Annotated in this window: 59 protein-coding genes, 1 tRNA gene and 2 pseudogenes (1 of these 62 cut by a window edge); 35 read left to right on the top strand and 27 right to left on the bottom strand. The window is 61.8% G+C overall.

Going from position 1 to position 54823, the window contains the following annotated elements; genetic code table 11:
* The 3 genes from VNS12_RS05040 to VNS12_RS05030 form a co-directional block, all read right to left on the bottom strand.
* Positions 1–296, bottom strand: partial view of an ABC transporter permease gene (locus VNS12_RS05040; protein WP_325486750.1) — the 5' portion only. 1426 nt of this gene lie to the left of the window's left edge; only the first 296 of its 1722 coding nucleotides appear in the window; it begins with the start codon at positions 294–296; the stop codon falls past the left edge of the window.
* Entirely contained in the window at positions 293–1270 is a 978-nt protein-coding gene (locus VNS12_RS05035) for an ABC transporter permease (protein ID WP_325486749.1), read from the bottom strand. Before VNS12_RS05035 ends, VNS12_RS05040 begins: the two co-directional genes overlap by 4 nt.
* Before the next feature lie 83 nt (positions 1271–1353).
* Positions 1354–2970 carry an ABC transporter substrate-binding protein gene (locus VNS12_RS05030; RefSeq protein WP_325486748.1) on the bottom strand — a complete coding sequence of 539 codons (1617 nt, stop codon included), beginning with the start codon at positions 2968–2970 and terminating at the stop codon, positions 1354–1356.
* 266 nt (positions 2971–3236) lie between these two features.
* Here VNS12_RS05030 and VNS12_RS05025 point away from each other — a divergent pair, with 266 nt between their 5' ends.
* Positions 3237–4034 (top strand): YggS family pyridoxal phosphate-dependent enzyme, encoded by a 798-nt coding sequence (locus VNS12_RS05025; RefSeq protein WP_325486747.1) that lies wholly within the window; start codon positions 3237–3239, stop codon positions 4032–4034.
* On the opposite strand, the gene VNS12_RS05020 is transcribed toward VNS12_RS05025, so the two are convergent.
* The 8 genes from VNS12_RS05020 to VNS12_RS04985 all read right to left on the bottom strand — a co-directional run bounded on the left by VNS12_RS05020 (position 4031) and on the right by VNS12_RS04985 (position 13160).
* Positions 4031–4447 (bottom strand): hypothetical protein, encoded by a 417-nt coding sequence (locus VNS12_RS05020; protein WP_325486746.1) that lies wholly within the window; start codon positions 4445–4447, stop codon positions 4031–4033. The two genes, VNS12_RS05025 and VNS12_RS05020, sit on opposite strands and share 4 nt — an antisense overlap.
* A 42-nt stretch (positions 4448–4489) precedes the next feature.
* The gene (locus VNS12_RS05015; RefSeq protein WP_325486745.1) at positions 4490–5317 is read right to left on the bottom strand and encodes a TIGR02587 family membrane protein; all 828 of its coding nucleotides are present in this window, start codon (positions 5315–5317) and stop codon (positions 4490–4492) included.
* Positions 5318–5372: 55 nt separating this feature from the next.
* Complete coding sequence (locus tag VNS12_RS05010) at positions 5373–6440, bottom strand: osmoprotectant NAGGN system M42 family peptidase (RefSeq protein ID WP_325486744.1); 1068 nt, start codon at positions 6438–6440, stop codon at positions 5373–5375.
* A complete protein-coding gene (locus tag VNS12_RS05005; protein ID WP_325486743.1) occupies positions 6437–7240 on the bottom strand; it encodes a FadR/GntR family transcriptional regulator in 804 nt (267 codons plus the stop codon). The genes VNS12_RS05010 and VNS12_RS05005 overlap by 4 nt, the downstream gene beginning before the upstream one ends.
* A 622-nt stretch (positions 7241–7862) precedes the next feature.
* Complete coding sequence (locus tag VNS12_RS05000) at positions 7863–8660, bottom strand: ATP-binding cassette domain-containing protein (protein ID WP_325486742.1); 798 nt, start codon at positions 8658–8660, stop codon at positions 7863–7865.
* A complete protein-coding gene (locus VNS12_RS04995; RefSeq protein ID WP_325486741.1) occupies positions 8657–10450 on the bottom strand; it encodes a dipeptide/oligopeptide/nickel ABC transporter permease/ATP-binding protein in 1794 nt (597 codons plus the stop codon). Before VNS12_RS04995 ends, VNS12_RS05000 begins: the two co-directional genes overlap by 4 nt.
* Entirely contained in the window at positions 10447–11394 is a 948-nt protein-coding gene (locus tag VNS12_RS04990; protein WP_325486740.1) for an ABC transporter permease, read from the bottom strand. Before VNS12_RS04990 ends, VNS12_RS04995 begins: the two co-directional genes overlap by 4 nt.
* A 212-nt stretch (positions 11395–11606) precedes the next feature.
* On the bottom strand, positions 11607–13160 hold the full coding sequence (locus VNS12_RS04985; protein WP_325486739.1) for an ABC transporter substrate-binding protein: 1554 nt from the start codon (positions 13158–13160) through the stop codon (positions 11607–11609).
* 161 nt (positions 13161–13321) lie between these two features.
* On the opposite strand from VNS12_RS04985, the gene VNS12_RS04980 reads away from it, so the two are divergent.
* The 3 genes from VNS12_RS04980 to VNS12_RS04970 all read left to right on the top strand — a co-directional run bounded on the left by VNS12_RS04980 (position 13322) and on the right by VNS12_RS04970 (position 15909).
* Complete coding sequence (locus VNS12_RS04980; RefSeq protein WP_325486738.1) at positions 13322–13960, top strand: DUF1028 domain-containing protein; 639 nt, start codon at positions 13322–13324, stop codon at positions 13958–13960.
* 115 nt (positions 13961–14075) lie between these two features.
* Positions 14076–14993, top strand: a complete 918-nt coding sequence (locus VNS12_RS04975) for a pseudouridine-5'-phosphate glycosidase (RefSeq protein ID WP_325486737.1) — start codon at positions 14076–14078, stop codon at positions 14991–14993.
* Between the two features lie 31 nt (positions 14994–15024).
* Positions 15025–15909: a carbohydrate kinase family protein gene (locus tag VNS12_RS04970; protein ID WP_325486736.1), complete on the top strand. Its 885-nt coding sequence runs from the start codon at positions 15025–15027 to the stop codon at positions 15907–15909.
* A 28-nt stretch (positions 15910–15937) separates the two neighbouring features.
* Here VNS12_RS04970 and VNS12_RS04965 read toward each other — a convergent pair whose 3' ends face one another.
* Together VNS12_RS04965 and VNS12_RS04960 are read right to left on the bottom strand one after the other, a co-directional pair.
* Positions 15938–16867, bottom strand: coding sequence for an electron transfer flavoprotein subunit alpha/FixB family protein (locus VNS12_RS04965; protein WP_325486735.1), 930 nt, complete (start codon positions 16865–16867; stop codon positions 15938–15940).
* On the bottom strand, positions 16864–17613 hold the full coding sequence (locus VNS12_RS04960; RefSeq protein ID WP_325486734.1) for an electron transfer flavoprotein subunit beta/FixA family protein: 750 nt from the start codon (positions 17611–17613) through the stop codon (positions 16864–16866). Before VNS12_RS04960 ends, VNS12_RS04965 begins: the two co-directional genes overlap by 4 nt.
* A 287-nt stretch (positions 17614–17900) precedes the next feature.
* Here VNS12_RS04960 and glpD point away from each other — a divergent pair, with 287 nt between their 5' ends.
* Positions 17901–19445 carry a glycerol-3-phosphate dehydrogenase gene (gene glpD / locus VNS12_RS04955; RefSeq protein ID WP_325486733.1) on the top strand — a complete coding sequence of 515 codons (1545 nt, stop codon included), beginning with the start codon at positions 17901–17903 and terminating at the stop codon, positions 19443–19445.
* Here the strand turns inward: glpD and VNS12_RS04950 are convergent.
* Positions 19429–19752, bottom strand: coding sequence for a hypothetical protein (locus VNS12_RS04950; RefSeq protein WP_325486732.1), 324 nt, complete (start codon positions 19750–19752; stop codon positions 19429–19431). The two genes, glpD and VNS12_RS04950, sit on opposite strands and share 17 nt — an antisense overlap.
* Positions 19749–20138 carry a hypothetical protein gene (locus tag VNS12_RS04945; RefSeq protein WP_325486731.1) on the bottom strand — a complete coding sequence of 130 codons (390 nt, stop codon included), beginning with the start codon at positions 20136–20138 and terminating at the stop codon, positions 19749–19751. Before VNS12_RS04945 ends, VNS12_RS04950 begins: the two co-directional genes overlap by 4 nt.
* 189 nt (positions 20139–20327) lie before the next feature.
* On the opposite strand from VNS12_RS04945, the gene VNS12_RS04940 reads away from it, so the two are divergent.
* Complete coding sequence (locus VNS12_RS04940; RefSeq protein ID WP_325486730.1) at positions 20328–20504, top strand: hypothetical protein; 177 nt, start codon at positions 20328–20330, stop codon at positions 20502–20504.
* A 407-nt stretch (positions 20505–20911) separates the two neighbouring features.
* Here VNS12_RS04940 and VNS12_RS04935 read toward each other — a convergent pair whose 3' ends face one another.
* The gene (locus VNS12_RS04935; protein ID WP_325486729.1) at positions 20912–21190 is read right to left on the bottom strand and encodes a hypothetical protein; all 279 of its coding nucleotides are present in this window, start codon (positions 21188–21190) and stop codon (positions 20912–20914) included.
* A gap of 313 nt (positions 21191–21503) precedes the next feature.
* On the opposite strand from VNS12_RS04935, the gene VNS12_RS04930 reads away from it, so the two are divergent.
* On the top strand, positions 21504–21773 hold the full coding sequence (locus tag VNS12_RS04930) for a hypothetical protein (protein ID WP_325486728.1): 270 nt from the start codon (positions 21504–21506) through the stop codon (positions 21771–21773).
* 143 nt (positions 21774–21916) lie between these two features.
* Here the strand turns inward: VNS12_RS04930 and VNS12_RS04925 are convergent.
* Positions 21917–21992: transfer RNA gene (locus VNS12_RS04925), tRNA-Ala, on the bottom strand.
* 56 nt (positions 21993–22048) lie between these two features.
* Positions 22049–22678: a hypothetical protein gene (locus VNS12_RS04920; protein WP_325486727.1), complete on the bottom strand. Its 630-nt coding sequence runs from the start codon at positions 22676–22678 to the stop codon at positions 22049–22051.
* A 407-nt stretch (positions 22679–23085) separates the two neighbouring features.
* Here VNS12_RS04920 and VNS12_RS04915 point away from each other — a divergent pair, with 407 nt between their 5' ends.
* The 3 genes from VNS12_RS04915 to VNS12_RS04905 all read left to right on the top strand — a co-directional run bounded on the left by VNS12_RS04915 (position 23086) and on the right by VNS12_RS04905 (position 26088).
* Positions 23086–24324 carry a porin gene (locus tag VNS12_RS04915; protein ID WP_325486726.1) on the top strand — a complete coding sequence of 413 codons (1239 nt, stop codon included), beginning with the start codon at positions 23086–23088 and terminating at the stop codon, positions 24322–24324.
* 207 nt (positions 24325–24531) lie between these two features.
* A complete protein-coding gene (locus VNS12_RS04910) occupies positions 24532–25575 on the top strand; it encodes an OmpA family protein (RefSeq protein ID WP_325486725.1) in 1044 nt (347 codons plus the stop codon).
* Positions 25576–25689: 114 nt separating this feature from the next.
* Positions 25690–26088 (top strand): helix-hairpin-helix domain-containing protein, encoded by a 399-nt coding sequence (locus VNS12_RS04905; RefSeq protein ID WP_325486724.1) that lies wholly within the window; start codon positions 25690–25692, stop codon positions 26086–26088.
* 18 nt (positions 26089–26106) lie between these two features.
* Here the strand turns inward: VNS12_RS04905 and VNS12_RS04900 are convergent, their stop codons facing one another.
* The gene (locus VNS12_RS04900) at positions 26107–27057 is read right to left on the bottom strand and encodes an alpha/beta fold hydrolase (RefSeq protein ID WP_325486723.1); all 951 of its coding nucleotides are present in this window, start codon (positions 27055–27057) and stop codon (positions 26107–26109) included.
* A gap of 219 nt (positions 27058–27276) precedes the next feature.
* Between VNS12_RS04900 and dapA the strand changes: the two genes are divergently transcribed.
* Positions 27277–28155, top strand: coding sequence for a 4-hydroxy-tetrahydrodipicolinate synthase (dapA, locus tag VNS12_RS04895; protein ID WP_325486722.1), 879 nt, complete (start codon positions 27277–27279; stop codon positions 28153–28155).
* Between the two features lie 11 nt (positions 28156–28166).
* Entirely contained in the window at positions 28167–28646 is a 480-nt protein-coding gene (smpB, locus tag VNS12_RS04890; protein ID WP_325486721.1) for an SsrA-binding protein SmpB, read from the top strand.
* Between the two features lie 20 nt (positions 28647–28666).
* Here smpB and VNS12_RS04885 read toward each other — a convergent pair whose 3' ends face one another.
* Positions 28667–29521 carry an AraC family transcriptional regulator gene (locus tag VNS12_RS04885; protein ID WP_325486720.1) on the bottom strand — a complete coding sequence of 285 codons (855 nt, stop codon included), beginning with the start codon at positions 29519–29521 and terminating at the stop codon, positions 28667–28669.
* A 130-nt stretch (positions 29522–29651) separates the two neighbouring features.
* Here VNS12_RS04885 and VNS12_RS04880 point away from each other — a divergent pair.
* Positions 29652–30558: pseudogene (locus VNS12_RS04880) on the top strand (phytanoyl-CoA dioxygenase family protein).
* Positions 30559–30579: 21 nt separating this feature from the next.
* Here VNS12_RS04880 and VNS12_RS04875 read toward each other — a convergent pair.
* Together VNS12_RS04875 and VNS12_RS04870 are read right to left on the bottom strand one after the other, a co-directional pair.
* A complete protein-coding gene (locus VNS12_RS04875) occupies positions 30580–31218 on the bottom strand; it encodes a uracil-DNA glycosylase (protein ID WP_325486719.1) in 639 nt (212 codons plus the stop codon).
* A gap of 24 nt (positions 31219–31242) precedes the next feature.
* The gene (locus VNS12_RS04870) at positions 31243–31809 is read right to left on the bottom strand and encodes a LabA-like NYN domain-containing protein (RefSeq protein ID WP_325486718.1); all 567 of its coding nucleotides are present in this window, start codon (positions 31807–31809) and stop codon (positions 31243–31245) included.
* A 300-nt stretch (positions 31810–32109) separates the two neighbouring features.
* Between VNS12_RS04870 and rpoZ the strand changes: the two genes are divergently transcribed.
* The 10 genes from rpoZ to parC all read left to right on the top strand — a co-directional run bounded on the left by rpoZ (position 32110) and on the right by parC (position 41919).
* The gene (rpoZ, locus tag VNS12_RS04865) at positions 32110–32478 is read left to right on the top strand and encodes a DNA-directed RNA polymerase subunit omega (RefSeq protein ID WP_325486717.1); all 369 of its coding nucleotides are present in this window, start codon (positions 32110–32112) and stop codon (positions 32476–32478) included.
* A 231-nt stretch (positions 32479–32709) separates the two neighbouring features.
* On the top strand, positions 32710–35001 hold the full coding sequence (locus VNS12_RS04860; RefSeq protein ID WP_325486769.1) for a RelA/SpoT family protein: 2292 nt from the start codon (positions 32710–32712) through the stop codon (positions 34999–35001).
* Positions 34998–35582 carry an orotate phosphoribosyltransferase gene (pyrE, locus tag VNS12_RS04855; protein WP_325486716.1) on the top strand — a complete coding sequence of 195 codons (585 nt, stop codon included), beginning with the start codon at positions 34998–35000 and terminating at the stop codon, positions 35580–35582. The genes VNS12_RS04860 and pyrE overlap by 4 nt, the downstream gene beginning before the upstream one ends.
* Positions 35579–35998, top strand: a complete 420-nt coding sequence (gene acpS / locus VNS12_RS04850) for a holo-ACP synthase (RefSeq protein ID WP_325486715.1) — start codon at positions 35579–35581, stop codon at positions 35996–35998. Before pyrE ends, acpS begins: the two co-directional genes overlap by 4 nt.
* 34 nt (positions 35999–36032) lie before the next feature.
* Positions 36033–36788: a signal peptidase I gene (gene lepB, locus VNS12_RS04845; RefSeq protein ID WP_325486714.1), complete on the top strand. Its 756-nt coding sequence runs from the start codon at positions 36033–36035 to the stop codon at positions 36786–36788.
* Positions 36785–37492 carry a ribonuclease III gene (gene rnc, locus VNS12_RS04840; RefSeq protein ID WP_325486713.1) on the top strand — a complete coding sequence of 236 codons (708 nt, stop codon included), beginning with the start codon at positions 36785–36787 and terminating at the stop codon, positions 37490–37492. Before lepB ends, rnc begins: the two co-directional genes overlap by 4 nt.
* Positions 37489–38403 carry a GTPase Era gene (gene era, locus VNS12_RS04835; RefSeq protein ID WP_325486712.1) on the top strand — a complete coding sequence of 305 codons (915 nt, stop codon included), beginning with the start codon at positions 37489–37491 and terminating at the stop codon, positions 38401–38403. The genes rnc and era overlap by 4 nt, the downstream gene beginning before the upstream one ends.
* Before the next feature lie 15 nt (positions 38404–38418).
* The gene (gene recO, locus VNS12_RS04830; RefSeq protein WP_325486711.1) at positions 38419–39138 is read left to right on the top strand and encodes a DNA repair protein RecO; all 720 of its coding nucleotides are present in this window, start codon (positions 38419–38421) and stop codon (positions 39136–39138) included.
* A 94-nt stretch (positions 39139–39232) separates the two neighbouring features.
* Positions 39233–39565, top strand: a complete 333-nt coding sequence (locus VNS12_RS04825; RefSeq protein ID WP_325486710.1) for a hypothetical protein — start codon at positions 39233–39235, stop codon at positions 39563–39565.
* A 110-nt stretch (positions 39566–39675) separates the two neighbouring features.
* Positions 39676–41919: a DNA topoisomerase IV subunit A gene (parC, locus tag VNS12_RS04820; protein ID WP_325486709.1), complete on the top strand. Its 2244-nt coding sequence runs from the start codon at positions 39676–39678 to the stop codon at positions 41917–41919.
* Between the two features lie 47 nt (positions 41920–41966).
* Here the strand turns inward: parC and VNS12_RS04815 are convergent, their stop codons facing one another.
* The 4 genes from VNS12_RS04815 to hemB all read right to left on the bottom strand — a co-directional run bounded on the left by VNS12_RS04815 (position 41967) and on the right by hemB (position 45474).
* Complete coding sequence (locus VNS12_RS04815) at positions 41967–42956, bottom strand: endonuclease/exonuclease/phosphatase family protein (RefSeq protein ID WP_325486708.1); 990 nt, start codon at positions 42954–42956, stop codon at positions 41967–41969.
* 17 nt (positions 42957–42973) lie between these two features.
* The gene (locus VNS12_RS04810) at positions 42974–43735 is read right to left on the bottom strand and encodes an arginyltransferase (protein ID WP_325486707.1); all 762 of its coding nucleotides are present in this window, start codon (positions 43733–43735) and stop codon (positions 42974–42976) included.
* A gap of 111 nt (positions 43736–43846) precedes the next feature.
* Complete coding sequence (locus tag VNS12_RS04805; protein WP_325486706.1) at positions 43847–44374, bottom strand: RDD family protein; 528 nt, start codon at positions 44372–44374, stop codon at positions 43847–43849.
* 92 nt (positions 44375–44466) lie between these two features.
* The gene (gene hemB / locus VNS12_RS04800; protein WP_325486705.1) at positions 44467–45474 is read right to left on the bottom strand and encodes a porphobilinogen synthase; all 1008 of its coding nucleotides are present in this window, start codon (positions 45472–45474) and stop codon (positions 44467–44469) included.
* Positions 45475–45621: 147 nt separating this feature from the next.
* On the opposite strand from hemB, the gene VNS12_RS04795 reads away from it, so the two are divergent.
* The 9 genes from VNS12_RS04795 to VNS12_RS04755 all read left to right on the top strand — a co-directional run bounded on the left by VNS12_RS04795 (position 45622) and on the right by VNS12_RS04755 (position 52713).
* Positions 45622–46011 carry a DUF6163 family protein gene (locus VNS12_RS04795; protein ID WP_325486704.1) on the top strand — a complete coding sequence of 130 codons (390 nt, stop codon included), beginning with the start codon at positions 45622–45624 and terminating at the stop codon, positions 46009–46011.
* A 284-nt stretch (positions 46012–46295) separates the two neighbouring features.
* Entirely contained in the window at positions 46296–46799 is a 504-nt protein-coding gene (ldtR, locus tag VNS12_RS04790) for a transcriptional regulator LdtR (protein WP_325486703.1), read from the top strand.
* 330 nt (positions 46800–47129) lie between these two features.
* Positions 47130–48323 (top strand): L,D-transpeptidase family protein, encoded by a 1194-nt coding sequence (locus VNS12_RS04785; protein ID WP_325486702.1) that lies wholly within the window; start codon positions 47130–47132, stop codon positions 48321–48323.
* A 52-nt stretch (positions 48324–48375) separates the two neighbouring features.
* A complete protein-coding gene (locus tag VNS12_RS04780; RefSeq protein ID WP_325486701.1) occupies positions 48376–48573 on the top strand; it encodes a DUF6898 family protein in 198 nt (65 codons plus the stop codon).
* A gap of 209 nt (positions 48574–48782) precedes the next feature.
* Positions 48783–50081, top strand: a complete 1299-nt coding sequence (gene glyA, locus VNS12_RS04775; protein ID WP_325486700.1) for a serine hydroxymethyltransferase — start codon at positions 48783–48785, stop codon at positions 50079–50081.
* Positions 50082–50085: 4 nt separating this feature from the next.
* Positions 50086–50547 (top strand): transcriptional regulator NrdR, encoded by a 462-nt coding sequence (gene nrdR / locus VNS12_RS04770; protein WP_325486699.1) that lies wholly within the window; start codon positions 50086–50088, stop codon positions 50545–50547.
* A 261-nt stretch (positions 50548–50808) separates the two neighbouring features.
* Positions 50809–50955, top strand: coding sequence for a hypothetical protein (locus VNS12_RS04765; RefSeq protein WP_325486698.1), 147 nt, complete (start codon positions 50809–50811; stop codon positions 50953–50955).
* A gap of 3 nt (positions 50956–50958) precedes the next feature.
* Positions 50959–51444: a transcription antitermination factor NusB gene (gene nusB, locus VNS12_RS04760; RefSeq protein WP_325486697.1), complete on the top strand. Its 486-nt coding sequence runs from the start codon at positions 50959–50961 to the stop codon at positions 51442–51444.
* Positions 51445–51507: 63 nt separating this feature from the next.
* Entirely contained in the window at positions 51508–52713 is a 1206-nt protein-coding gene (locus VNS12_RS04755; RefSeq protein WP_325486696.1) for an MFS transporter, read from the top strand.
* On the opposite strand, the gene VNS12_RS04750 is transcribed toward VNS12_RS04755, so the two are convergent.
* Positions 52705–53151 (bottom strand): outer membrane protein assembly factor BamE, encoded by a 447-nt coding sequence (locus VNS12_RS04750; RefSeq protein WP_325486695.1) that lies wholly within the window; start codon positions 53149–53151, stop codon positions 52705–52707. The genes VNS12_RS04755 and VNS12_RS04750 overlap by 9 nt on opposite strands.
* 153 nt (positions 53152–53304) lie before the next feature.
* Here VNS12_RS04750 and VNS12_RS04745 point away from each other — a divergent pair, with 153 nt between their 5' ends.
* The 3 genes and pseudogenes from VNS12_RS04745 to VNS12_RS04735 all read left to right on the top strand — a co-directional run.
* Positions 53305–53832, top strand: a complete 528-nt coding sequence (locus VNS12_RS04745; RefSeq protein WP_325486694.1) for a ubiquinol-cytochrome C chaperone family protein — start codon at positions 53305–53307, stop codon at positions 53830–53832.
* Positions 53829–54365 (top strand): YceD family protein, encoded by a 537-nt coding sequence (locus VNS12_RS04740; RefSeq protein WP_325486693.1) that lies wholly within the window; start codon positions 53829–53831, stop codon positions 54363–54365. Before VNS12_RS04745 ends, VNS12_RS04740 begins: the two co-directional genes overlap by 4 nt.
* Positions 54366–54476: 111 nt before the next feature.
* Positions 54477–54823, top strand: a pseudogene (locus VNS12_RS04735) (phosphate acyltransferase PlsX); the annotation flags it as partial.

Genomic DNA, 54823 nt, shown 5'->3' with positions numbered 1-54823 from the left:
AAGGCAGTGCCGCCGCCGCCGACCGCGATGCCCATTTCTCCATTGCTATCGGCCGCATGCAGGGCCAGCGGGCCAAGCGAGGGACGCAAACGCCAGACCCCGTTTGCGTCGCGCTGGAGCACGGAGGCATCCTCGACCTCATTGATCGCACGCGGATCGTAAGGGGCCAGTGCCGGGGCAAATATGGCCATGGCGATGATGGCGCCCAGCACAACCATGCCGGTCACGGCCAGCCTGTCGCTGACCATCAGCTTTAGCGGCTTGAGTGCGCTCGAAAGATAGGATGGCAAGATCATTTGAAACCCACCCTGGGATCGAGCGTGGTGTAAAGAATGTCGACGAGGAGATTGAGGGTGATGACGAACGCAGCCATCACCAGAAAGCTTGCCTGTGCCAGCGGGAAGTCGGAGGTGCGTACCGCCTGGAGGATTTCACGCCCCAGCCCGGGCCAGGAAAACACCACCTCCACCACCACCTGGCCGCCAGCTGCCAAGCCGATGGTAACGGCAAGCTGGGTAACGACCGGCAACAGCGCGTTGCGCGCCGCGTGATTGTAGAGAATGCGCCGCTCCGATAGTCCCTTGGCGCGCGCCATCTCGATAAAGTCCTCCCCATAGACCTCAAGCATGGTGTTGCGCATGATCAGAAGTGGAGAGCCCAGATAATAGAGCGCCACCACCAGCGCGGGCATGATGAGGTGTACAAGAAAATCGACAGTGAAAATCTTGTCGAAAAACCCATCTGCGGAATAGGGCAGCGTCCGCATGCCAGAGGTTGGCATCAGCCCCAGGAAGACGCCGAAGACGAGAATGGCCATCATCCCGGTCCAGAACATGGGAGCTGATCGGAACATCAGGCCGAGGATGATGCCAGAGGTATCCGTGCGAGTGCCCCGCCGCCAGGAGAGCCAGGCGCCCAGCGGCACTCCGATCAGGTAGGCGATGACGATGGCTGTCACCATCAGCACCATCGTGTTGGCCAGCCGTTCCCAGATGATCCCGGCTACCGGCGCGCGGTAATGAAAAGAAAAACCGAAATCGCCCTGCACAGCATTTTGCAGGAAGATCAGATATTGCCGCCAGAGGGGCTGATCCAGGCCGAAACTGCGCCGGACCATTTCGCGCTGTTCCGGGTTAAGCCCCTCGGCCACCAGCGCCGTCGTCGGATCGGGCAGGCCGAGCCTGAACAGGAAAAACAACAGCGTTGCAATGACGAAAAGAGCGGCCAGCGCCTGGATGGCGCGTCGCAGGAGATAGCTCGATCGGGACATGGGCCTCTTTACCGCAGGCAGGGGCGAAAAGCGCTTTGCTGGGGAGCGCCGCCCGGCTTGTTTCCGGGCGGCGCTGGCTGAAATCAGCCTTCGGCAGGCATCAGAAGACGCCCTTCGTCATCCCAGCTATAGCCTCCTGCTTCGAGCTCGGCCCGGGCAGCATCCATATCGAAATCGAACATTTCGACAAATGGATTGTTCCAGAAGGCGTTGACCGGAGCGATCACGCTCGACCCGACCTCGCCACGGCCGTCAAGCAGCACGTTGACCATGCGTTCGCGGTCCATCGCGTAGGTCAGCGCCCGGCGGAACGCCACGTCACCGAACGCATGGCGGCGGGTGTTGAACGTCGTGTGGTAATAGCCAAAGTCCGGCACCGAGACCACGGTGAGCGCAGGATCGTCGTCCGCGAGCGGAATCTGGCCCACCTCCATGCGCCAGGCGGTCATGTCGATCGCCCCGGTCTGAAGGCCGGTAAATACGCCCTCCATATCGGCATAGATGATGAATTCAACACCATCCACGGCGATCTCGTCGGAGTGGAAATGATTGCGATTGGTCGACAGCGACTTGATCTCGCCGCGGTTGTAACCCTCAAAGACGAACGGTCCCGAACCAATGACCGGAATGTCTTCAGGAGCCAGTTCGCCCGGATTGTCGATCTCGGACCAGATATGGGCCGGGAGGATCGGGATCTGGGACAGGGCGACCGTTGCAAACACCGCCGAGGGCTCGGACAGATTGAAGACCACGGTGCGCTCGTCAGTGGCAACGACACTCTCGACCGGTGCGAGATACGCGTCGAAATAAGAGTAATCCTGCTCGGCGTAATAGCCGAAGGTAAAGGCCACGTCCTCGGCGGTTACAGGTTCGCCGTCATGGAAGGCCAGCCCCTCGCGCAGGACAACCTCGATGGTGGTCTCGTCGATGGCCTCGACGCTCTCGGCCATCCAGTTGATCGGCTCGACATCCGGGGAGAGCCGGACAAGGCGGTCATAATAGAGCCGCATCCACTTCCAGCCCCAGACCGATGTGGAGGCGAGCGGGTTGACGTTGTCAGGCTCCTGCGGGCCGCCAATGCGCAGAATTGTGCGATCTGTGAGCGGCGTAGCCTGCATCGGGCCCCACTCGGAATACAGCCCTTCGCCGGCCATCACCAGCATGTCGTCAAATGTCGTGTTGTTGTAACTCACGACCTCGTCACGATAAAATAGTATCGCCACCGGGGCATCGGGGATGTAGAGGTCTTGCGCTGCATGGACGAGATCGGCCCGCGCGTCGACGTCGAACTCCTGACTTTGCGCGTCGTAAAGTGCGTCATAGTCGGGGTTGGAGTATCCGCCCGGATTGTTGCCGCCCAGATCGGATTGGCGTGAATCCAGCGTTCCAAGGAAGAACTGCGGATCGAGCCTGTCCACTCGTCCCGACCAGCCTACCACGGTAGCGTCGAAATCCTGCTCATCATAGAACCGGCCCAGAAGGGTCGAAAATTCGGTCGGTCGCACCGAGACGCTCAGGCCCAGCTGTTCCCAGGCTTCAGCAATAATATAGGCGGCTTCGTACCGAATAGGGTCGTATGCTTCTGTTGTCGTGTCGAGATAGATTTCTGGAACCCGTTCCTGCGCCGAAATCGCCACGGCACTTACAGAAACCATAAGAAAAGCGAGCGCCGCTCGCGGCGCGATATACCTGACAATCATATCCTGCCCCTTGACAGTTAGTTTTCGTATTTTGGCTTCATTTATGTGAAGCTCTCTTTTTCGATTTTGGACATTAGGAACAGCCAATCTCCAAGGTCAACCCGGTTCCCTGTCTCCGGAGCAAATTAAATCGTGCGTTTTCGGGAAATTATCGGTTGATTGCAGGAAATTTTGATGGTCGTACCAAGTTCGGCAACCCGTTGAGGGTCCGCGTTGTGCCGTTTCCTCTATCCTGTTGATTGTCTCGCCCTGGAAAGAACTCTGCCATGCAGCCCTCTCTCACTGACCTTACCCCGGAAGACATAGAGCGCTTCGGCAACGATCCTGCCGGGGCGTTTGCCGCCAATCTGCAAGAGGTGAAACAACGGATTGCAGATGCCTGCGCCCGCGCCGGTCGCCATGCCGATGAGGTCCGCCTGCTGCCTGTCACCAAAACCGTCCCAGCCCGGGTTCTGCGCCACGCCTATGCCGCAGGCATCACGGATTTCGGCGAGAACAAGTTGCAGGAGGCGCGGGACAAGCACGCTGCACTCGATGACCTGAATATTGACTGGCACATCATTGGCCATCTCCAGACCAACAAGGTGAAATATCTCGTCCGCTTCGCAAAGGAGTTCCACGCTCTCGACAGCATTCGGCTCGCCGAAGAACTCAACAAGCGCCTGGAGGCGCTGGGACGCGATCTGGATGTCTTTGTGCAGGTCAATACATCGGGGGAGGCCAGCAAGTTCGGCTTGCATCCGGACGAGGTGATGCCGTTTGTAGAGCGTTTGACGGAGTATCCGCGCCTCAAGCCACAAGGGCTTATGACGCTTGCGCTTTTCAGTTCCGATGTGACCCTGGTTCGCCCTTGTTTCGAGCTTCTGCGCGCCTTGCGCGACCGTGCCGTCACTGTGCATCCAGGGCTGACGGGACTTTCGATGGGCATGTCAGGCGACTATGAGGTCGCCATTGAAGAGGGCGCGACTGTCGTGCGGGTGGGGCAGGCCATATTCGGTCCACGCCCGACCGCTGACGCCCTTTACTGGCCGGGTCTTGCTACGCGTCGAGCACCGTCGGATTAGGGATAGGTATAGCCGAGGGCGCGGATTTGGAGGTGGGCGGGGTCGACCTCGAACGAGAAGATCAGGCCGATTTCGGTAGAGCTTTCGGCGGGAAGGTAGTCGATTGTAACCGAGGCGGTTTCGGGCGAGACGTCGGGCTGGCGGGCCTCTGCGGCGATGTCGACGTTGGAGACGGTCGCGCGTCCATCATTGTGGACCATGGCGCGGATCACGTAGCCATCCGACATGGCGAACCCGCGCTGGACGGTAAAACGCAGGTCAGGCTCGGAGCCTGTTTTGACCAGTGCCTCGTAGAGGATGAACCCGGTGAGGGCGAGGACGATGACGGCGCTCACAGCCGCCACGATCCATTCGAGACGCGCCGCGGCGCTGTCGGCAGTAGTGCGGGAAACTGGATCTTGCATCTGGGCCATGGCGGCGGTCCTTATGACAAAATAGTATTGTATCGAAAGGGCTTAGAGGATCAGGCGCGCTGCAGCCGCGCCGATCGCAGCTGGAAATCCGAGCACTACGGTAACGCGCAAGGCCCGCTCGAAACTCATGCCGTCGATCTGCCCCATGACCCACAGCACCGCGATGCTGATGGCGAGGGCCAGGGCATAACCCGAGACGGTGAAGCGCAAAAAGGCGCTCCACCACGGGGTTTCCGGTGATACATCGCTGCCGCCCGCGAACGACGCGGCGAAAACAAAAGCGTGCATGATGGTCAGCGAAAGCGGGATGAGGATCAGCGCGTGCCACGCGTTCATGCGGAAGGAAATGACCCGGATTTCCTCGGTGGGCGCGATGTTGAGCGAGAGGAACAGCGCACCTGCCGCCATGATCAGCATCTCGCCGCTAAAGGTCTCCTGTTTCTCGCCGGAGTTCATCTTCTCGCCGCCGAACTGGGAGCGGCCGAGCATGGCGCCAAGGGCGGCGGGAAAGGTCTGGATGGCAATCTTGCCGGTAGCGATGTCCGGGCTGGATGGGCCACCCAGAATGGCCAGTACGGCCATAATGGCGGCGCTGGTAGCAATTCCGATCCCGTAAGATATTGTTACATCACGGATATTTTCGTACCAGCTCTCGGTGCGTTCAAATCCGATTTCCCGCGACAGCAGCAGCAACAGCGGAAATCCGGTGATCAGCAGGATCAGTATTCGCCAGCGATCCAGCGTTATGCCCAGCTCCCACATCTCCATGGTCATCAGCATGGGAAGGGAAAACAGCAGCGCACCGCCAACACCGCGCAACAACCCCATCGGCATGAATTTTCGGGCAGTGGTCCGCGCAGTCATCATCATACCCCGTAACCCTCGCACGGGGATAACGATGAGGCGTGAAGCGGGGTTCCGGGGCTCAGCCGGGCAGGGGAACCAGCGGGTTGCCGATATAAGCGATGATCAGTTTCGTTAGTTCTTCCAAGGACTTGATATGGGTCCGCTCCCAGCCATGGGAGGCGTCGAGGGAGAAGCAGATGAGGCCGACGCGCAGGTCCCAGCCCGCATCGATGGCGGCGGCGCTGTCCGAGCGATAGGAGCGGAACGTATCGCGCTCATGGGCAATCTGATTGTCCCGCGCCAGCGCGAGAAGATGACGGGTGATCGGCATGTCGAATGGGCCGGTGCGGTCCCGAAAAGCAATGGTGACAGCGTCGTCCCGCGTCGTCTGTCCGGGGCCTGTGACGCCGTTGTCGACGGCTACAAGCTCTTGAACCTGCTGATCAAATCCGTGCGTTCCGCCAATGCCGACCTCTTCGGAAATGGTGAACATCACCTGCACCGGGATGGCCGGTGCGATGCCGTTGTCGGCATGGTATTTGAGGGCCGCCAACAGGCAGGCAACGCCAGCCTTATCGTCCAGATGCCGGGACACGATGAAGCCGTTATCGAGGAATTCCGGCTGCGCATCGATGGCAATCATGTCGCCAACATTGATGATAAAATGAGTGGACTTGCGGGCATTCGAGGATGGAGTTGGCGTAAAAATCAAACCATCATCGACGCGGATTTCCAGATTGTCCCAATCGGCTGGCTGGGTGTCCACTTCGGTGTTGAAAAGATGGCCCGATGCCTTGAGCGGAAGGATGGTGCCGCGCACCTCTCCAGCGTCGGTGAAAATGGTGCAGCGGGCCCCTTCGGCAAAGCGCGCCGCCCAGGTGCCGGTGTTACGCAGGCGCGGGCGGCCATTGGGATGAAAGCCGGTCACCATCGCGCCCAGCGTATCGACATGAGCGGCAAGAGCGCGCTTGGGGGCACCATCGCCAAGGGTGACGCTCATCACACCGCGGCGGGTGTAGGCAACGTCATACCCCAACTCTCCAAGCCAGTCCGCCACCAGAGCGGTGGCCCGTTCGGTCATGCCCACGGGGGAGGGGGTGTCGAGCAGGTCGCGCAAGCGCGCGGTGAGATAATCGAGATCGATCATGGGGTGGTCCTCCGCTTTTTATCACCCCCCGCCCGCGCCACGGGATCATGGAGAAAGTCGCCGGCCAGTTCGGCCTGAAGATCGAGCATGGAGCGTTCCGCATAGGCCATGTGCTCGGCCATGATGTGGTGAACGGCGTCTGCTTCGCCCTGTTTCATGGCGGCGATCATGCGGCGCTGATACTCGATGCCCTCGGCACGCAGAACCGGTTTGGGCTGAATATAGATGTCCCGGGCAACGGCCAGGTCCTTGAGCAGCCTTTGCAAAAAGCGGCAGGTGAAGGCTAAAAGCGCATTGTCGGAATATTCGGCGACCACGCCATGGAAATCGAGCTCGGCCATGCGCTGCTCCCAGCGCTCCTGTGCATCGGCGGGCTCGTGATCGTAAATGGCGATGATGGCATCGAGCCGGTCATAGGCGCGGGCATCCATATTGCCCATGGCGCTGACCGCAACCAGCGGTTCGAGCACCTTTCGCAAAGCGTAGATGTCGGCGATGGTCACCGTCTTGGCGAACAGATAGTTCGACAACAGGCTCATCGCCCGGCTTTCCGACATGGTCTCCAAGAACGCGCCGCCGCCCGGCCCGGTGCGGGTGCGGATCAGGCCCTGAACCTCAAGCGACTTCAGCGCCTCGCGAACGGTGCCCCTTGAAGCGGCAAACTGCTCCATCAACTGGCGTTCCTGCGGCAGCCGGTCTCCGGGCTGAAGCCTGTGCACGATGATGGTCTGCTTGATCGCGTCAACGATCTCATCGGTGCGCTTGCGGCGGGGGGGAGCGATGGGGTTCTGGTTGGTCATGGTGTTGGTTTTCAAAGCAGACGAGGGTGTTTCTGGCAAGCGCGGCGTACTGCCTGGCTCCTGGTGCAGCGCCAGCCGTCTTGCTGAAGCGCTGCCTCAGTTCCCCTTCTCTCTTTGAGGGCGAAAGAAAGGTTGTGGCGGCGGGAAGGAATGACGCGCAGCTCTGCCGGTTACTGGATCCCGGATCGGGTCCGGGGTGACAGGGGGTGGGGTTTTGAGGGGCATCACTCCCGCAGACGTCATCCCGGGCGAAGACCCGGGATCCAGTATGCTCGGAGCTGAGGTGGGCATGAGTGGCGAAGGTTGGCGGCACGGGTTGGGAAGAGCCGGAGCTCTGCCTTGTACTGGATCCCGGATCGGGTCCGGGATGACAGGGGGTGGGGTTTTGAGAGGCATTATTCCCGCAGGCGTCATCCCGGGCAAAGATCCGGGAGCCAGTACGCTCGGAGTTGAGGTGGACATGAGTGGCGCGGGTGGTTGGTGGCACGGGTTGGGAAGAGCCGGAGCTCTGCCGGTTACTGGATCCCGGATCAGGTCCGGGATGACGGTGGGGAGGCGGGCTGTGGCGGTGCTTTGCCAGCAGCGTTGATGATTGGGAGCGCGGAAGGCGTGGGCGGCCATATTATGTGACCCCCTCCAGCCTCGGTGCGCTGGCGATCAGGTCGTTTGTGTAGGGGTGCTGCGGAGAGGCGAACAGGTTTGGGGCGGTGTCGAGTTCGACCATCTGGCCCAGATACATCACACCGACCCGATCGGCGATGGATTCCACCACGGCCAGATCGTGGCTGATGAACAGATAGGAAAGCCCCAACTCGCGTTTCAGGTCGTCGAGCAACAGCAGGACCTGCGCCTGGACCGAAACGTCGAGCGCCGAAACCGGCTCGTCGAGAACCATGATTTCGGCCTCGGCAGCAAGCGCCCGGGCGATGGCGATGCGCTGGGCCTGCCCGCCGGAAAATTCATGCGGATAGCGCTCCAGCGTGTCTGACGGCATCTGCACCGCGTCGAGCAATTCGCGCTTGCGGGCGGCGCGTTTGGCGGCGTCATAGCCGCGAAGGAGGCGCAGGGGCACATCGAGGATGCGGTCAATGGTCCGGCGGGGATTGAGCGAGGCCACAGGGTCCTGAAACACATACTGGATGGTGCGCCCGAAGGCACGCGAGCCCTCGGCGCGCAGGGCGGAATAATCCTTGCCCGCAATGGAAATAGCGCCCGAGGTCGGAGTTTCGAGACCCACCAGCATGCGGGCAATGGTCGATTTGCCCGAGCCGGATTCGCCCACGATGGCGAGAGTTTCTCCAGCGGCGAGGGTGAACGAGACGCCAGCGACGGCGTGAATGGCGTGGGAGCGGGCCCCGAACAGGGTTTTGGTGCCACCAAAAGTCTTGTGCAGATCGCGCACGACCAGGGCGTCGGTCATGGCCGATCCTCCGCAAACAATGGACGCACCCGGTCAAGGAAAGCCTTGCCCATGCCCAGTTCGGGGACGCAGGCAATCAGCTTTTTGGTATAGGCATGACGCGGCGCGCGCAGCACGGTGTCGGTATCGCCCATTTCGACGATCTCGCCATCCTTCATCACCGCGACCCGATCGCAAACCTGCGCGACCACACCAAAATCATGGGTGATGAGCAGCAGCGCCAGCCCGCGCTCGCGGCGCAGATGCTGAAGCAGGTCGAGGACTTTCGCCTGTACCGTCACATCAAGAGCGGTGGTGGGTTCGTCGGCGATCAGGATGTCGGGATCATTGGCGAGCGCCATGGCGATGCCGATGCGCTGGCGCTGGCCGCCCGACAATTCGTGAGGGAAGGCGTCAACGCGCTGGGCGGCATCGCGGATGCCGACCTGTTCCATCAACGCGATGGCCCGGCGTCTGGCTTCGGCCTTGCCCACGGGCTGATGAGCGGTGACAGCTTCGGCGATCTGATCGCCGACCCGATAGAGGGGATGCAGCGTGGTCAGAGGGTCCTGGAACACATAGGCGACCTTGGAACCGCGCAGGGCGCGGATGCCGGTTTCGGAGCGCGCGAAGATGTCTTCGCCCTCGATAAAGACCGAACCGCCGGTGATTACCCCCGGAGGGGAGGCGACGAGCCCGAGCAGCGACAGGGCCGTTACCGACTTGCCGGAACCGGATTCGCCGATGAGGCCAAGGCATTCGCCCTTGTCGAGCGAAAAGGAAATGTCGTGGACGGCCGGGACGGTGGCGCGGCCCTTCTGGAAGCTGGTTTCGAGATTGCGCACATCGAGAATGGCATCGGAAGGCCCGCCCTTAGCAGGGGCGTAGGCGGTGCCGCGCGCCATCCGCGTTACCGAGAGGGGGCGGGTGAGGTCGCCCGCCTTAAGGCGCGGATCGAGAACGTCGCGGATGCCATCGCCGAGCAGATTGATGCTCATCACCAGCGCGAAAATCATCAACCCGGGGATGATCGAGACATGGGGGGCGTTAAACAGCAGGCGGCGGCCTTCACCCAGCATCGACCCCAGGTCCGATTGCGGCGGCTGGGCCCCAAGACCGAGAAAGGAGAGGCCGGCGGTTTCGAGGATCATCCAGCCAACCGTGGTGGACATGGTGATGACGATCACCGGCAGGACGTTGGGCAGCACTTCGGTAAACAGGATCGCCGTGTGCGATTTGCCCGAGAGCCGCGCCGCATCGACGAATTCGCGGCTGGCCAGCCCCACGGTGATGCCGCGCACGTTGCGCGCGAAAAACGGGATGTTGACCACGGCGATGGCATAGAGCGCGTTGAGCAGGCCGGGGCCGAGCACGGCGACGATGGCCAGCGCCAGGAGGATGTAGGGAAACGCCATCAGCATATCGATGCCGCGCATGAGGATGTTGTCGGTGGTGCCGCGCGCGTAGCCTGCGACCAGCCCGATCAGCGATCCGATCAGCGCGGCGATTGCCGTGGCCGAAAGGCCGACGGCGATGGAAACGCGGGTGCCCCAGATCAGCCGCGAGAGGATATCGCGGCCCAGATGGTCGGTGCCCAGCCAATGTCCTTCGCTAAAGACCGGCTGCAAGCGGTTGGGGGGATTCGTGATATTGGGGTTGGGGATCGGCAGCAGCGGAGCGAGAAGGGCAAGGAGCCCGATCAGCCCGAGCACGATCAGCCCACCCGCCGCCAGCCGGTTGTTGAGCAGCAGCCGCCAGTTCGACAGGCGCGCGGTGGGCAGGGGAGCGGTGGTCGCCAGCGCCTGGGTCATGTCTTGAGCCTCGGGTCGAGCATGGCCTGCGCCACGTCTGCGGCGAGGTTGATCAGCACATAGGTGACGGCGACCAGCAGGACACCGCCCTGCACCAGCAGAATGTCGCGGGTGGAAATGGCGTTGACCAGCATGGCCCCGATGCCGGGCCACTGGAACACGGTCTCGATATAGACCGCGCCGCCCATCACGAACCCCGCCTGGATGCCGATGACCGGGATGATCGAGACCAGAGCGGATTTGAAGGCGTGGCGATAGATCACGGCGCGCTCGTTGAGCCCCTTGGCCCGTGCGGTGCGGATATAATCCTGCCGCAGCACTTCGAGCATCGCGGCACGGGTCAGCCGGGCAATAACGCCGGTGGCGACGATGGCCAGCGTGGTGGCGGGCAGGATGAGGTGGATCAACAGGTCGGGCAGGTCGCCGCCGCCATAAACCGCATACATCCCCGAGGCCGGAAGCACGCGCCATTGCACGGCAAAGACGAGGATGAAGATCAGCCCCAGCCAGAACGCCGGCGTGGAAATGCCGATCAGAACGAACAGGGTGACGATGCGGTCGGTCCAGCCGAACTGGCGCACGGCGGAGACGACGCCCGCGAGGATGCCGAAGATCGAGCACAGGACCAGCGACGTGCCGGCGAGGATCAGGGTGGCACCGAACCGTTCGAGGACTTCATCAAGCACCGGACGACGCAGGATGTAGGAGTGGCCGAAATCGCCCTGAACCAGATTGCCGACCCAGACAAAATATTGCTGCCAGACGGGCAGGTCGAGCCCCAGTTCGCGATTGACGCGGGCGACGTTCTCGGGGGTCGCGAACGAGCCCAGAATGGCCAGCGCCGTGCTGCCGGGAATGGCGGCCATGATCCCGAATACGATGACGCTGAGCCCGATGATGACCGGGATGGCATAGAGAAGACGTTTGACGATGTAGCCGGTCATGCGGTGTTTCCCGTCTCTCTGTGTCGCCCCCGACTTGCGTTGGGGGCGGGTAGTCGGCAGGGCTTGGGTTGTCCTCGACTCTGCCGGTTACTGGATCCCGGGTCGAGCCCGGGATGACGGTGGTGGTTTAGGCATCGCGGGGCCAAATCCTGGCGGTGGCGAGTGAGCGCGGCACCTCCCCCTTGCGGGGGAGGCTGGAGAGGCGCTGAGGCCTACTGCTTGGTCACCCCGCGCAGGCGCAGGTTGAAGTCGGGCTGCAGTTCGAAGCCCTGAACGTTGGCGGTGGAGACCGCGTTCTGTTTCCAGTTGGCGACGAAAATCCACGGGGCGTCGTCATGAACAACCTGCTGGATGTCGCGATAGAGCGCAGCGCGATCCTCCTGATCGGTGGCCATGCGGGCCTGATCGAGCATTTCGTCGACATCGATGTTGGAATAGTAGCTCGAATTGAACCCGCCCGCCTCGGGCCAGGCGTCGGTGCGAAGGGTGAGGAAGGGCAGGGTGTCGGGATCGGTGGTCATCCACGCCATTTCGGCCATGTCCGCCTTGCCTTCGAGGCCGGGGTTCACATTGGCCAGGAACGTATTCCACTCATAGGTCTCGATGGCGACATCGAAGCCGACGGCTTCGAGATCGGCCTGGATGGCGGTGCCCATCGGGATGGGGTCGAGCATCCCCGAACCACCCTCGGTGACGTAGAAGGTCACCGACAGGTCCGTGGCGCCGGACTCGTCGAGAAGCTGGCGGGCCATGTCGGGATCGTAGGGGTAGGGCGCGACGTCTTCGTTATAGGCCCAGGCGAAGGCCGGCGGAATCGGGCCGGCGGAAACATCGGCGGTGCCTTGCAGCACGTCGTTGACCAGCGTTTCCTTGTTGACCGCGTAATTGGCCGCCTGGCGCACCAGCGGATCGGCGAACGGGCCGTCCTTGGCGTTGAGCATCACGTACCAGACATGCGGGCCCACAGCGTCATAGACGGTGAAGCTGGGATCGTCGGCGAACATCGCCACGTTATCGGGCGGCACCTCGACCATCAAATCCACGCCGCCGGACAGCATCTCGGCGACACGGGTATTGGCGTCGGTGATCGGGCGGAAGACCACAGTTTCCGTGCCAGCGGGGTCGCCCCAATAGGCATCGTTGCGGATGGCCACCACGCGGGTGTTGGATTGCCATTCGGCGAACTGGAACGGGCCGGTGCCCACCGGATTGCGCCCGAAATCATCGCCATATTCGGCGACAGCGGCGGGCGAAACGATGCCGCCGGTGTTGGTCGCGAGGTTGGTGAGGAACGGCGCGAAGGGCAGGCCGAGCGTGAATTCGACGGTATAATCGTCGATCACCTTGGTCTCGGTGATATCGGCAAAATTGAACGACAGCGGGAACGGGCCGGTGTCGTAATAGGGATGGCTCTCGTCAAGCATGCGGTCGAAGGTGAATTTCACCGCCTCGGCGTTGAACGGGGTGCCATCATGGAAGGTGACGCCTTCGCGCAAGGTGAAGGTATAGACGAGCCCGTCATCGGAAATCGTCCAGTCGGTGGCCAGGGCCGGTTCGACCTCCAGCGTACCATCCTTGAAGCGCACCAGCCCTTCGAAAATATTGGTGGTGATGCGGAAATCATTGGCGGCGGTGGAGACCTGCGGATCGAGCGATTGCGGCTCGGCGATCTGGCCAACCACGAGAACATCGGGGGGCGTCTGGGCGAGGGTCGGAGATGCGGCCAGCAGAACGGCGGCGGCAACTCCGGCGAGCAGTTTGTTCATGATCCTCTCCTTTTTAATCGGCAGAAGTACACCTCTCCCAGGCGCTTCAGCCTTGAATTAATTTATCAGCATAAATAGACATGGCAACAGATTTGTCGGTATAAAATGCGACAGGGCGTTCGGCACGCACCGTCAAAGCCGAGTGCGCCGGGAGACCCGCCATGACATTTTCAATTGTTGCGCGTGACCCGCAGACCGGCGCATTCGGAGTGGCGACGGCTACCGGCGGACCCGCCGTGGGCTCGCTTGTTCCCCATGCGCGGGCCGGGGTCGGGGCCTTGGCGACGCAAGGTTTTACCAACCCGCTCTATGCGCCCGACGGGCTGGCGCAGCTGGCATTGGGCGAAGGGGCGCAACAGGTGGTGGATGCCCTCACACAAGCCGATGTTGAGGTCCATAAGCGGCAGCTTATAGTGATTGACGCCAAGGGGCGGACCGCTGGATGGAGCGGAAGCGGGCTGACGCAACACGTTGGCCTGCATCTTGAGGACGGGTTGGCGGCAGCGGGCAATCTGCTGGCGGCGGATACTGTGGTCCCGGCGATGGTGGACGGGTTCCGGGCCGAGCGGGGGCCGTTGGAACTGCGATTGCTGGCGGCGCTGCGGGCCGGGGAAGCAAAGGGCGGGGACGCGCGCGGCATCCGCTCGGCGGCAATTCTTGTCTGTTGCGATCAGCCTTACCCGGCAATCGATGTGCGGGTGGACCTTTCCCTTACGCCGCTCGATGATTTGGAAACTGTGCTTCAGAGCACCCGGACTGGCGAATATGCGGAATTTTTCGCGGCTCTGCCAAGGCGCTGACCGCGTGTTCTGAAGCGCCAGTCCAATCGTTGTGGCTGGAGGCGGGAAGGCTCAAAGGCTTGCGTGTGAATGCGGGCTGTGATTTGCATCAGGGATCAGATCAGTGAGGTCCGCCGTGTCCGACTTTCTCGCCATCAGCCCTGAAATCAAATATGCGCTCGCCGACAAGCAGCCGATCGTGGCGCTGGAATCCACCATCATCACCCACGGGATGCCTTATCCGCAGAATCTGGAAACCGCATTGGCGGTGGAACAGGTGGTGCGCGAGAACGGCGCGTTGCCCGCAACCATCGCGGTGATGGACGGCAAATGCCATGTGGGTGTAGCGGGCGACACGCTGGAGAAGCTGGCCAAGACCGGGCTCGATGCGGCCAAGGCTTCGCGGCGCGACCTGGCAGCGATCCTCGTCAAAGGGCTGACCGCCGGGACCACCGTGGCCACCACCATGCAGATCGCCGCCATGGCCGGTATCCGGATTTTTGCAACCGGGGGCATTGGCGGCGTGCACCGGGGGGCCGAGGCTACGTTTGATATTTCCGCTGACCTGACGGAGCTTTCGCAAACCCCGGTGACCGTGGTGTGCGCCGGTGCCAAGTCGATTCTCGACATTCCGAAAACCCTCGAAGTGCTTGAAACCAATGGTGTTCCGGTGATCGGGTTTGGCACGGATGCCTTCCCGGCCTTCTTTGCCCGCGAGAGCGGATATGGGGTGGACTACCGGATCGACACCGCCGAGGAAGTGGCGGCGCTGATTTCGGCCCAGACCCAGTTGGGGATGCGCGGCGGGGTGCTGGTCGCCAACCCGATCCCCGAAGCCGACGCCCTCGATGCCGATGAGATCAACGGTCGGATTGCAGCGGCGATTGCCGATGCGGAGGCGCAGGGCGTGGGTCGCAAGGATGTAACGCCCTATCTGCTCAACAGGATTTTCGAGTTGACCGGGGGCAAGAGCCTGACCGCCAATATCGCGCTGGTGAAAAACAACGCGGCAGTGGCTTCAAAGATCGCAGTGGCTCTGGAGACAGCGGCGTGAGGGCACGCGGCTTGTGCCGGAGCGCAGGAATATGAGCGGGCAGGTTCTCGTCGTCGGGGACGTGATCACCGATATTCTGGTGGTGCCTGAAGGTCCGATTGCGCGTGGCACCGATACGACAGCGGCGATACGGCAATTGCCCGGCGGTTCGGGTGCCAATCAGGCGGTGTGGATGGCGGCGATGGGAGTGGATGCCCATTTCGCCGGACGCGCGGGCGCGACGGACGTGGCGCGGCTGAAAATCTATTTCGAGGGGCAGGGGGTCGCGGCGCATCTGGGGGCCGATGATCTGGTGCCGACCGGCACGCTGATCTGCCTGATCGATCCCGATGGCGAGCGCAGTTTTTTGACCGATCGCGGCGCTAACGCCAGGCTGGGGCCGGAAGACCTCTCGTCCGAATTGCTTGACGGCACCGATCGCCTGCATGTGTCCGGCTATGCAATGTTCGAGGACGGGCCGCGCCGCGCGGTGATGAGTTTGATGGAAGAGGCCATGCGTCGCGGTATCGCCGTGAGCCTCGATCCCGCCTCAACCGGGTTTTTGCGGTCGGTGGGGCCCGACGCGTTCATGGGATGGGCGGCGGGTGCCGATATCGTGTTTCCCAACGCCGACGAGGCTGCACTTTTGACCGGGGAAGTCGACCCCGCCGAACAGGTGGCGGCTCTGCTGGACCACTTTCCCCGCGTGGTGCTCAAGCGCGGCGGCGCAGGGGCCATCTATGCGACGCGGGACGGCAATACGGTGGCGCTACCGGCCCAGAGTGTCGATGTGATCGACACGACCGGGGCCGGGGATGCGTTCCTGGCCGGGTTTCTCGCCGCCGAATTGCGCGGCGAAACGCCTGCCGAATGCCTTTCCGCCGCCATTACAGCCGGAGCGCGCGCGGTGATCCAATTGGGCGCGCAGCCCCGCTGAGGTTGTTTGGAGCGACTGGTTCTGCCGGTCAGAGCGCCTTGATCAGTTCGGGGATGATCTCGAACAGATCGCCAACGAGGCCATAATCGGCGACCGCGAAGATCGGGGCCTCCGGGTCCTTGTCGATGGCGACGATGGTTTTGGCGTTCTTCATGCCCGCCAGATGCTGGACCGCGCCGGAAATGCCGATGGCGATGTAGAGGTCGGGGGCGACCACCTTGCCGGTTTGGCCGACCTGCCAGTCATTGGGCGCATAGCCCGCATCGACTGCGGCGCGCGACGCGCCAATCGCTGCGCCGAGCTTTTCGGCCAATGGCGCGATCAGCGCATCGAAATTTTCCGCAGACCCCAGGGCGCGCCCGCCCGAAACGACGACGCGGGCATTGGCAAGGTTCGGCCCGGCGCTGGCCGCCGTCTCGCGCGAGACGAAACGGGCTTTTGGCGCGGAGGGGGTGAAATCGACAGGATCCACAGGGGCCGAGCCGGTGTCGGCGACCGCATCGAAGGCCGAGGCGCGAATGGTGAGAACGATTTTCTCAGCAGTGGCCTCGACCGTCTGCAGGGCGGCACCGGCATAGACCGGGCGCTCGAACGCGGTTGGCGAGAGCACCGCAGTGATATCGGACACCTGCATGACGCCCAACAGGGCGGCGACGCGGGGCATCACATCCTTGCCGAAGCTGGTGGCCGGAGCGGCAAAGTGGCTGTAGCCGCCCGCCAGATGAAGGATCAGCTCGGAGACCGGGCCGGCAAGGCGGTGCTCAAAAGCGGTAGCATCGGCGATGAGCACCCTGGCCACGCCATCGAGCTTTGCTGCCTGCTCGGCAACGCTGGCGCACTGATGCCCGGCGACGAGCACATGGATGTCGCCCCCAAGCGCACGGGCGGCGGTGACGGCCTTGGCGGTCGCGGCATTGAGTGCGCTGTTGTCGTGATCGGCGAGAATGAGCGTGGTCACTGGACGCGGCCCTCCGTCTTGAGAATGTCGATCAGTTCGGCAACTGAACCCAGTTGCGAGCCGGGCTTGCGCTCGGGCGGGCGGGCGGTCGAGACGATGCGCAAGGTGGGGGAAAGATCGATGCCGAAGCTGGTGGCATCGATCTCTTCGAGGGGCTTTTTGCGCGCCTTCATCACATTGGGCAGCGACGCATAGCGCGGGGTGTTGAGCCGCAGATCGGTGGAAACCACGGCGGGGAGGTCGAGGTCGAGGGTTTCGAGCCCGCCATCGACCTCGCGGATCACGCTGGCTGTGCCATCGCTGAGGGTGAACTTGGACGCGAATGTTGCCTGCGGCCAGCCGAGCAGGGCCGAGAGCATCTGCGCCACCTGATTGGAATCATCATCGATGGCCTGCTTGCCCATGATCACCAGATCGGGGGCCTGCTGCTCGCAGATTTTCTGGAGCAGTCGGGCGACGGTGAGCGGTTCGATCGCCTCGTCGGTCTTGATCAGAATGGCGGTGTCGCAGCCCATGGCGAGCGCGGTGCGCAAGGTGTCCTGCGCCTGGGCGGGGCCGATGGAGACGGCGACGATCTCGCTCGCTGTGCCGGCCTCGCGCAGCCGAACCGCTTCCTCGACGGCGATTTCGTCAAAGGGGTTCATGCTCATCTTGAGATTGGCGAGTTCGACGCCCGAGCCGTCGGTCTTCACCCGGACGGCGACATTGGCATCGAGCACCCGCTTGACCGGGACCAGTATTTTCAAAACGCATCTCCCGTAACGAAGAATGATCAGTGGGCGTTTGATGGCCATAACGAGGGGCAAATGCAACAGCGGCAGGTGCGAAAGGAGCGCATATTCTCCGATCGGGCCGATGGGCGCATGACCGTTGCAAGCCCGTCGGGCGCGCTGGAAAAATCATTCCAGCGCTCTGGCGGCTGACACAAAAGCGTATTGATGGAGCGCTATGAGGCCGGACGAGGGCGATGGTGTGCGTGCCGTTTGGCCCGAAAAACTTGCAAGTCCTCACGTTTTCACCCTAGCTTTGCATCATGACACCCGGAAACGAGCATACAACCGACCCGGTTGACCTCTTCATCATCGGCGGCGGCATCAATGGCTGCGGCATCGCCCGCGACGCGGCGGGGCGCGGCTTTTCGGTGACGCTGGCGGAAAAGGACGATCTGGCCTCGGGCACGTCCTCGGCCTCGACCAAGCTCATCCATGGCGGATTGCGCTATCTGGAGCATTATGAATTCCGGCTGGTGCGCGAGTCACTGATCGAGCGCGAAGTCCTGTGGGGCATGGCTCCGCACATCATCCAGCCGATGCGGTTCGTGCTGCCGCACCACAAGGGCCTGCGGCCAAAATGGCTGCTGCGGCTGGGCCTGTTCCTCTATGACAGCCTGGGCGGACGCAAAAAGCTGCCGCCGACGGCAACGCGCGATCTCGCCACCGATCCGCTCGGCAAGGTGCTGCGTCCGGGGCATGGGACGGCGTTTGAATACTCCGATTGTACGGTGGATGATTCACGGCTGGTGGTGCTCAACGCCCGCGATGCAGCGACGCGCGGCGCAATGATCCGGACCCGGACCAAGGTGACATCGGCGCAGCGCGAGGGGGCCGTGTGGCGGATTGAACTTACCGACCAGATCAGCGGCGCAGAGGAAACCGTTTTCGCCCGGATGCTGGTCAACGCGGCAGGGCCGTGGGTCGAGCAGACATTCAAGGGGCAACCGGAGGCGCATGCGGTGCGGCTGGTGAAGGGCAGCCATATCGTGGTGCGCAAGCTTTACGACGATCCGCGCAGCTTCTTTTTTCAGAATGCCGACGGGCGGATCATCTTCGCCATTCCCTATAAGCGCGAATTCACCCTGATCGGTACAACCGATGCAGATTTCGCGGGCAATCCGGGGGATGCGGAAATTTCCGAGGGCGAGACTGACTATCTGATCGCCGCGGCCAATGAGTATTTTGCAACGCCGATTGTGCGGGGCGACATCGTGTGGACCTATTCCGGCGTGCGTCCGCTCTATGATGACGGCGCCTCCAAGGCGCAGGAAGCTACGCGCGATTATGTGCTGAAACTGACCGGGGAGGCAGGGGTAGCGCCCTTGCTGACGGTGATCGGGGGCAAGATCACCACCTATCGGCGCTTGTCCGAGGAAGCGCTGGGGCACGTGCAAACGGCGCTGGGTGCGCGCGGCGGGGACTGGACGGCAGGGGCGGGGCTGCCCGGAGGCGATTTTGCGGTGGAGCAGTTTGGGGAAAAGATCGCGCAATTGCAGCGCGACTATCCATTCCTCTCCGAAAGTGACTCCTGGAGATTGGTCCACAGCTATGGCACCGAGGCCTGGGCCATTCTGGGCAATGCGACCGATGCCGAGGCACTGGGGCGGGCCTTTGGCGCTGGCCTCTACGCGGCGGAAGTGGATTTCCTCATCGAACGGGAATGGGTGCGAACGGTCGAGGACGTGCTGTGGCGGCGCAGCAAGCTGGGCCTGCACGGCGAGCAGATCGATAGCGCCGCGCTCGACGCCTATATCGCGGCGGCGCTCGACCGGTCGGGGACCAAAGCGGCTATTGCGCAGCGGTAAAGCGCAGGGAATCCGGTCCGCATTCGTGCCACTCCATCATGGCGTTCGGTTCGCCCTCGCGGCCCTTGCACCAGTTCCGCTCATTGAGCGCTGCGCCATAAATCGCGCGCGCTTCGCAGGCGACGGCGACCTTCACGTCACCGCTCATCGACAACCGGCAGGCCGAATCCGCGTCTTCATACAGAGCGATCAGTTCGGGGACAGTTTCGGTCGCGTCCGGAAACTGCATGGCGGATTGGGCAAGCGCGCCCGAGCCGCAAAACACAAGAGCCGGAAGCATCAGGAGTTTCAGGGCGCTGGGGTTCATTGGACTTCCTCCGTTTGCATCTCGACGATGTCGCACCCCTCGCCGCCGACAAGGCGGACGCCTTCCACCTCATAAAGCCCACCCCGCGCGCAGTGGAACGACAGCACTTTGCCAGTGGCTTCGGCGAGGGCATCGAGGTCGGACCTCGCGATGGGCCGGTTGAGCAGGACCTCGCCAAGCGTTGTGGCGCCAAACTGATCGGTGACGCCGGCGATCTGCGGCACCGGGTCCCTGTCCACCATCACATCGATCTGGGAAAAATGGATGGTGATGTCGTCACTGACATCGATCTCGGCGGCAAAGTCGGAAATCTCATCGTCGGCAGCCAGCGCGGGTGCGGCCAACAGGGTGAGAGCGGCAAACGCCGCCAATGGGCTCCGGAGCATGAAAAATCCTCCCGTTACGCCCCCACATAACAGCCTGCGGGCTGTTTCGGGCGATAGTGTGAGCAGGATTGGGCGCTATTGTGGGACGGGGGCGGCTGGCCTTTGGCGGGCGCGGCCCTTACCATGATGGGGAAAGGCGGCGGCGCTGGACGCAACGATGCAGGAATTGGCGCTGCACTCCGATTGAGAATGGATACGACCAAGACTGCCCTTGAACGGGCTTTCGAACTTGCTGAAACGGGCCAGTTCCGGACCAATGGCGAACTCAAGACCGCGCTCGCCAAGGAAGGCTATAATGCCAGCCAGGTGACCGGCCCCCAACTGCTGCGCCAGCTCCGGCAGATCATGGCCGACGCTCAAAAATAGCGCCTGCAGCAAGAGTGGGCACCACGACTGCGGTTCGGAAGTGCGGAAAAAAAAGCCCCGCCGGACGGTGAGGTCGGGCGGGGCCGGAATGGAAATTACTTGCCGCGTCTGGCGGAGGCGAGGCCGGGTTTGGCCTTTCCGCGTGTCCGCAGGAGATTGCCAGCATTCATGTGCTTGAGGCGCAGGGCCTGACGGTCTTTTTTAGCCATGATGAGTCTCCGATGCTTGTACCCCGAAGCGGGTGCTTCCGGGAAAACGGTGTCCCAAGGTGCTGCATGAGGGAGTGCTGAGCTTGCGCGCCGCTGCCCCCTGATACGCCGCGGTCGCGGGACGATCTGGCGACCATGCCCCTAACCATATGGGATGCGGAGGCCGGAAAGCCAGTGCTCGCGCTCCAGGCCGGGGCCTTAGGCCTCGGCAGGCTCGACGATGCGCGCCAGCCGATCCTGCTTGCGCAGCAGCGGATAGGTGTGATCGCGATAGAGCGAGCGCAGGTCCAGCGGCGAATAGGAGCGGCCTTCGACGACCATCAGCGCGCCCCGCAAACTGACGGGCGGCACTTCCTCCATGGCAAAGCGGATCGCCTTGGCGGCGCTCGAAAATGTACGGGCTCCCTGATCGAGAGCGGTTTGCCAATCGCTGCCCAGATAGAGGGCGGCTTCGGCCTTGTAGTCTAACGTATTCATACTGTGTTCCTGTGGCCGCCAGAGGGCAGCCATGGCTGATCGCCGGCTGCGGCGGTCACATGACCGGCAACGCGCCAGCAAAGGGTTGAAAAAAGGTTCGGGGGAGGCAGCACAACGCTGCTGAAATTCGCGGCCGCAGCTGTGGCGGCGCCATTTCGTCCACTTGAACGTAGCCACCAGATGGGGACCCGCAGACCGGTTTTCAATAGGGCGCCTGTTGAGCGGGATTTGCCCGGATAGGGAGAGGGAACCAAGGGCCCAACACTATCGTTGCGTAATTACACGCAATTTCAGTCAAGGAGGCGGGACGAAAATGATTGAGAGCGATGTGGTTCACCCCGGCGCGCCGGTCGAAGGGATCAAGATTGTGGTCAATTCGCTGTATCTGTCCCTCGGGTTTCTGATCAAGCGGATTGAACACCTTTCCGGCCCCGACGCGGCAGCCGAAGCGCGCGATGCCCTGATCGAAAATCTCCAGAACGGAAATATTGATATGGCGATCATGGAGGACCGAAAAATATTCGATTTCGTCCTCTCGCTGGCAGAAGACTTGCCGATGCCTGCCTACGAGCCCGAGACCTAGCAGGCGGAATATCCGCACACCGGAACCAGGCCGCGGCCTGCTGCCCGCGCATTGTTGCGCGCCCCATCGGAGCGCCAGAGAGGCGCATAGCGCGGTTTTAGCGCGTCATGCGGCGAACGGTACGGCGCGTGAGATAAAGGAAATGGTGGAGCTGAGGGGAATCGAACCCCTGACCTCGTCATTGCGAACGACGCGCTCTCCCAACTGAGCTACAGCCCCATTCCGGGATGCGTAATAGCGCAATAAGGGGGAGGCGAAAAGAGGATTTTTAGGGTCTACGGCGCGCTGGGAAGGGCCAGGGCGATCTGGCCGGGCAGGGTTTCGACCGGGTCAAAACCCAGATTGGCGCAATTGGCGGCAAACACATCGACCCAGGCGGCGGCCCGCTGCTCGATATAGGTGACGCGATTGATCTCGCCGTCGATGGTGGTGGATTCGGCGGTGGCGCGGGCGCGCTCGGCGGCCACGAGAAAATCATCATCGACGAAATAGTTGCAGCGCATCACATCGATCGACCGCCACGCAACCAGAGCTATATCGATAACGTCGCGGGCGATCTGCCGTCCGAACTCCATGTAAGGCGCAAGGTCTTCATCGCCGCAGGTGATGGCGGCGGCGTCGGCGCGCATCCGCGCCAGCCGGTCGGCCATATCCTCGACCGAGGCCGAGGCTGCCACCACGATCTCATCGAGCCGCAGGGAGGCGCCGGCCTGATCGAGGGGGGTGAGATAGGCGAGGGTGGAATCAAACAGCGCGCAGCGCGTGGTGACCTGGGTGGCAACGATGAGGGCATCGGCGTCGACCATCATCTGTTGGGCCGGGTCGGTTTCGTCCTGCGCGATGGCTCCGCCGCCAGCGCTTGCGGCCAGCCCGGCAATCAGCAACGCGCGGCACAAGTCAGCCATGATGCGGATTCCATATGACACGGCCGACCCTTCCCGACATGTTTGCCCTAGCGTTTCCAGACCACCAATGTGGCTGTTTTACGAAAGGGATGACGCTGGCGGCTTGTGGCCAGCCAATTGTAAATGACGGGTAAACGGGCATCGCCACAACTATTAACAAGTGGTTTCCAGATGTGTGGACATTTTGCAACATTCACTTTCCAACCCGTCCCATCTGCCTGTGAACCGCACTAAGGGATGTTGCGAAGGGGCCGGGCATCGCTAGAGTGACCCTTGCGAATCCATGCATGGGATCGTTTGTCGGTCGCAACGCGACGGCAACACACGACACCAACAATAATGTGGTCGCGTTTCGACAAACCGCCGGATAGCCCGGCAAACTGAATGACTGACTTTGGAGGTCAATTATGAAACTCAAGAGCCTTCTTCTGGGTTCTGCAGCCGCTCTGGCCCTGTCGACGGGTGCTCAGGCCGCTGATCCGATTGCGAACTTCGTTTCGCTGGGCGTGTGCGATGCCTATGGCATTTCCGGCCTGACCATCGAATCCGACGACACCTGCCTCAAGATCTCGGGCAAGGTCGACTACGAATACCGCGTCACCAATTGGGACACTCTCGGCACGTTCTACGACAACGGCCATGGTGTTGAGTGGCAGCTTCTGTTTGAAGCAACCACCCAGACCGACGCTGGCGCCGCCAAGGCTGTTCTGCGCCTTAACGACGTGCCCGGCACGAACGGCGAAGACGTTCGCATCGAGCGTGCCTTCGTTTCGTTCGGCGACACGACTGTCCTGACCGCTGGCCGCATCGGCTCGCTGTTCAGCACCACGATTCTTGACCAGAAGTATGGCTCGCGCCACGAAGATTTCATTGATTTCTGGAACTTCGACAACAATGACATCGGCAAGGGCTATTCAATTCTGAATACTGTTCGCACCGGTGGCATGGGCATTCAGATCGAATCCCTGATCGCCGATGGTTTCTCGGTGCTCGTTGCACTGGAAGACCTCGCAGTTGACGGGACTTTCGGTCTGGGCGTGGCCTATGATGCCAATGGCATCTCGGCAGAAGCCGGTATCCTTTTCGGTGACCTGTACGATAACGTTGCCGGTGACCCGATCAACTTCTACCTGAACGCTTCGGCTGATTTCGATAACTTCACCGTTCGCGGTGGCTTTATCGCCGACGATGCGGGTGCTTGGGTTGCTTCGATCGGTGCCGATGCGACGTTCGACATGTTCTCGCTTAAGGCTGACGCGCTCTTTGACGAGCCGGGCAACTGGACCATCGCTGGCGAAGGCTCTTTTGCTGCGACTGACACCGTCGACATCTTCGTTGGCGCTGCCTTCACCGAGTTTGCTGGCGGAACCGACACTTGGACCATCTACGGTGGTGCCGAGTTCGGCCTGACCGAGAACATCTCGGCTCGCGCTCAGGTTGGCTACATCGAAAATGCTCGCAGCACCGACGCTGTGGTCCCAGCGGTTCCGCCGCTCCCTGCTACGAGGCTCGCTCTTGGCGACGTCGTTTACGGCGAAATCGGCTTGTCGTATGCTCCGGGTGGTGGCTTCAAGTCCAGCCTGGACCTGACTGCTACCGATCGTGGCGACTACCAGGTCACTTTCTCGGCCGAAAAGTCGTTCTAAGAACGTCTTATATAGCCAAGAATTGGAGGGGTCCGGCTTTTGCCGGGCCCTTTCTTTTTTGGAGCTGCGCCCGCAATGCGCGACGCAGGGCCTGCGATGCTGGCGGCAAAGTGAGTTCACCTCACCGGGATGGGTGCTTAAGCTGGTGCGGTTGAGTCGCTCGTTATCGATTGCGGGCTCCTGCCAGATTCAGTTTTCCGGTTTTGCATGATTTTCTCCAATCCTCTCCGCCTCGCCTTGGTTTTTGCTGTTCTGGCGTGCTCTGCCGGTCCGGCTATCGCGCAGGTCCAGACGCTCGATAGCAAGGGCAGCGAAAGTCCTGCCGAGGCGGTCGATTTGGACGAGGCGTTTTCGTGGGCGGCGCGAATTGATGCCGATGGGCTGACGATCTCGGGCAATATTCCGGGTGAAGGCGCGCGGATCGTCTTGCGGCGTGCCCGCGAAGGAATAGTCCACGAACAGATGGAGATTGCCAGTGGAGCACCGGTCGGGTTTCTGGGCGACGCGCTCAGGGCGCTCAAGGCCAGTGCACTGTTGGATCGGGGAGACATTGTTCTCGAAAATGAGGAGTGGCGCGTCACCGGGGTGTTGAAGTCCGGGGTCGATCCCGACGCGCTAATCGCTGCGCTGGGTGCAACCACCGGAACGGGCGCGCTATGGCAGATTGAACTGGAGGAGCCGCTGGAAAGAGACCGTGCCGGATCTGTAGAGGCGGCGGATATCGATACCGATCTGGTCGATGAAATCGAGCAGATGCTGGATCGTGCCGACAAGGACGCGGGAGCCGATCTGGAGGAGGGCGGGGCTCCCGGCATTGCTGCTGATAAGCCGAACATGGAAATCGATACTGCGGAAGTCGCGCTGTGCGGGGAGCGCATCGAAGCGGCGATGGGGGAGCGGGGTGTTCTGTTCGCGTCGGGCAGTGCGCGGCTGACGCCGGAATCAGAGGAACTGGTCGGGGACCTGGCCGCAATCCTCGCCGATTGCCCAACGCTTCCCGTTTATGTAGAAGGACATACAGATGCCGATGGCAGGGCCGAGACCAATCTGGTCTTGTCGCTGTCGCGGGCCGAAGCGGTCGTCGATGCGCTTGTCGCAGAGGGAATCGACCCGCAGCGGCTGTATGCAGTGGGCTATGGCGCCAGCCTGCCCATCGCCAGCAACGATACGGCAGCGGGCAAGGCGCAAAATCGCCGGATCGTCTTCGCGTTTGAAGACAGCGCCGGCAAGATTGAGGGGGATTCTCAGTGAGCGACATCGCCTATCTTATGGCCATCGACTGGCCGTTTCTGGTGCTGGCGGTGCTGATCGGGATCGCAACCGGTTGGTACGGCACCCCGGACAGGAAACAGTGAGGGCGAGCCGGTGAACCCCACGCCCCATATTATCCCCAGCGCTTTACTGCTGCTTGCCGCATTTTTTATCGGCTGCCTGATCGGATATGTGCTCAAGCAGGTGTTCGGCCCACGCAAGGCGGCGACAAGCGAGCCCGATACGGCAGAGCAGACCGCCAACGAGCGGGACGCAGACGCGCCGGTCGTCATCGAGGAAGCGCCCGTAGCCGAGCCCGACGACCTGACCAAAATCAAGGGGATAGGGCCGAAAACTGTAGCGATGCTGCATGAAAACGGCATTTACCGCTTCGATCAGATCGCGACCTGGGACGCGGAGGCGATCGAGGACATGAACGAGCGCATGTCGTTCCGCAGTCGCGTTGAACGCGAAAACTGGATCGAACAGGCGCGGGACCTGGCCGGGAAATAGCCGCGCTGGCTGCCTCGCTTAATCAGGCTCGTCCGCAACCGCGGGCCTCGGCTGGCAGATATCGCGCAGGAAAGCGGACAGCGCCCCAAGTTCAGCGGCGCCATCGAGCAGGGCCGGCGAGCCCTGACCGGAAATGGTGAGCAGGGCGGCATCGGGGCGGCGGCGGACCATTTCGTCAAACGTAGCGCGGCGGACCTGATCGGTCAGCGCTGTGCGAACCAGCATCAGCGGCGCGTGGGCCAGCGCATCGAACAACGGCCATTGCGGCTCGAACACATCATCGACCTCGAAGCGTTCAAGCTGCTCGATCAGTTTGGGATCGAACAGCGGCTGGACGCGTCCGCGCGGGCCGGGGACGTAGAGACGGTCCGCAAGTGCATCGAGCCGAGCAGGGGTCTGGTCGGGATAATCGGTGGCGAAAATCCGGCGCAGGGCCTCGGTGACTACCTGCTGTCCGCGCAACCCGGATAAATGGCGGAAATTGGTTCTGGTGCGGACAAGGCCGCGAGAATCGGTGACCGGACCGGCATCGGCCAGGACCGCCCCCGCGATGGCAAGCGGCTGGCGCGCCGCCATCACCATGGCCACCTGCCCGCCATGGCCTTCGCCAAGGACGATGGCGCGAGGAACATCGAGGGCGCGCAGAACGTCGAGTGCGCAATCGGCATCGCGCAAGGTGGAATAGGCAGTGTTTTTAGGACTGCGCGATGAGCGGCCCCGTCCGGGCAGATCGATGAGGATGAAGCACAGGCTTTGGCCGGGCAGCCGGTTAAGCGCCGTGGGAAGAGCCGCGAAATCGGCCATATTGCGCAGATATCCGGGCAGGCAGAGCACCGGGATGGTCGCGTCGCTGAGGTCTCCGTGGATGTGAACGGCAAGGTTCATGCTCCCGGACCCGCTGGTGATGGTGCGGATCGGAAGGCCGGAAAAGACGGCTGCATCGGCAGGAGGTGTTGCGCGTTTGAGCATGATGCTTCATAGCACGCCGGGCGCAGCGCACAATCGCCAAGGGTGGCGGGCGCGCTTGTCGCGCCACGAGGCGGCCATTATGGTGCTCCAGCCTCGGGCATGAGAAATTGTCGCGCCGCAAATGTAAAGCATTGCTAGCATTTGTGCGCTATGTAACGGCAATAGACAAACCAAAGAGCTGTCGGGCGTTCCGGCAGCGCCAACCAGGGACTGTTTCGTATGTTGAGCGGGTCGATCACGGCGTTGATAACGCCGTTCCAGAATGGAGCTGTTGATGAAGATGCCATGGCGCGCTTCGTCAAATGGCAGATCGACGAAGGCACCAACGGGCTGGTGCCGGTGGGCACCACCGGGGAAAGCCCCACGGTCAGCCATGAGGAACATCGCCGGGTGATCGAGATCGCCATCGAGGTGGCGCAAAAGCGCGTGCCGGTGGTGGCCGGAGCGGGCTCCAATTCGACGCGTGAAGCGATCCATCTGGCGCAGTTTGCTGAAGAGGCAGGGGCCGACGCGGTGCTCTCGATCGTGCCTTATTACAACAAGCCCAATCAGGAAGGCCTGTTCCAGCATTTTTCGGCGATCGCCAAGGCGACCAGCCTGCCGGTCATCCTCTATAGCGTGCCGGGGCGCACCGTGGTCGACATCGCGGTCGATACCATCAAGCGCCTGCGCGATGCCCATGCCAACGTCATCGGCGTCAAGGACGCAACGGCGGACATGAGCAAGGCGACCCTGACCCGCAAGGCGCTGGGGCCCGATTTCATCATGCTCTCTGGCGAGGATATCACCGCGCTGGGCTTTAATGCCCATGGGGGCAGGGGGTGCATTTCGGTGACCTCCAACGTCGCGCCAAAGCTGAGCTCGGCGCTTCAGGCGGCATGTCAGGCCGGTGATTTTGCAACCGCGCTGACTATTCAGGACCGGTTGGCGCCGCTGCACAAGGCGCTGTTCATCGAGCCCAACCCGCAAGGGATCAAATACGCTGTTTCGCGGCTGGGCCTGTGCGCCGAGGAGACGCGATTGCCGCTGGTGCCAATTGCCGACAGCACAAGGGAGGCCATCGACGCAGCGATGGTCCATGCGGGCCTGATCAATTGATGAAGCGATAGATGGCACCGAAAAAGGAAAAAGGATTGCTCGAAACCGGGATGGTGGCGGAGAACCGCCGCGCCCGGTTCGACTATGAAATCCTCGATACGCTGGAGGCCGGGATCGTCCTCACCGGAACCGAGGTCAAGTCGCTGCGCAATGGCAAGGCGCAGATCGTGGAATCCTATGTCTCGCCCGAGGGCGGGGAGCTGTGGCTGATCAATGCCAATATCCCCGAATATGTGCAGGCCAACCGCTTCAATCACGACGAAAAACGCAAGCGCAAGCTGCTGGTGTCCAATCGGGAACTGGCGCGGCTGGCGCGCGGGGTGGAGCGGCAGGGCAATACGATTGTGCCGCTAAAGCTCTATTTCAACGAGCGTGGCATGGCCAAGCTGCTGATCGGGCTGGCCAAGGGCCGCAAGAGCTTTGACAAGCGCGATGTGCAGAAGGATCGCGACTGGTCCCGCGACAAGCAGCGCATTCTCAAGCAGGGCTGATCGGGCGGATGCCAGTGCCGCTACTTGCGGAACATGGCCCGATAAGCGCGGGGCGTCATGCCGCGCAGCGACCGGAACTGTCGATTGAAATTGGCCAGCGATGTGTAGCCCACTGCCTCGGCGATAAACCCGATCGGCTCATCGGTCGATGACAGACGGGAACAGGCCTCGCCGATCCGCAGGGCCGCAATATAGGCTGTCACGCTGACCTGCGTGTGGCGTACAAACATCCGATGCAGTCCAGAAACGCTGAGAGCCGCTATGTCGGCAAGTCCATCCATGCTGATGGGGTCGGCATAATGAGCGTGAAGGTGGGTGAGTACCCGATCAAGCCGGGAACGGCCTCCAGCGATGGGCTGTGGGCCGACACGCGACAGGGGCCGGGCGCTGGAATCTTGGGCGAGATGGCCCAAAATCGCAAACAGCGCGAGAAGCCGTTGCATGGGTGCAAGACCAAAGATCGCCCGGAACTCGGGTTCGAGCGCGCTGCCGGTCTCCGAAGCGAAAGCGAGGCCCCCAGAGGCGCGATCAATCAGATCCTGGACCGGCCGCAATTCGAGCGAGCCAGCGATGGCCTGTTCGATCCATTCCCGGCGAAACCACAGCACCATGGCGATATGGGGTTCGGCCTCATCGCGCTTGTTTCGCGATGCCCAGGTGTGGGGGAGGTTCGGGCCGACGAGAACCAGATCGGCATGGCCATAGCTGCCCACGTGATCGCCGATAAACCGCTGCCCTTCCGAGTTGAGGGTGAGGGTCAATTCGAACTCGGGATGGTGATGCCATTGGAAGGGAATGGCGTCATCCAGACGGCGGTTGAGCATGGTCCAGGAGGACGTGCTCGATAGGGGTAAATGCTCACGATAGGCGCGCATCGGGCGTCAGTTCCTCGCTTCACGCCAGAATAGTATCAATTTCGGCCCGTCTAGCACAACATGGGCGTGCGGCCAGCGCTAAACTCGTCCATATCCGCCTTCGAGGGGAAGACAGATATGGGAGAGTTCAATGCAGACCATGGCGACCAAACGCGACAGCCATCCTACAACCACGACGGCCACCCAGCTCAAGGACATCCGCAAGACCTTGCCGCTGCGTGTTTTGTCGAAGGACGATTGGGAGCACTGGACGACGAAGGGATATGTGATCGTGCGCGGGGCGGTGCCTGCGCGCAATGTGGAGCGGCTTGTCGATCTACTCTGGCAGTTTGATGAAAAGAACCCGGACGACAAGTCCACCTGGTACGCACCGCAGCGGCGTGAGCACAAGATGAAGGAGCTCAACAACACGGGGATGGTGGAAATCTACAACCACCAATATCTGTGGGACAACCGCATGGAGCAGCGCATCTATGACGTGTTCGTGGATATCTGGGACCGTGAGGATTTGTGGGTCACCATCGATCGGGCCAATCTCAATCCACCCAAGAAAGTGAAGGGCAGCCCGCACGGCTTTATCCACTGGGACGTCGATACCTCGATCCGGCCCTTACCCATCGGCGTTCAGGCGGTGCTGAGCCTTAAAAAGCAGGACAGCGAGACGGGCGGCTTCCAATGCGTGGGTGAAAACCCAGCCCGAGGATCGTGATCCGATGCATCCGGATATGACCGGGCTGAACGTGGTCAATGTCGATCTCGAACCGGGAGACCTGATGATCTTCAACTCGCTGCTCGCGCATGGTGTACGGCCCAACCACTCCGATGATCGGGTGCGCATGGCGCAGTACATCTCCATGCATCCGGCGGAGTGGGACAATGAGCCCGAGCGTGAAGAGCGGATCAGGCTCTGGCGCGAACGGGACCACCCAAGGCGCGATGCGTTTCCCGGCGATCCGCGAGAATGGGAAAAGCACAACGCCACGACAGCAAAGCTGACCCCGCTGGGGGAAAAGCTGCTGGGGCTGAAGCGCTGGTAATAAGGAGTGGGAGAGGGCGCTTCAGGCGCGGGCCAGTTGCGCGGCGCGGCCCAGAGCGTCCTCGAACATTTCCGCCGTCAGCCGCCCGGTATTGGTGTTGTAGCGGGAGCAATGATAGCTGTCGACGAGCACCGCGCCACCGGTGAGCTGATGTTGGGCGCCATGGGCAAAGGGGAAGGCAGCGCGGCGTTCGCCCAGTGCCGAGAGCAGGGACTCGTGGGCGATGCGCCCCAGCGCAAAATAGACGCGGGCCTGGGCATTGGCGGCGATGGTTGCGCTGAGAAACCGCCGACAGGTGGAAATCTCCGGTCCGGTCGGCTTGTTCTGCGGCGGAACGCAGCGCACCGCATTGACGATCAGCGTATCGATTAATTCCAGCCCATCATCGGGATCGGCGGCATAGTCGCCGATGGCCAGTCCGAATTTCTTGAGCGTTGCGTAGAGGAGGTCGCCGGCATAGTCGCCGGTGAAAGGGCGTCCGGTGCGGTTGGCTCCGCGTAGCCCGGGGGCAAGGCCGACCACCAGCAGGCGCGGCGTGTCACCGCCCCAACTGTCCACCGGAGCGTTGTGCCAATCGGGAAACTGCTCGCGATTGAGATGGCGGAATTCCGCCAGCCTTGGGCATAACGGGCAATCGCGAGGGGGATTGGTGGCAGTCACGGATGGGCGGCTCGGCAAACGGAATCAATCCGCGACATCCTCTTTGGGAGAATGCTGGCGGTCAACCTGCGGGCGTCCCACGGTTTGGGCCAGGGTGGCGATTTCGAGGAAATAATCCGCCTGCCGCCGCAGATCATCGGAAATCATCGGGGTGGGCGTGGTGAGGGTGGAGGCCACAGTCACCTTCTTGCCGCGCCGTTGTAGGGCGGCGACCAGCGCGGTGAAATCCCCATCACCGGAAAACAAGACGAGATGATCGTAATGGGGCGCCATGTCGATGGCGTCGATGGTCAACTCGATGTCCATGTTGCCCTTGATCTTGCGGCGGCCATGGGCGTCGGTGAATTCCTTGGCCGGCTTGGTGACCACGGCATAGCCATTGTAATCGAGCCAGTCGATCAGCGGCCGGATGGAAGAATATTCCTGATCGTCAACAAGGGCGGTGTAATAATAGGCGCGCAGCAGGTAACCGGTATCCTGAAACCGGCTCAAAAGGCGCTTATAGTCGATATCAATGCCCAACGCCCGCGACGTTGCGTAGAGATTGGCGCCGTCGATGAACAGAACGACCTTTTCGCGCGGATCGAACATTGTTGATGAAAACTCCAAACAAGGCGGCGGATGAAAATTTTAAAAAGCATGTATGCCGCTCAACGCGCAAAGGGCATAAGAAGTTCACACCGGTGTGCAATAGTGCCCCGGGTGAACACACAGCGGCAGCTTGTCAACCGCCTGCGGCTCGTGTAAGAACGCCGTTCACTCCCCTGGATCGCGCGCTTTCGATGAAACGGAAGGCGTGCTCTATGTTTATGGACCTGTCGCGCTTCCCAATCGCATGAGCGGAAATTTTCGCTGGTGCAGGAAACGCTCTGAAAGCAATGGAGACCGGCAGTGGCACGCGTCACCGTAGAAGATTGCATTGAAAAGATCCCGAACCGCTTCGAGCTGGTTCTCATGGCGGCGCATCGCGCCCGCATGATTTCCGCTGGCGGCGCGATCACCGTGGACCGCGACAACGACAAGAACCCGGTGGTCGCCCTGCGCGAAATCGGCGACGGCACGATTTCCCCGGACGACCTCAAGGAAGACCTGATCCACTCCTTGCAGAAATATGTGGAAGTGGACGAGCCCGAGAACGAAGCGGCTCCGCGCATCGAAACCTCCTCGGACGAGGACGGTCCGGTGTTCGATACCATCAGCGAAGAAGAGCTGCTGCGCGGCATCGAATCCCTGGCTCCCCCCGAGCGCCGCGACGATTGATCGGCGCAAGCCTTTCCCGGTATAGTTTTCAAAGGCGTCTGGCAGCAAGCCGGGCGCCTTTGTAGTTTTCGAGCGCTTCCAGGAAAAGCATGCCCCCGACGCCGATCGGGGGTGGAGCCGGTTTTCCGCTTCGGAAGCGCGACAAGCAAGGAGTTGGAGCGCCTGATCTGATCCCAATCAGATCAGGGATTTGCTCCAGGAAGAGGTCCGGTGTCTGGAGCGCCCCGGCGCATGATGCGCCAGTACGAACTCGTCGAGCGTGTGTTGGCCTATAACCCCAACGCCGACGAAGCCTTGCTCAACAAGGCCTATGTCTATGCCATGCAAAAGCATGGGAGCCAGACGCGCGCCTCAGGAGACCCCTATTTCGCCCACCCGCTGGAGGTGGCGGCGATCCTGACCGAACTCAAGCTCGATGACGCGACCATCGCCGTCGCGCTGCTCCACGATACCATCGAGGATACCGACGCCACCCGCGCCGAGATCGACGAGATGTTCGGCACCGAGATCGGGCAGATTGTCGATGGGTTGACCAAGATCGACCGGCTCAATCTGGTCTCGCGGGAGGAAGCGCAGGCGGAAAACCTGCGCAAGCTGCTGCTGGCGATTTCGCAGGATGTGCGGGTGCTGCTGGTCAAGCTGGCCGACCGCCTGCACAACATGCGCACGCTCGATTTCATGCCGGTGCACAAGCGCGGACGCATCGCGCAGGAGACCATGGATATCTATGCGCCGCTGGCCGGGCGCATGGGTATGCAGGACATGCGCAACGAACTTGAGGACCTGTCGTTCAAGACGCTGCACCCCGAGCACTACAACGCCATCATGAGCCGTCTGGCGCAGATGCAGACATCGAGCCGGGAGATCATCGCCGAAATCAGCACCGAACTGGAAGAGCATCTGGCGCAGCAGGGCATCACGGCGGCGGTGTCTTCAAGGATGAAATCGGCGTGGTCGATCTATTCCAAGATCGAGCGCCAGGGGATCGCGCTCGAACAGCTTTCAGACATGATCGGCTTTCGGGTGATCGTCGATACGGTTGACCAATGCTACCGAACGCTGGGGGTGATCCACACCAGCTGGAAGGTCGTTCCGGGCCGGTTCAAGGATTATATCTCGGTCCCCAAGCATAATGACTACCGCTCGATCCACACGACCATCGTGGGACCGGGGCGGCAACGGGTGGAACTGCAAATCCGGACCATGGAAATGCACGCCATCGCCGAATTCGGGATCGCGGCGCACCAATTGTACAAGGAAGCGATTTCCGGCGACATGCACCGGCTGGAGGAGGAAAGCCGGGCATACAACTGGCTGCGCACAACCATTGCGCGGCTGACCGAAGGCGACAATCCCGAAGAGTTTGTCGAGCACACCAAGCTCGAACTGTTCCAGGATCAGGTGTTCTGCTTTACGCCGCGCGGACGGCTCATTCCGCTGCCGCGCGGGGCAACGCCGATCGATTTTGCCTATGCGGTGCATACCGATGTCGGCGACACCTGCGTGGGCTGCAAGATCAACGGAACGGTGATGCCGCTGATCACCCAGCTCCATTCGGGTGACGAGGTCGAGATCATCCGCGACGCCACACATACGCCGCCGCCCAATTGGGAAAACATCGCCGTGACCGGCAAGGCGCGCTCGGCCATCCGCCGTGCGGTGCGGCAGGGAGCGCTCCAGCGCGCCGTTACGCTCGGTGAGCAGGTGATGATGGCGGTGATCGAGCGCGAGGCGCTGGATATGAACGAGGACGAACTCGATCTGCTGGCCGAACGGCTGGAGATGGAGGACCGCAACGCCATGCTGGCGGCCATAGGCGAGGGGACGATCACCGCCGAGGAACTGGCCGAGCAGATGACGGCGCTCAAGGGCAAGCCCCGGCGCAAGGGCCGCCTGAGCCTGCCGGTCGCTAACGACGCCGAAGGGTGGTTCTCGCTGCGCAATGCGCAATTCTTCAAATTCCGCATGCCGGGCGGACAGCGGGCGTCCATCAAGAAATTCGCCGCCATGGTCGGCTTCGACTTCAACATGCCGGTGACGGTTTCACCCGAGGGGGTGGTGCCCGGTGACCGCATCATCGGCATTTTCCACCAGAGCGGGGTGATGGAAGTCTATCCGATGGAATCGGATGCGCTGGTGGATTTCCACGATGAGGATGTGGGCTGGATCGACGTGCGCTGGGATATGCAGGGCCGGACCGAAGAGCTGTTCCGGGTCGTCATTTCGATGTATTCGCAGAACCGCCCCGGCTCGCTCGCCCAGATCACCAGCGCCATTGCGGCGTGTGACGCCAATATTTCCAACCTGGTCATGCGGGCGCTTGCCGCCGATTCCCATGAATTGCTGTTCGAGCTGGAAGTGCGCGATCTGACCCAGTTGACAGATGTGCTCGCAACGCTCAAACGCAGTCCGGGCCTGTCGCGGGTCCAGCGCGCCACGCTGGCCCAGGCCAGAGCCGTTTCGGGCATCGACGGCGCGCTCGATGCCACCACCCACGAACACAAAGAGACCCAGCCGGCATGACCCAAGACGAAGTCCTCGAAATTTTCCGCGATTGCGGTGCTTTGCTTGAAGGGCATTTCATCCTGTCCTCGGGGCTGCGCTCGCCGGTGTTTTTGCAAAAGGCGCGGGTGTTCATGCATCCCGACAAGGCGGAAATCCTGTGCCGGGCGCTGGCGGAAAAGATCAGGGCTGAAGGTTTTGGGGATGTGTCGCAGGTGGTGTCTCCGGCCATGGGCGGGGTGATCCCCGGCTATGAAACCGCACGGCATCTGGGTGTGCCCGCCATCTATACCGAGCGCGTCGATGGCGTGTTCGAGCTGCGGCGCAGTTTTGAGGTCGCGCCGGGTGAAAAGGTGATTGTGGTCGAAGATATCGTCTCCACCGGCCTGTCGATCCGCGAGTGCATCGATTGCATGAACAAGCTGGGTGCCGACGTGATCGCCGCTGCCTGTATCGTCGATCGCTCGGATGGTGAGGCCGATGTGGGCGTGCCGCTGGTGTCGCTGACCGGGTACAAGGTACCTGCCTATGCGCCTGACGCTCTGCCAGCTGAACTGGCCGCACTGCCCGCAGTAAAGCCGGGAAGCCGAGGTTTGCAGTGATTATCGGGCTGGGCAACGATCTGTGTGAAATCGCGCATGTCGAGCGGACGCTGGAGCGGTTCGGCGAGCGGTTCACGCATCGGTGCTTTACCGAGATCGAGCGCCGCAAATCCGATGGACGGCGGTTGCGCGCCGCGTCGTACGCCAAGCGCTTCGCGGCCAAGGAAGCCTGTGCCAAGGCGCTGGGAACCGGGCTGTCGCACGGGGTGTTCTGGCGCGACATGGGGGTGGTGAACCTGCCCAGCGGCAAGCCGACCATGAAACTGACCGGCGGGGCCGCGCAAAGGCTTGCCAGCCTTGTGCCCAAAGGCCATGAGGCCCATATTCACCTGACGATTACCGACGACAACGGTATGGCCCAGGCCTTTGTCATTATCGAGGCGCTGCCGGTTGACCCGGCCGTACCGCTCCCGTAACAAATCCACGAGTTCCCCTTTCATGAGCACCCCCATGTCGGACGCCGCAAAAAAGAAAACCGGCAAGGGCGAGTTGCGCGAGACGGTCGTCGTCATCGTTCAGGCGCTGCTGATCGCCCTTGTCTTTCGGACCTTCGCCTTTGAGCCATTCTCGATCCCGACTGCTTCAATGCAGTCCAATCTGATGATTGGCGACTATATCCTGGCGTCCAAATACACGTATGGATATTCGCGCTATTCGCTGCCCTATAGCGAAGTGCCCTGGCATGGGCGGGTGCTAGGCAACGCGCCGCAGCGTGGGGATGTGGCCGTGTTCCGGCCGGTGCCGCAGAGCGAGAATTACGTCAAGCGCGTGATCGGACTGCCCGGCGATCGTATCCAGATGATCGAGGGCGTGCTGCACATCAACGAAGAGCCGGTGGTGCGCGAGCAGATCGGAACCAAGATCGACCGCGACAGCACCGGCGTGGAACTGCCGGTCTTGCTGTATCGCGAAACCCTGCCCAGCGGCGTGAGCTATACGACGCAGGAAATTTCCGACACCGCCCAGTTCGACAATACCGGCGTTTATACCGTGCCGCCGGGGCACTATTTCATGATGGGCGACAACCGCGACCGCTCGCTCGACAGCCGTTCACTGAGCTCGGTGGGCTATGTGCCGTTCGAGAATTTCGTGGGCAAGGCGGAATGGCGCTTCTTCTCGATCACCGACAACATCCCGCCCTGGCAGATCTGGCGCTGGCCGGGCAACGTCCGGTTTGACCGGATGTTCACCTCGGTTTACGAATGAGCCTGAGAGCACGCGACAGGGAAACCCTGGAGGCGAGGCTGGGTTATGTGTTCAGGGATCCAGCGCTGTTGCAGCGCGCCCTGACCCATTCGAGCGCGATTGCCCCGTCACGGCGGACGGCGGAATCCTACCAGCGGTTCGAGTTCCTGGGCGATAGGGTGTTGGGGCTGGTCGTCGCCCATATGCTGAGCGAGCGCTTGCCTACGGCCAATGAAGGGGAGCTGTCGCGGACCCTCAACAGCCTCGTGCGCAAGGAAACCTGCGCCAAGGTGGCTCGCAAGCTGGGCATCGGATCATTTGTCCGGCTGGGCGAAAGCGAAGCGCGGACCGGTGGCGCAAACAAGGATGCCATCCTTGGTGACGTTTGCGAGGCGGTGATCGGCGCGATCTATGCCGATGGCGGACTGGACCCGGCCTATACGTTTGTGTCGCGCATGTTCGGGGACAATCTCGACGTGGCGCAGGCGCGGCGCGCGGATTCCAAGACCACGTTGCAGGAATGGGCGCAGGCCCAGGCGCTGGAACCGCCCACCTATGTGGAGATCGCCCGGTCCGGTCCCGACCATGCTCCGGTCTTCACCATCTCGGTGTCGGTGCTCGGCTATGACGCGATCACCGCATCGGGGCCATCGAAACGACTGGCGGAACATCAGGCCGCCGAACGATTCCTTTTGCGCGAGGGCGTATGGAAGAGCGAGACATGACGACCCAAGAGCAAACCAAACCGACCAAATGCGGTTTCGTCGCGCTGGTCGGCGCGCCCAATGCGGGCAAATCGACCCTGCTGAACGCGCTGGTCGGCACCAAGGTATCGATCGTCACCCACAAGGCGCAGACTACGCGCACCCAGGTGCGCGGCGTGGTGACCACCGATGAGACCCAACTGGTCTTTATCGACACCCCCGGCATTTTTACGCCAAAACGCCGGCTGGACCGGGCCATGGTGCAATCGGCCTGGACCGGTGCTGGCGACGGCGACATGGTGGCGCTGATCGTCGATGCGCAAAAGGGGCTTAACAGCGAAATCGAAGCGCTGCTGGACGGATTGCAGAACATCCGCCAGCCCAAGGTGCTGGTCATCAACAAGATCGACAAGGTGAAGCACGAATCGCTGCTCGCCCTGGCGCAGGCGCTCAACGAGAAGGGGCGCTTTGAGGCGACCTTCATGATTTCGGCTCTGCGCGGGCATGGGGTGGCAGCCTTTACCGATTGGTGCCGGGAGCAGGTGCCGCTGGGCGAATGGCACTTCCCAGAAGAGCACCTTACCGATCTGACGCTGGCGCTGACGGCCGCGGAAGTGACGCGGGAAAAGCTGTTCCTGCGCATCCACGAGGAAATCCCCTATCAGGCGACCGTGGAAACCGAAGGGTTCACGGTGCAGAAGGACGGCAGCTATCGCATAGAGCAGGTGATCTATGTCACCCGTGACAGCCACAAGATGATCGTGCTCGGAGCCAAGGGACAGACGATCAGGGCGATCGGTGCGGAAGCGCGGCGCGAACTGATGGATATGTTTGAAACCGAGGTGCACCTGTTCCTGTTCGTCAAGGTGCGCGCCAAATGGGCAGACGACCCCGAGCGCTATCGCGAGATGGGGCTCGACTGGACGAAATAATCGAGTGCGACCGAAATGGAATGGTCCGCTGAAGGCCTGATCATCGGAGTGAAACGCCACGGGGAATCCGCGCTGATCCTCGAAACCATGGTGCCGGGGCGAGGACGGTGGCAGGGACTGGTGCGCGGCGGCCGGTCACCCAAACAGGCGGCTTTCCTGCAACCGGGAAATTCCGTGCACCTCGTCTGGCGGGCCAGGCTCGAAGACCATCTGGGACATTTTTCCGTCGAAGCCACGCATTTGCGGGCGGCAGCCATGCTGGCTGATCGGCAAAAGCTCTATCTGATCCAGTTGCTGGGCGATCATTTGCGGCTCTTGCCCGAGCGCGACCCCCATGACGACCTGCTGGCCGCGGTGTTCGATCTCATCGATCGGGAGCGGGGGCAAGAGGAACTGGGCATGGACCTCGCCCGGTTCGAGATGTTCCTGCTCGAAGAACTTGGGTTTGGCCTCGATCTGGACACTTGCGCGGTGACGGGGAGCCACGAGAACCTGACCCACGTCTCGCCGCGCAGCGGGCGCGCCGTCTGCGCGACGGAGGCGGGGCCCTACGGCGACCGGCTGCTGGCCCTGCCGGCGTTTCTGGGCGCCGATGTATCCTGTGGCGCGGGCGATATCGGAGCGGCGTTTCGCCTGACCGGCCATTTTCTGGATCGCCACGTCTGGGCGGCCCGCAGGATGGAGCCCCCCTCGACCCGCGACTGGCTGATTCAGCATCTTCAAAATCCCGCGTAGATTCCTGAGAAACCAGCATTTTTTGCTAGCCAATTTTTGGGTCAACGATTAGATGCGCCGCACAGCCGTATGGTGCGGCTGAACGAGGTTCAATATGAAATACCCATTGGCATTTGCAATTTCACTGGCAGTCGGGATGGTGAGCCTTCCCGCTTTTGCGCAGGACGTTGGATTTACGCTGATCAATGCTTCGAGCCATACGCTCACCTATTTTTACGCTTCGCCCAGCGACGACGAGACCTGGGGCGACGACCTCCTTGAAGACATCGGCATTCTCGAATCCGGTTACGAAGGAACGGTCTTTATCGGCAATGGGGCGGACGCTTGCCTCTATGATTTCCGCTTCGAGACGGCGGAAGGCGCCGAACTCGACGTCATGGAAATCGATATCTGTGAACTGGAAAGCTATACCCTCTCCGACGACTGAACATCGGGGCCGCCTTTCCGCTGGGGAAAGGCGGCTTGCCTTATGCCGGACGGACGCTGTCCGATCGCCTATAATCCGCGTGATTCGGAGTACAAGCACCAAGGAGCCTCATGGCCGATACTATGGACCCGCCCGGTGGCGATGAGCGCATTGTCGATCTGAGGACAGCGCTGGAAGAGCGCTACCTTTCCTATGCGATCTCGACTATCACCCAGCGCGCGCTGCCCGATGCGCGGGACGGGCTCAAGCCGGTGCACCGGCGGATCCTGCACGCCATGCGGCTATTGAAGCTCGATCCGGGGCAGGGCTACAAGAAATCAGCGCGTATCGTCGGCGACGTCATCGGTAAGTTCCACCCGCACGGCGATCAATCCGTCTATGACGCGCTGGTCCGCCTCGCGCAGGATTTTGCCGTGCGCTACCCGCTGGTGGACGGGCAAGGCAATTTTGGCTCCGTCGATGGGGATAGCGCAGCGGCGATGCGCTACACCGAAAGCCGGATGACGGAAATCGCGTCGCGGCTGCTCGAAGGCATCACCGAAAACGCCGTCGATTTCCGCCAGACCTATGACGGGGAAGACGAAGAGCCGATCGTGCTGCCGTCCAACTTCCCCAACCTGCTGGCCAATGGGTCGAGCGGTATCGCCGTGGGGATGGCCACCAATATCCCGCCGCATAACGTGGCGGAACTATGTGACGCTTCACTGCACCTTTTGGCCAACCCCGAAGCGACGGCCAAGGACCTGATCCGCTTCGTGCCGGGGCCGGATTTCCCGACCGGCGGCGTGCTTGTGGATGACCCTGCCGCAACCGAACAGGCCTATACGACCGGGCGCGGCGGGTTTCGCATTCGCGCCAAATGGGAGACCGAGGACAGCGGGCGCGGCACCTATCAGATCGTCATCACGGAAATTCCTTACGGCGTGCAGAAGTCACGGCTGGTCGAAAAGATCGCCGAACTGCTGCTGGCCCGGCGGCTGCCGCTGCTCAAGGACGTGCGCGACGAAAGCGCCGAAGATATTCGACTGGTGCTCGAACCCCGCGTGCGCACGGTCGATCCGGTGCTGCTGATGGAATCGATGTTCAAGCTGACCGAGCTGGAAAGCCGGTTCTCGCTGAACATGAACGTGCTCGACATGGGGCTGACGCCGCGCGTCATGGACCTGGCCGAAGTGCTCAAGGCCTGGCTGCACCACCGCAAGGAGGTGCTGATCCGGCGCTCGCAGTTCCGCCTCGACCAGATCGAACACCGGCTTGAGGTGCTCGGCGGCTATCTGATTGCCTATCTCAATCTCGATGAGGTGATCCGCATCATCCGCGAGGAGGATGACGCCAAGGCCGTGATGATGGCGCGCTGGGACCTCACCGAGGTGCAGGCCGACGCGATCCTCAATATGCGCCTGCGTAGCCTGCGTCGGCTCGAAGAAATCGAAATTCGCACCGAATTCGACAAGCTGAGCGAGGAAAAGACGCATATCGAGGCGTTGCTCGGCTCGGAAAAAAAGCAATGGGGCGTGATCGCCACCGAAATTAGTGAGCTTCGCAAGACCTATGGTCCCGATACGGAGCTGGGCAAGCGGAGGACCACGTTTGCCCAGGCACCGGACACCGACCTCGCCGATATCGAAACGGCGATGATCGAGCGCGAGCCGATCACCGTGGTGCTGTCGGAAAAGGGCTGGATACGGGCGCTGAAGGGCCACAACAACGATATCGCTGCCCAGAACTTCAAAAGCGATGACCGGCTCATGCTGGGCTTTACCTGCGAGACCACCGACAAGCTGCTGATGCTCACGACTGGGGGCAGGGTCTATACGCTGGGCGCGGACAAGCTGCCGGGTGGGCGCGGACATGGCGAGCCGGTGCGCATCATGGTCGATATCGAGGAAGGGCAGGACATCGTGGACCTGTTCGTCTATCGCCCCGGGGCCAAGCGGCTGATCGTGTCCGATGCGGGCAACGGCTTCAAGGTTGCTGAAGACGACATGATCGCCAATACCCGCAAGGGCAAGCAGGTGCTCAATGTGTCCGGCGGTCAGGAAGCGCGGCTATGCGTGCCCGCCGAGGGCGACATGGTGGCGGTGATCGGGCAGAACCGGCGCATGCTGGTGTTCCCCGCCGATCAGCTTCCCGAAATGACGCGCGGCAAGGGTGTACGCTTGCAGCGGTATAAGGATGGCGGCGTGTCCGATGCGCGCATGTTCATGGCCGCTGACGGGCTGACCTGGACGGATTCGTCGAACCGGACGTTCACCAAGTCCATGGACGAATTGCGCGACTGGATCGGGGATCGGGCCCAGGCCGGACGCCAGCCGCCGACCGGGTTCCCGCGCAATAACCGGTTCAAGGGGTAGCGCAGGCTGCGGGATGGCTTCTTGTGAGCCGCCCGGAGTCCGTTCCGCTATTCGCTGACCGAAAACCGCACGATGATGGGAAGATGATCGCTGCCGCTGGGCTCGCCTGTGACCAGTGAGTGGATGGCGATTGCGCCGCGGGTCATCACGTGATCGATGGGCAGAAGGGGCATGGTCGAGCGCCAGCCGCCCAGATAATACCAGAGCGTTGGGAACGTCGGCAGGTTGTGGGTGTGGCGCACAAGCCCGGCCTCGGTAACGAAATTGCGCAGCGCGTAGGACCAGGGCGTCGAATTGAAATCGCCCACGAGGATCACCGGCGGCGCGACGCTGGCCAGGGAATCGCGGAGCGTGGCGAACTGCTCGACCTGCCGGGTGATCGGGGCGGGCCAGTCATTATGGGTGGTGGCGAGGGAGAAATCCGGGCCGGTTTCCGTCTCGAAACGCACCATGATCCGCGCCGTGCGATCGGTATTGATGATCGAGGACGAACAGGCGTCGACATCGAGCGGCTCGAACGGCAGTTTTGAATAGAGCCCGACGAAGGCGCGCTGGCCGCCGGCGCAATATTGAAAATGCGGGTAGAGTTCAGTCAAAAGCGGATGAATGACGTTCCGCACATAGGGGCTGTATTCCTGCAGGGCGAGGATATCGGGATTTTCCGCGGCCACATTGGCGACGATGGATTCGGGCTCCTCGTTGCGGCCAAACACGTTGAAGGTCATCAGCGTGTAAATGCGGGCCGCATCCGGCGGGGTCTCGCGTGGCATAAGCCCGGCCACAAATTCCGGGACATAGATGGCGCTCGACGCGACAAGCCCGGTGGCGGCCACGGCCAGGGCCAGCGATCGCACCATCTGGCGTCGCACGAACAGCGGCGCGGTGACCAGCAGAGCGATGAGGCCGAAAAACAACACCGGCTGGACATGATTGAACAGGTCGAGCGCCGGGAAGAGGAACCCGAACACCCCCATGATGGCCATGCCAGTCAGCACGATGCAGGCGAGCAAATGGCCCGCAGCCGCCACTGCGCTCACTATCGCGCCCAAAGACCTCACAAATCGGCTTCCGTGCCGGTTGTCGGGGCGAGATCGACCCAGCCATGTGAGCCGCGCTGCACTTCGAGTGGCTGGAAGGCGGCCTTGTAGGCCATCTTGGGCGAGGCTTCGACCCAATAGCCGAGGTAAATATAGCCCTCGGTGGGGCGCACGCGGGCGATATGGTCGAGAATCATCATAGTGCCGAGTCCCCGGCGCGCCATCTGCGGATCAAAGAAGCTGTAAACCATCGACAGCCCATCGGGCAGCGGATCGGTGAGGGCGACGGCAATAAGCTGTCCCGCTGGACCGTCCGGGCCATCAGCGGTGAGGCGATACTCGATGAGCATCGATTCGACGGGCGTATCCTCGACCATGAATTCATAATCGAGATAGCTCATCTGGGTCATGCCGCCCCCATCGTGCCGCGACTCGAGATAGCGCTTGAACAGCGCGTATTGCTCGGTGGAGACGATGGGCGCAACGATCTCGCCCGCGACATCGGCGTTACGCTTGAGCGTGCGGCGATGCCGGGCCGCGGGGCTGAAATCGGCGGTGCGGACGCGGACCGACTGGCAGGCGTCACAATCGAGACACGCCGGGCGGTAAATGAGGTTTTGCGAACGGCGGAAGCCGTGGTCCGACAAAAGCTGGTGCAGCGCGGCGGCGCGCCGCCCCGACAGATGGGTGAACAGCTTGCGCTCCTGCTGGCCCGGCAAATAGGGGCAGGGCGACGGTGCGGTCAGAAAAAACTGGGCGTTTTCCGGGGTATGGTCCATGGACGGTGCTCGCTCGGCCGCCGGAGGGTTTACGGTACTGCGAGTGTAGTCTTCCTCACCATGGCGCGCAACGCGCCTTGTGGCAAAGCACAGGGCTTTTGAGGGCAGGCTTTAATACGAGGCGCTGCCGACGCCCGAATACTGACGCCAGTGCCTCTCCATCGGCGAGCGGCGGACCATGAGCGTTCCAACGATCATGTCGTGCAGAAGCTGGCGCCTGTTGGTGAACAGGCCGATCAGAACGATGAAGGGCGTGAGGATGGAGCAGGAAATCCAGAACACGAGGACATGGATCATCGCCATCCAGCCATCAAGCGTGGTGTCCCGGGTGGGCGTGAGCACGATATCGGTGGCTCGCATCCCCAGGGTGGCGCGCGACGAGGAGCCCAGTGTGACGGCGTAATAGCCGACGAAGGTGAGGGGGACGATGATGGGGATGGATAGCCAGGCCAGGCCAAAGGTGAGCAGCCCCAGAATGGCCGCGACCACCGTGACCACGGTGACGATGACGCCCATGATGACGCAATCGATCAGAAAAGCGATGGCGCGCCGGGTCAGGATGCCCTCGAACAGCTCCGGCGCGGATGCCGGATCGGGAAGGTCGTCGCGGATGATCCGGCCAAAGAAATCCGTTGCCATGGTCCCATACTCCTCGGTCTGCCCCCAACAGATGTGGTGCCGGGGGCAGGAGCGCAAGAGGCGGAAAGCAGAAACTGGCAGCAGAAACGCGATCAGGCGTTGAGCTTGCGGGCCATGTCGAGGGCGAAATAGGTGAGGATGCCCGAACAGCCCGCGCGCTTGAACGCCATGAGGCTTTCAACCATCGCCGCATCGCGATCGATGGCTCCGGCCTCGGCGGCAATGGAGATCATCGCGTATTCGCCGGAAATCTGGTAGGCGAATAAAGGCGTATCGAAGCGGTCTTTGATCATGCGGCAGATGTCGAGATAGAACGTGCCGGGCTTGACCATGATCCAGTCCGCACCCTCGGCCAGATCCTGCTCGACTTCGCGAATGGCTTCTTCGGCGTTGGCCGGGTCCATCTGATAGGTGAGCTTGGAGCCGCGCAGGCGCGCACCGGAGCCGACGGCCTCGCGGAACGGCCCGTAAAAGGCCGACGCGTATTTGGCGGCATAAGAGAGCAGGATGGTCCTTTCGAGCCCCTCGGCATCGAGCGCTGCACGAATAGCGGCAATGCGACCATCCATCATGTCGGACGGAGCGATCACATCGGCGCCGGAGCGAGCCTGAACCAGCGCCTGCTTGACCAAAATGGCGACGGTCTCGTCATTGAGGATTTCGTCCCCTTCCATCACGCCATCATGGCCGTGGCTGGTATAGGGATCGAGGGCGACGTCGGCGACGAGGCCGATTTCAGGCACGGCATCCTTGATTGCCGAAAGCGCGCGGCAGATCAGGTTGTCCCGGTTGATCGCCTCAAGCCCCTCTTCGGTGCGCTTGGACGGATCGGTATAAGGAAACAACGCCATCGCCGGGATGCCTTCGGCGCGGGCGGCTCTGGCGGCCTCTACGGCCAGATCGATAGACAGCCGCTCGACGCCGGGCATGGTGCCGATGGGCTGGCGCTCGTTCTGGCCTTCGACGACAAAGATCGGCCAGATAAGATCGGCGGGCGTGACCGTATTCTCGCGAACGAGATTACGGCTCCAGTCCGCCATGCGCGGCCGACGCAGCCTGCGACCGCCGAGAAACTCCATATCGTGCTTTTCCAACTGCATCTCGTCATCCATTTCACTGGTTTGCTTCGTCCATAGCAGGGCGATCGCATGGGCGCAAAGGGGCGGATCAACGCGGGACAAAAGGGAACGCGGCCTTGTCCGGCCAAGCCAAATCGGGATAGCAATTGGCAGACTTGGGGAACCTGCATGGATTTCAGACTCGAACCGGCTGGGCTTTTGGCCCGACTTCTTGCGCTGCTGAGCCTGTTCATCGGGCTGTCGGACGCGGCGCGCCTGCTGGGGCTGGGCAGCGGGGCGGCAAGCCCTGTGCTTGCCATGGGCGCAATGGGGTTCGTGCTGCTCGCGGCGCTGAGCGTCATGCGGCTGTTCGCGGCGGTCGGATTATGGATGCACGCGACATGGGGTGGCTTCATCCTGGCCGGATCGCTGGTCGTGGAACTGGCGTTCTATCTGGCGGGCAGCACCTGGGTTAGCCTCACTTTGTGGGGTTTTATCTTCAAACTTGGGGTGATGCTGGCAACTTTTGGCCTGTTCGCGCTCGCCCGGATTTTGGCCCATCGCCAGATTGCCGACTGAGGCCATCTCCCTGCGTGAACGGTCTTCGACCTTCGGTTTCCGGCTGGCGGGACTGGCGGACAAGTCGCGGTTATTGCAGCCGTTTTAGAGGTTTCGCCGGTCGGTAACGATCTATAAAGGTTACAGATTTCGCTACGGGCGTAAGAAAGAAAAAACCTAAAAAGCTCAAGTTTTCCCGTAAGATAACATTAAGCCTGTCTCTTAAACCGATCTTGAGAGCCGGGGGGTAGGTTGTCCTCACAGACGCGAAAAATCGCGCAGATATTTACAGTGAGGCAGTACCAATGGCTAACAACGTTTCCGCCGTGAAGGCAGATGCCCCCCGTCAGAGTCTGAAGCCGCTCTATCTTGAAGCCGTCTCCCGCGTCGAGCGTCTGCACCGCAGGCTGCTCGATCTGATCAAGGACGAATTCGACCGCATGGGTTGGGACGATATCAACCCTGTGCAGGCACTGCTGATGTTCAATATCGGCGATAGTGAACTGACCGCAGGCGAGCTGCGGACGCGGGGTTACTATCTGGGCTCCAATGTCTCATACAACCTCAAGAAGCTGGTCGAGACCGGATACATCTTCCAGGAACGTTCCAAGACTGATCGCCGTTCGGTGCGCATTCGCCTGACCCCCAAGGGCGAGGAAGTGGCGGAAGTGATCGACGATCTCTATGAGCGTCACCTCAATTCCATCGAGCACGTCGGCGGACTGGGCGAATCGGAATTTTCGGGGCTCAACACCGCGCTGTCGCGGCTGGAGCGTTTCTGGGTCGACCAGATTCTCTACAAGCTCTGAACACCCGTTGCTGTGGCATTGCCGCCACATCAGTCAGTCAAACGCCGGCCACAAGGTCGGCGTTTCTTATTTGAGCCGCAAATTCTTTCTAGCCGGAATTGGGCAGGAGAGGCCTTTGTTCGGCCAATCGGCACCGGCATTCCGGGATTCGCTCAAAGTCTGGTGAATCCCATTGCGAAGGGGCCGGAACTGGGCAATAGGACATTCTGGACTTCCCGCGACTTCGATATTCGATAGGTGACTGACGCGATGCGCGATACTGGCGGAAAACTCAATCGGCGAACTGTTATCGGCTCTGGGGCGGCTCTTTTGGCATCGACGGCATTTCCGATGCCGGCCATTGCCCAGTCCTTGCTGGATAACCTCATGGGCGGACGCCGCGCGGTAACCCAGGAAGAGCTGGAAACCAATTCGCGCCAGGCAATGGACGCTATCGGCGGCGATGATCCGATTGTGTCCATCGACACCGAATACAATCTGCAGCGCGTGGCGGAATATTATGAGCGGCTGACCTCGATCGGCGGCTGGCCGGATGTGCCGGAGTCGATTTTCCGGCTTGGCCTTGGCTCCGACCGGCGTCCGGTGCGCGATCTGCGCAGCTATCTGATGCATACCGGTGACCTGTCGCAGGAAGCGGGCATGTCGGACCGGTTCGATGCGCAGCTCGATGCGGCCGTGCGCGGGTTTCAGGCGCGCCATGGCCTTCAGATCAACGGGCAGGTGGACGAATACACCTATTGGGCGATGAAGGTGCCGACCTCGACCCGGTTGAACCAGATCAGGGTCAACATGGAGCGGGTGCGCGGCATGGCCGGGCAGCTTTCGGACCGGTACGTCAACGTCAACATTCCTGCCGCCGCGATTGAAGCAGTCGATACCGCGCGAGTGGCCCGCCGGCACACCGCCGTCGTGGGGCGCATCGACCGGCAGACGCCGATCCTGCGTAGCCGCATCCACCAGATCAATTTCAACCCGTACTGGACCGTGCCGGTTTCGATCATCCGCCGCGATATCATCAAGCTGGTCAACGAAAACCCCAACTATCTGGACGAATACTCGATCCGTATCCTTGATGGACGCGGCAATCAGGTGTCCCAGAGCGCCATCGACTGGTCGACCGAGGAAGCGGTGAACTACACGTTCCGCCAGGACCCCGGGGCGCGGAACTCCATGGGCAACGTCAAGATCAACTTCCACAACATGCACGCGGTGTACCTCCATGATACGCCGGAGCAGGGGCTGTTCTCGGAAAACGCGCGGTTCCATTCCTCGGGCTGTGTGCGCGTCTCCGACGTCGCGGAATTCGTCTCCTGGATCCTGCGCGATACCGGCTATGACATCATCGACGTCAATACCGCCTTTGCTTCCGGCGAGCGGCTGGACGTCAACGTGTCCAATCCGGTCCCGATTTTCATGACCTATTTCACCGCCTGGGCGAACCGCAGCGGCGTGGTGAGTTTCCGCGACGACGTTTACGAATTCGACGCCCAGGGCAGGACGGAATTTCCCGAGATTCGCGCTTAGAGGCAGGCTTGGGCGGGCCGTCGTTGGATGAACCGGCGATGAGGGGGCAGGCATGAGCAATCCGGACCGGGAAGTGCTGTTCGAGTTCCGCCATGCGGGCCCGCAGGTGCGCGTGGCGGCCATCGACGTCGAAAGCGGCGTTGAAGTCGTGGCGATCGCCCCGGCCAGCGCCACAGAACTGCAGATGAAATCGCTGGCGCTGGCTAAATTGCGGCGCCGACTGGCGATGGATGCGGCGCAAAAGCGCTGAGGCGACAATCGGTCCCGATCTTTGCTTGGAATCGCCGGTGGCCCCGTGCTATGCGGAGCGCGCTTGCTTATTATTCCGCAGTCGGGATGCAACGGCCCTTTCACGAAAGGGGCGGCGGCCCGTCATTTTTGGTTTTGTCGCGTTTTCGCAGCGAAAAAGTGGGCCACTTTTTCCAACGAACGCGATCTTTAAGAGGTCGAGGGTACGCCATGAGCGCCACCGGTACAGCCCCGCTTTTCCCAGATTTCTTCACCCGCACCATTGCCGATCATGATCCGGTGATTGCCAAGGCGATCGCCGACGAACTGGGTCGGCAGCAGCAGGAAATCGAGTTGATCGCATCGGAGAACATCGTCTCCAGCGCGGTCCTCGAAGCCCAGGGCTCGGTGATGACCAACAAGTACGCGGAAGGCTATCCGGGCCGGCGCTATTATGGCGGCTGTCAGTTCGTCGACATCGTCGAGGAACTGGCCATCAATCGCGCCAAGGAACTGTTCGGGTGCGAGTTCGCCAACGTGCAGCCCAACTCCGGTTCGCAGGCCAATCAGGGCGTCTATCAGGCTCTGCTCCAGCCGGGTGATACCATTTTGGGCATGAGCCTCGATTCGGGCGGACACCTTACCCATGGCGCCAAGCCCAACCAGTCCGGAAAATGGTTCAACGCGGTGCAATACGGCGTGCGCCAGCAGGATGGGCTGATCGACATGGATCAGGTGCGCCAGCTGGCGCAGGAACATCGCCCCAAGATGATCGTGGCCGGGTTTTCCGCCTATTCGCGCGTTCTGGATTGGGCCGAATTCCGCAAGATTGCGGATGAAGTGGGCGCCATCCTGTTCGTCGATATGGCGCACGTGGCCGGACTGGTGGCGGCGGGCGTTTATCCCAGCCCGTTCCCGCACGCCCATGTGGCGACGACCACGACCCACAAGACCCTGCGCGGACCGCGCGGCGGACTGATCCTGACCAGCGACGAAGCGATCGCCAAGAAGGTCAATTCGGCCATCTTCCCCGGCATCCAGGGTGGGCCCCTGATGCACGTGATCGCCGCCAAGGCGGTGGCTTTCGGGGAAGCGCTGACCCCGGAATTCAAGGCCTACGCCACGCAGGTCATCGACAATGCGCGCGTTCTGGCCGACACTCTGGTCAAGGGTGGGCTGGAAATTGCCACCGGCGGAACCGACAATCACCTGATGCTGGTCGATCTGCGGCCCAAGAAGGTGACCGGAAAGGCAACCGAGGCAGCGCTGGAGCGGGCCTTCATCACCTGCAACAAGAACGCTGTGCCGTTCGATCCGGAAAAGCCTGCCATCACGTCGGGCATTCGCGTCGGGACGCCTGCGGCGACCTCGCGCGGGTTCGGCACTGAAGAGTTCCGCCAGGTCGGCGAGATGATGGTCGAGGTCATCGACGGTCTGGCCGCCAATGGCGAGGACAACAACGGAGCTGTCGAAGCCCAGGTCAAGGAACGCGTCCTGGAGCTGACCGCAGCCTTCCCGATTTACGGATAAAGCCATGCGCTGTCCCTATTGCGGGAATGACGATACGCAGGTGAAGGATTCCCGGCCAACCGAGGATTCCAACGCCATCCGCCGCCGCCGCGTCTGTAACGGCTGCGGCGGGCGGTTCACCACATTCGAGCGAGTGCAGCTGCGCGATCTCACCGTGGTCAAGAAGTCTGGCCGCAAGGTCCCCTTCGACCGCGAGAAACTGGCGCGTTCGGTGCACACGGCCCTGCGCAAGCGCCAGGTCGATCCCGAGGCGGCCGAACGCATGATCTCGGGCGTGGTGCGCCAACTCGAAAGTCTGGGGGAAGTCGAGGTGACCTCCGACCAGATTGGGGAATACGTAATGGAAGGGCTCAAGGGACTCGACGACGTGGCCTTTGTGCGTTTCGCCTCGGTGTATAAGAATTTTTCCAGCGCCGATGATTTCCAGTCGTTTCTGACCATCATGGACGGTGACGACACGGCATAGGCGAGGGGGCAGAGATGACCCCGAGGATGCGGACGACGGATGAATACGTTCTCGACGATATTCGGATAACCTGCTGTTTTCGTTTCTAAAAACGACTGAGTTGAATCAGTTCGTGAAGTCGGCGGCGAGGTGTTTGCTGGTGCGAGCGGCCTTGAAGTCGATCTGATGACGCGCTATGCGGCGCGGTTCATGGAGCGTTGCCGGAAAAAATGATATTCGTTCGGGAACGCGACACATTTTAAAATTCTACAGGATCAAATAATGGCCAGTTCTGGCGATACTTTTGCGATTGCGCCCGGCTTGGCCGCAGGCCAGCATTGCCTCATGGCGGGGGTCTATATTGTTGCGTTTGCGCCGCGCGAGAGCGTGACGACAGCCGCTCCCCGCGACCGGCTGATGGAGGACTGATCCATGGCCGTTGACAAGGGGCAAAGACAGGCCAATCAGCGCGGTTCGGCGCGGCTTGCCGCCGTTCAGGCGCTCTATCAGATGGATGTGGGCGAGCAGACGCTGGAAGAAACCCTCAGCCAGTTCGAGAGTTTCCGGCTGGGCCGCGAACTCGAAGGCGATCAGTATCTGCCGGCTGACGCCGACTATTTCCGCCATATCGTGCGCGGTGTTGTCCTCAGCCAGCTCAAGCTCGATCCAATCATCAATGCCGCCCTTCAGCGCGGCTGGCCGATGACCCGTATCGATGCGACCCTGCGGGCCCTGCTGCGGGCGGGGGTCTATGAATTGACCGAGCGGCGCGACATCCCCTTCCGGGTGATCATCCGCGAATATGTGGACGTGGCGAACGCGTTCTACGAGGACGAGGTGCCCGGCATGGTCAATGGCGTCCTCGATGCCGTGGCGCGAAAGTTCTCCGAGGGCTATGGTGAGGACAAGCCGCTCTGATTTGGGGATCGGGTGCGCCGCAGGTCCCGATCCATCATCTTCGCGGATATTGGGGTGTTTCTGATGGCCAATATGCGTAATATTTTCCTCTTGTCCGGCGCGCAGGCCGTCGCGGGATCATCCCAGGGCATGGTGATGGCAGTCGGGGCGCTGGCGGGCGTTTCGATGGCGGTTGACCCCGCCTTCGCAACGGTTCCGACCACGGCGATGATCATCGGGGTGGCGCTGATGGCGGGGCCTGCCGCTCTGATCCTGCACAGGCTGGGCCGGACACGGGGCTTTGTGCTGGGCGCGGGCATTGCAGGCACCGGCGGCCTTATCGCTGCGCTCGGGCTATATATCCACAATTTCATTCTCTTTTCGGCGGCGATGCTGCTGATCGGCGCGGCCGGGGCGTTCGGGCAGCAATACCGGTTTGCCGCAGCCGACAGCGCGCCGGACAAGGGCAAGGCACGGGCCATCTCCTGGGTGATGTTTGGCGGGGTTCTGGCCGGGTTTCTCGGTCCCAGACTGGCGGCGATGACCGCCGAAGCGGTGCCCGGAGCGCCCTATACCGGCTCGTTCCTCGGGCTGGTGGGCTTGAGTCTCGTTGCGATGCTGATGCTGAGCTTCACACGCCTGCCGGGCGGTGAACCAAAACGGTCCCGGTCCGAGCAGGGGCGTCCGTTTGCCGAACTGATCTCCACGCCCGACATTTTCGTGCCGATCCTGACAGGCATGGCCAGTTTTGCCCTGATGACATTCGTGATGGTGGCGGCGCCGCTGGCCATGGTGCATTTGTGCGGCCATGCCCCCGCCGATGCGGCCAATGCGATCCAGTGGCATATCGTTGCGATGTTCGCGCCCAGCTTTGTGACGGGCGCCATCGTTGGCCGGATCGGGCCGCATCTGACCATCGCCATCGGCCTTCTGCTGATCATTGCCGCTGCCGGAACCGCGCTGTCGGGAACCACGACGCTGCATTTCGAAGCGTCGCTCGTCCTTTTGGGCGTTGGATGGAATTTCGGCTTTATCGGCTCGACGGTAATGCTCAGCCAGGCCTACAGGCCCGAAGAGGGCGCACGGGTGCAGGCCCTCAACGAACAGATGGTGTTCGGCGTCAACGCCGTGGCCTCGATCGGGGCAGGGGTGTTGCTCAACCTGCTGGGCTGGGAAGCCATCAACCTTTTGGCCATGCCGATTGCGGTCGCGGCGATCCTGCTGCTGGCCTGGAGCGACCTGCGCGGGCGCGGATTGCGCAGCAAGAAGGCGGCGCTGGCCTCAGATTGAGGCCAGCAGCGATTCCACGAAACTGCGGTCTTCGCCGTACGAACCGGTGCGGCGCTGTTCGATGGCAAACACACGGCCATCTTCAAGCGAATAGAGCGCGCGATCCGTGACCCGGCGATCGGCACCAAAATAAACCGCGAGAACGGTGCGCTCCTGGACCATGGTGAGCCCGAACGCGGTCTGGTTCACTTTGGTCTCCACATAGTACCACGCGGTTTCACCGCCAAAGGTGCTGGTGGTCTGGGGCGAGCCAAGGACGATGCGGACGAAATCCTGACTGGATCCCGGGCGGACCTGGGCAATGGCATCCGCAGGCAGTACGTATCCCTGGGTGCGCTGGGCGACGAGGCCCGTTCCCGAACAGGCCGACAATGTGAGACCGACGGCGATGGCAGCGGCAACGGGGGACAGGCGGACAAGGGCGAAACGCAGGCTCATGGAATTGACTTTCCTCAGCTCTCTCGACTATAGCCTCGCGACAATGCGCCAGGGAATTGGGTGTTGTTTAGCCGTCATGGCACGACTCTGGCAAGCGGCCAATCCATTTCCATTTGTATTCGGTCGCCCCAACTCGCACAGTGAATCGATGAAATGATCCTGTCCTTATTCCGCAAACCCAAGCTGACCGAGCCGGTTTACGCCGTCTATAACGCCATTGTGGCGCAATCCCGGCGCGAGATATTCTATGCCGAATGGGGCGTGCCTGACACGCTGACCGGGCGCTTCGACATGATTTCGCTGCACGCGGCCTTGGTGTTTCGCAGGCTGCGGTCCAGCGAACGGGAAACCAAGGAATTCGCCCAGAATGTCTTTGATTGCTTTTTCAAGGATATGGACCGATCGCTGCGGGAGATGGGGGTAGGGGACCTCTCCATCGGCAAGCGGATCGAAAAGATGGGCGGTCTTTTTTACGGCATGCTGTCCAGCCTCTCGGCGATCCTCGATGAGGATGACAGGGCCGAGCTTGCGGATTTCATATCCCGCAATTTTCATGAAGGGCAACCTCATGCTGCCCTTGACGTATTTGCCGATTATATACTGCGCAGTGACAGCCTGCTGCGGACCCAAGAGGTGGCCGCAATCATGCAGGGCAGAGTGACGTTTGGAGACCCGAAATGAAACCGAGGCAAGAAGCGCTCGATCTCGACGCGCTCGTCCGGGTGGACAAGATTCCCGCCGCTGGCCGGGAGGTGAGGATCGAAACCGACGCCGCTCAACGCGACCTGATCGCCGAGCGCCTGAAGGTGAGCGAAGTGCTGGATTTTTCGGCGCACCTGACTGCCACGCGATTTCGCGGCGGCATTCGGGCCCAGGGCAGAGTCAGCGGAACGATCGTGCAACCCTGCGTGGTGACGGGCGATCCGGTGACGCAGCAGATCGACGAACCCATCGACCGGATTTTCCTTCCGGGACAGGACGCGGCCAGCGAGGCAACTGCTGGCGCGGAGATTTTCGTCAATCTCGAAGACGACGACCTGCCGGATTATTTCGAGGGCGAGGATATCGACCTCGCAGACCTGGTGCTGGAGATTTTTGCTCTGGCTATCGATCTCTATCCGCGCAAACCCGGAGCCGAGGTTCCAGAAACCCTTGGCGACGATCCGGCCGAGCTGTCGCCATTTGCCGCGCTCAAGGCACTGAAAAAGGACTGAACGAAGCCCGGGGCGTGTGTTGACACGCTCGCGCGGCGGGGTTCATTGACTATGTGAGGGCCGGACTGGAGACGCCGGCGCTCTTTCGACGGGCAGGCAACAAGGCACGCAATGACTAAAACGATAACGATCTCCGTTGATGCGATGGGCGGAGACAACGCTCCACGCGCACCGCTGCATGGCGCGAAACTCCTGTTGCGCGAGCGGCCCGACGCCCGTTTCATTTTCCATGGGCAGCAGGACGTGCTGGAGCCGTTGCTTAAGGAATTTCCCGAATTGCGCGCGGTGTCGGAAATCCGTCACAGCGATACCGTCATCGCCATGGAAGACAAGCCCAGCCAGGCCCTGCGCAAGGGGCGGGGCAATTCCTCGATGTGGGCGGCGATCCAGTCGGTCAAGGATGGCGAGGCTGCGGTCGCGATTTCGGGCGGCAACACCGGCGCGCTGATGGCCATGGC

The sequence above is a fragment of the Pelagibacterium sp. genome (assembly GCF_035555455.1).
In the GTDB taxonomy this organism is placed as follows: Bacteria; Pseudomonadota; Alphaproteobacteria; order Rhizobiales; family Devosiaceae; genus Pelagibacterium.
This window is presented reverse-complemented; position numbering and strand designations above follow the sequence as displayed.

What these genes read in the sequence shown, in the direction of transcription:
- VNS12_RS05035 (WP_325486749.1), bottom strand. Translation starts at nt 1,270, where the DNA reads ATGTCCCGATCGAGCTATCTCCTGCGACGCGCCATCCAGGCGCTGGCC.
- VNS12_RS05030 (WP_325486748.1), bottom strand. Translation starts at nt 2,970, where the DNA reads ATGATTGTCAGGTATATCGCGCCGCGAGCGGCGCTCGCTTTTCTTATG.
- VNS12_RS05025 (WP_325486747.1), top strand. Translation starts at nt 3,237, where the DNA reads ATGCAGCCCTCTCTCACTGACCTTACCCCGGAAGACATAGAGCGCTTC.
- VNS12_RS05020 (WP_325486746.1), bottom strand. Translation starts at nt 4,447, where the DNA reads ATGGCCCAGATGCAAGATCCAGTTTCCCGCACTACTGCCGACAGCGCC.
- VNS12_RS05015 (WP_325486745.1), bottom strand. Translation starts at nt 5,317, where the DNA reads ATGATGATGACTGCGCGGACCACTGCCCGAAAATTCATGCCGATGGGG.
- VNS12_RS05010 (WP_325486744.1), bottom strand. Translation starts at nt 6,440, where the DNA reads ATGATCGATCTCGATTATCTCACCGCGCGCTTGCGCGACCTGCTCGAC.
- VNS12_RS05005 (WP_325486743.1), bottom strand. Translation starts at nt 7,240, where the DNA reads ATGACCAACCAGAACCCCATCGCTCCCCCCCGCCGCAAGCGCACCGAT.
- VNS12_RS05000 (WP_325486742.1), bottom strand. Translation starts at nt 8,660, where the DNA reads ATGACCGACGCCCTGGTCGTGCGCGATCTGCACAAGACTTTTGGTGGC.
- VNS12_RS04995 (WP_325486741.1), bottom strand. Translation starts at nt 10,450, where the DNA reads ATGACCCAGGCGCTGGCGACCACCGCTCCCCTGCCCACCGCGCGCCTG.
- VNS12_RS04990 (WP_325486740.1), bottom strand. Translation starts at nt 11,394, where the DNA reads ATGACCGGCTACATCGTCAAACGTCTTCTCTATGCCATCCCGGTCATC.
- VNS12_RS04985 (WP_325486739.1), bottom strand. Translation starts at nt 13,160, where the DNA reads ATGAACAAACTGCTCGCCGGAGTTGCCGCCGCCGTTCTGCTGGCCGCA.
- VNS12_RS04980 (WP_325486738.1), top strand. Translation starts at nt 13,322, where the DNA reads ATGACATTTTCAATTGTTGCGCGTGACCCGCAGACCGGCGCATTCGGA.
- VNS12_RS04970 (WP_325486736.1), top strand. Translation starts at nt 15,025, where the DNA reads ATGAGCGGGCAGGTTCTCGTCGTCGGGGACGTGATCACCGATATTCTG.
- glpD (WP_325486733.1), top strand. Translation starts at nt 17,901, where the DNA reads ATGACACCCGGAAACGAGCATACAACCGACCCGGTTGACCTCTTCATC.
- VNS12_RS04950 (WP_325486732.1), bottom strand. Translation starts at nt 19,752, where the DNA reads ATGAACCCCAGCGCCCTGAAACTCCTGATGCTTCCGGCTCTTGTGTTT.
- VNS12_RS04945 (WP_325486731.1), bottom strand. Translation starts at nt 20,138, where the DNA reads ATGCTCCGGAGCCCATTGGCGGCGTTTGCCGCTCTCACCCTGTTGGCC.
- VNS12_RS04940 (WP_325486730.1), top strand. Translation starts at nt 20,328, where the DNA reads ATGGATACGACCAAGACTGCCCTTGAACGGGCTTTCGAACTTGCTGAA.
- VNS12_RS04935 (WP_325486729.1), bottom strand. Translation starts at nt 21,190, where the DNA reads ATGAATACGTTAGACTACAAGGCCGAAGCCGCCCTCTATCTGGGCAGC.
- VNS12_RS04930 (WP_325486728.1), top strand. Translation starts at nt 21,504, where the DNA reads ATGATTGAGAGCGATGTGGTTCACCCCGGCGCGCCGGTCGAAGGGATC.
- VNS12_RS04920 (WP_325486727.1), bottom strand. Translation starts at nt 22,678, where the DNA reads ATGGCTGACTTGTGCCGCGCGTTGCTGATTGCCGGGCTGGCCGCAAGC.
- VNS12_RS04915 (WP_325486726.1), top strand. Translation starts at nt 23,086, where the DNA reads ATGAAACTCAAGAGCCTTCTTCTGGGTTCTGCAGCCGCTCTGGCCCTG.
- VNS12_RS04910 (WP_325486725.1), top strand. Translation starts at nt 24,532, where the DNA reads ATGATTTTCTCCAATCCTCTCCGCCTCGCCTTGGTTTTTGCTGTTCTG.
- VNS12_RS04900 (WP_325486723.1), bottom strand. Translation starts at nt 27,057, where the DNA reads ATGCTCAAACGCGCAACACCTCCTGCCGATGCAGCCGTCTTTTCCGGC.
- dapA (WP_325486722.1), top strand. Translation starts at nt 27,277, where the DNA reads ATGTTGAGCGGGTCGATCACGGCGTTGATAACGCCGTTCCAGAATGGA.
- smpB (WP_325486721.1), top strand. Translation starts at nt 28,167, where the DNA reads ATGGCACCGAAAAAGGAAAAAGGATTGCTCGAAACCGGGATGGTGGCG.
- VNS12_RS04885 (WP_325486720.1), bottom strand. Translation starts at nt 29,521, where the DNA reads ATGCGCGCCTATCGTGAGCATTTACCCCTATCGAGCACGTCCTCCTGG.
- VNS12_RS04870 (WP_325486718.1), bottom strand. Translation starts at nt 31,809, where the DNA reads ATGTTCGATCCGCGCGAAAAGGTCGTTCTGTTCATCGACGGCGCCAAT.
- VNS12_RS04860 (WP_325486769.1), top strand. Translation starts at nt 32,710, where the DNA reads ATGATGCGCCAGTACGAACTCGTCGAGCGTGTGTTGGCCTATAACCCC.
- pyrE (WP_325486716.1), top strand. Translation starts at nt 34,998, where the DNA reads ATGACCCAAGACGAAGTCCTCGAAATTTTCCGCGATTGCGGTGCTTTG.
- lepB (WP_325486714.1), top strand. Translation starts at nt 36,033, where the DNA reads ATGTCGGACGCCGCAAAAAAGAAAACCGGCAAGGGCGAGTTGCGCGAG.
- rnc (WP_325486713.1), top strand. Translation starts at nt 36,785, where the DNA reads ATGAGCCTGAGAGCACGCGACAGGGAAACCCTGGAGGCGAGGCTGGGT.
- era (WP_325486712.1), top strand. Translation starts at nt 37,489, where the DNA reads ATGACGACCCAAGAGCAAACCAAACCGACCAAATGCGGTTTCGTCGCG.
- recO (WP_325486711.1), top strand. Translation starts at nt 38,419, where the DNA reads ATGGAATGGTCCGCTGAAGGCCTGATCATCGGAGTGAAACGCCACGGG.
- VNS12_RS04825 (WP_325486710.1), top strand. Translation starts at nt 39,233, where the DNA reads ATGAAATACCCATTGGCATTTGCAATTTCACTGGCAGTCGGGATGGTG.
- parC (WP_325486709.1), top strand. Translation starts at nt 39,676, where the DNA reads ATGGCCGATACTATGGACCCGCCCGGTGGCGATGAGCGCATTGTCGAT.
- VNS12_RS04810 (WP_325486707.1), bottom strand. Translation starts at nt 43,735, where the DNA reads ATGGACCATACCCCGGAAAACGCCCAGTTTTTTCTGACCGCACCGTCG.
- VNS12_RS04805 (WP_325486706.1), bottom strand. Translation starts at nt 44,374, where the DNA reads ATGGCAACGGATTTCTTTGGCCGGATCATCCGCGACGACCTTCCCGAT.
- hemB (WP_325486705.1), bottom strand. Translation starts at nt 45,474, where the DNA reads ATGCAGTTGGAAAAGCACGATATGGAGTTTCTCGGCGGTCGCAGGCTG.
- VNS12_RS04795 (WP_325486704.1), top strand. Translation starts at nt 45,622, where the DNA reads ATGGATTTCAGACTCGAACCGGCTGGGCTTTTGGCCCGACTTCTTGCG.
- ldtR (WP_325486703.1), top strand. Translation starts at nt 46,296, where the DNA reads ATGGCTAACAACGTTTCCGCCGTGAAGGCAGATGCCCCCCGTCAGAGT.
- VNS12_RS04785 (WP_325486702.1), top strand. Translation starts at nt 47,130, where the DNA reads ATGCCGGCCATTGCCCAGTCCTTGCTGGATAACCTCATGGGCGGACGC.
- VNS12_RS04780 (WP_325486701.1), top strand. Translation starts at nt 48,376, where the DNA reads ATGAGCAATCCGGACCGGGAAGTGCTGTTCGAGTTCCGCCATGCGGGC.
- glyA (WP_325486700.1), top strand. Translation starts at nt 48,783, where the DNA reads ATGAGCGCCACCGGTACAGCCCCGCTTTTCCCAGATTTCTTCACCCGC.
- nrdR (WP_325486699.1), top strand. Translation starts at nt 50,086, where the DNA reads ATGCGCTGTCCCTATTGCGGGAATGACGATACGCAGGTGAAGGATTCC.
- VNS12_RS04765 (WP_325486698.1), top strand. Translation starts at nt 50,809, where the DNA reads ATGGCCAGTTCTGGCGATACTTTTGCGATTGCGCCCGGCTTGGCCGCA.
- nusB (WP_325486697.1), top strand. Translation starts at nt 50,959, where the DNA reads ATGGCCGTTGACAAGGGGCAAAGACAGGCCAATCAGCGCGGTTCGGCG.
- VNS12_RS04755 (WP_325486696.1), top strand. Translation starts at nt 51,508, where the DNA reads ATGGCCAATATGCGTAATATTTTCCTCTTGTCCGGCGCGCAGGCCGTC.
- VNS12_RS04750 (WP_325486695.1), bottom strand. Translation starts at nt 53,151, where the DNA reads ATGAGCCTGCGTTTCGCCCTTGTCCGCCTGTCCCCCGTTGCCGCTGCC.
- VNS12_RS04745 (WP_325486694.1), top strand. Translation starts at nt 53,305, where the DNA reads ATGATCCTGTCCTTATTCCGCAAACCCAAGCTGACCGAGCCGGTTTAC.
- VNS12_RS04740 (WP_325486693.1), top strand. Translation starts at nt 53,829, where the DNA reads ATGAAACCGAGGCAAGAAGCGCTCGATCTCGACGCGCTCGTCCGGGTG.